Annotated in this window: 53 protein-coding genes (2 of these 53 cut by a window edge); 27 read left to right on the forward strand and 26 right to left on the reverse strand. The window is 44.2% G+C overall.

What is annotated here, in order from left to right:
* The 10 genes from GWO68_RS18035 to GWO68_RS12960 form a co-directional block, all read left to right on the forward strand.
* Positions 1-982, forward strand: the 3' portion of a protein-coding gene (locus tag GWO68_RS18035) for a tyrosine-type recombinase/integrase (protein ID WP_162346868.1). It extends 107 nt beyond the left edge of the window; only the last 982 of its 1,089 coding nucleotides appear in the window; the start codon falls outside the window, past its left edge; the stop codon is at positions 980-982.
* Between the two features lie 54 nt (positions 983-1,036).
* Positions 1,037-1,900, forward strand: a complete 864-nt coding sequence (locus tag GWO68_RS12920; RefSeq protein ID WP_162346869.1) for a hypothetical protein — start codon at positions 1,037-1,039, stop codon at positions 1,898-1,900.
* 133 nt (positions 1,901-2,033) lie between these two features.
* Positions 2,034-2,336, forward strand: coding sequence for a helix-turn-helix domain-containing protein (locus GWO68_RS12925; protein WP_162346870.1), 303 nt, complete (start codon positions 2,034-2,036; stop codon positions 2,334-2,336).
* A gap of 48 nt (positions 2,337-2,384) precedes the next feature.
* Complete coding sequence (locus tag GWO68_RS12930) at positions 2,385-3,311, forward strand: phage/plasmid replication domain-containing protein (protein ID WP_162346871.1); 927 nt, start codon at positions 2,385-2,387, stop codon at positions 3,309-3,311.
* A 60-nt stretch (positions 3,312-3,371) separates the two neighbouring features.
* The gene (locus tag GWO68_RS12935; protein ID WP_162346872.1) at positions 3,372-3,686 is read left to right on the forward strand and encodes a hypothetical protein; all 315 of its coding nucleotides are present in this window, start codon (positions 3,372-3,374) and stop codon (positions 3,684-3,686) included.
* Positions 3,683-3,949 (forward strand): hypothetical protein, encoded by a 267-nt coding sequence (locus tag GWO68_RS12940; protein WP_162346873.1) that lies wholly within the window; start codon positions 3,683-3,685, stop codon positions 3,947-3,949. Before GWO68_RS12935 ends, GWO68_RS12940 begins: the two co-directional genes overlap by 4 nt.
* 208 nt (positions 3,950-4,157) lie before the next feature.
* Entirely contained in the window at positions 4,158-5,735 is a 1,578-nt protein-coding gene (locus tag GWO68_RS12945; RefSeq protein ID WP_162346874.1) for a type I restriction-modification system subunit M, read from the forward strand.
* A gap of 2 nt (positions 5,736-5,737) precedes the next feature.
* On the forward strand, positions 5,738-6,994 hold the full coding sequence (locus GWO68_RS12950) for a restriction endonuclease subunit S (protein ID WP_162346875.1): 1,257 nt from the start codon (positions 5,738-5,740) through the stop codon (positions 6,992-6,994).
* Positions 6,995-6,996: 2 nt separating this feature from the next.
* Entirely contained in the window at positions 6,997-8,208 is a 1,212-nt protein-coding gene (locus tag GWO68_RS12955) for a PDDEXK-like family protein (protein WP_162346876.1), read from the forward strand.
* Positions 8,208-11,072, forward strand: coding sequence for a type I restriction endonuclease subunit R (locus GWO68_RS12960; RefSeq protein ID WP_162346877.1), 2,865 nt, complete (start codon positions 8,208-8,210; stop codon positions 11,070-11,072). Before GWO68_RS12955 ends, GWO68_RS12960 begins: the two co-directional genes overlap by 1 nt.
* Positions 11,073-11,165: 93 nt before the next feature.
* On the opposite strand, the gene GWO68_RS12965 is transcribed toward GWO68_RS12960, so the two are convergent.
* A complete protein-coding gene (locus tag GWO68_RS12965) occupies positions 11,166-12,956 on the reverse strand; it encodes a hypothetical protein (protein WP_162346878.1) in 1,791 nt (596 codons plus the stop codon).
* 219 nt (positions 12,957-13,175) lie between these two features.
* Between GWO68_RS12965 and GWO68_RS12970 the strand changes: the two genes are divergently transcribed.
* From GWO68_RS12970 to GWO68_RS12980, 3 genes are all read left to right on the forward strand, one after another.
* Positions 13,176-13,925, forward strand: a complete 750-nt coding sequence (locus GWO68_RS12970; protein ID WP_162346879.1) for a hypothetical protein — start codon at positions 13,176-13,178, stop codon at positions 13,923-13,925.
* 255 nt (positions 13,926-14,180) lie between these two features.
* Positions 14,181-14,582, forward strand: coding sequence for a hypothetical protein (locus GWO68_RS12975; protein ID WP_162346880.1), 402 nt, complete (start codon positions 14,181-14,183; stop codon positions 14,580-14,582).
* Positions 14,583-14,826: 244 nt separating this feature from the next.
* A complete protein-coding gene (locus tag GWO68_RS12980) occupies positions 14,827-15,483 on the forward strand; it encodes a hypothetical protein (RefSeq protein ID WP_162346881.1) in 657 nt (218 codons plus the stop codon).
* A gap of 16 nt (positions 15,484-15,499) precedes the next feature.
* On the opposite strand, the gene rodA is transcribed toward GWO68_RS12980, so the two are convergent.
* From rodA to GWO68_RS13025, 9 genes are all read right to left on the reverse strand, one after another.
* Positions 15,500-16,822 (reverse strand): rod shape-determining protein RodA, encoded by a 1,323-nt coding sequence (rodA, locus tag GWO68_RS12985; RefSeq protein ID WP_162346882.1) that lies wholly within the window; start codon positions 16,820-16,822, stop codon positions 15,500-15,502.
* Positions 16,823-16,825: 3 nt separating this feature from the next.
* Positions 16,826-18,658 (reverse strand): penicillin-binding protein 2, encoded by a 1,833-nt coding sequence (gene mrdA, locus GWO68_RS12990; RefSeq protein ID WP_162346883.1) that lies wholly within the window; start codon positions 18,656-18,658, stop codon positions 16,826-16,828.
* A 4-nt stretch (positions 18,659-18,662) separates the two neighbouring features.
* A complete protein-coding gene (locus tag GWO68_RS12995; protein ID WP_162346884.1) occupies positions 18,663-19,181 on the reverse strand; it encodes a hypothetical protein in 519 nt (172 codons plus the stop codon).
* Positions 19,174-20,058: a rod shape-determining protein MreC gene (gene mreC / locus GWO68_RS13000; RefSeq protein WP_162346885.1), complete on the reverse strand. Its 885-nt coding sequence runs from the start codon at positions 20,056-20,058 to the stop codon at positions 19,174-19,176. Before mreC ends, GWO68_RS12995 begins: the two co-directional genes overlap by 8 nt.
* Positions 20,059-20,067: 9 nt before the next feature.
* Positions 20,068-21,093: a rod shape-determining protein gene (locus GWO68_RS13005; protein ID WP_162346886.1), complete on the reverse strand. Its 1,026-nt coding sequence runs from the start codon at positions 21,091-21,093 to the stop codon at positions 20,068-20,070.
* 1,063 nt (positions 21,094-22,156) lie between these two features.
* Positions 22,157-23,680 (reverse strand): bifunctional phosphoribosylaminoimidazolecarboxamide formyltransferase/IMP cyclohydrolase, encoded by a 1,524-nt coding sequence (gene purH / locus GWO68_RS13010; protein ID WP_162346887.1) that lies wholly within the window; start codon positions 23,678-23,680, stop codon positions 22,157-22,159.
* A 30-nt stretch (positions 23,681-23,710) separates the two neighbouring features.
* Entirely contained in the window at positions 23,711-24,304 is a 594-nt protein-coding gene (gene purN / locus GWO68_RS13015) for a phosphoribosylglycinamide formyltransferase (protein WP_162346888.1), read from the reverse strand.
* An 85-nt stretch (positions 24,305-24,389) separates the two neighbouring features.
* Positions 24,390-25,154, reverse strand: a complete 765-nt coding sequence (locus GWO68_RS13020; RefSeq protein ID WP_162346889.1) for an SDR family oxidoreductase — start codon at positions 25,152-25,154, stop codon at positions 24,390-24,392.
* Positions 25,155-25,472: 318 nt separating this feature from the next.
* Positions 25,473-26,126, reverse strand: coding sequence for an NADPH-dependent F420 reductase (locus GWO68_RS13025; RefSeq protein ID WP_162346890.1), 654 nt, complete (start codon positions 26,124-26,126; stop codon positions 25,473-25,475).
* Positions 26,127-26,243: 117 nt separating this feature from the next.
* Here GWO68_RS13025 and GWO68_RS13030 point away from each other — a divergent pair, with 117 nt between their 5' ends.
* Positions 26,244-26,612, forward strand: coding sequence for a winged helix-turn-helix transcriptional regulator (locus tag GWO68_RS13030; protein WP_202923752.1), 369 nt, complete (start codon positions 26,244-26,246; stop codon positions 26,610-26,612).
* Between the two features lie 28 nt (positions 26,613-26,640).
* Here the strand turns inward: GWO68_RS13030 and GWO68_RS13035 are convergent, their stop codons facing one another.
* The 5 genes from GWO68_RS13035 to GWO68_RS13055 form a co-directional block, all read right to left on the reverse strand.
* A complete protein-coding gene (locus GWO68_RS13035) occupies positions 26,641-27,465 on the reverse strand; it encodes a Cof-type HAD-IIB family hydrolase (RefSeq protein WP_162346891.1) in 825 nt (274 codons plus the stop codon).
* Between the two features lie 179 nt (positions 27,466-27,644).
* Complete coding sequence (locus tag GWO68_RS13040; protein WP_162346892.1) at positions 27,645-28,247, reverse strand: hypothetical protein; 603 nt, start codon at positions 28,245-28,247, stop codon at positions 27,645-27,647.
* An 11-nt stretch (positions 28,248-28,258) separates the two neighbouring features.
* The gene (locus GWO68_RS13045) at positions 28,259-28,468 is read right to left on the reverse strand and encodes a hypothetical protein (protein ID WP_162346893.1); all 210 of its coding nucleotides are present in this window, start codon (positions 28,466-28,468) and stop codon (positions 28,259-28,261) included.
* A gap of 175 nt (positions 28,469-28,643) precedes the next feature.
* On the reverse strand, positions 28,644-29,366 hold the full coding sequence (locus GWO68_RS13050; RefSeq protein WP_162346894.1) for a hypothetical protein: 723 nt from the start codon (positions 29,364-29,366) through the stop codon (positions 28,644-28,646).
* Positions 29,367-29,533: 167 nt separating this feature from the next.
* Entirely contained in the window at positions 29,534-30,040 is a 507-nt protein-coding gene (locus GWO68_RS13055; protein WP_235942062.1) for a PaaI family thioesterase, read from the reverse strand.
* 308 nt (positions 30,041-30,348) lie between these two features.
* On the opposite strand from GWO68_RS13055, the gene GWO68_RS13060 reads away from it, so the two are divergent.
* On the forward strand, positions 30,349-31,116 hold the full coding sequence (locus GWO68_RS13060; protein WP_162346895.1) for a T9SS type A sorting domain-containing protein: 768 nt from the start codon (positions 30,349-30,351) through the stop codon (positions 31,114-31,116).
* Positions 31,117-31,177: 61 nt separating this feature from the next.
* Here GWO68_RS13060 and GWO68_RS13065 read toward each other — a convergent pair whose 3' ends face one another.
* The 6 genes from GWO68_RS13065 to GWO68_RS13090 form a co-directional block, all read right to left on the reverse strand.
* Complete coding sequence (locus GWO68_RS13065; RefSeq protein ID WP_162346896.1) at positions 31,178-32,023, reverse strand: geranylgeranylglycerol-phosphate geranylgeranyltransferase; 846 nt, start codon at positions 32,021-32,023, stop codon at positions 31,178-31,180.
* A 130-nt stretch (positions 32,024-32,153) separates the two neighbouring features.
* A complete protein-coding gene (locus GWO68_RS13070) occupies positions 32,154-32,348 on the reverse strand; it encodes a cold-shock protein (RefSeq protein ID WP_162346897.1) in 195 nt (64 codons plus the stop codon).
* A 119-nt stretch (positions 32,349-32,467) separates the two neighbouring features.
* Positions 32,468-32,965, reverse strand: a complete 498-nt coding sequence (locus tag GWO68_RS13075) for a KdsC family phosphatase (protein WP_162346898.1) — start codon at positions 32,963-32,965, stop codon at positions 32,468-32,470.
* 93 nt (positions 32,966-33,058) lie between these two features.
* Positions 33,059-33,295: a Fe-S cluster assembly protein IscX gene (iscX, locus tag GWO68_RS13080; RefSeq protein ID WP_162346899.1), complete on the reverse strand. Its 237-nt coding sequence runs from the start codon at positions 33,293-33,295 to the stop codon at positions 33,059-33,061.
* Positions 33,296-33,403: 108 nt separating this feature from the next.
* The gene (locus GWO68_RS13085; RefSeq protein ID WP_162346900.1) at positions 33,404-33,733 is read right to left on the reverse strand and encodes a 2Fe-2S iron-sulfur cluster-binding protein; all 330 of its coding nucleotides are present in this window, start codon (positions 33,731-33,733) and stop codon (positions 33,404-33,406) included.
* Positions 33,734-34,443: 710 nt separating this feature from the next.
* Positions 34,444-36,384 carry an LTA synthase family protein gene (locus GWO68_RS13090; protein WP_162346901.1) on the reverse strand — a complete coding sequence of 647 codons (1,941 nt, stop codon included), beginning with the start codon at positions 36,382-36,384 and terminating at the stop codon, positions 34,444-34,446.
* A gap of 265 nt (positions 36,385-36,649) precedes the next feature.
* On the opposite strand from GWO68_RS13090, the gene GWO68_RS13095 reads away from it, so the two are divergent.
* From GWO68_RS13095 to GWO68_RS13115, 5 genes are all read left to right on the forward strand, one after another.
* A complete protein-coding gene (locus tag GWO68_RS13095; RefSeq protein ID WP_162346902.1) occupies positions 36,650-36,922 on the forward strand; it encodes a DUF4834 family protein in 273 nt (90 codons plus the stop codon).
* Positions 36,923-37,017: 95 nt separating this feature from the next.
* The gene (locus tag GWO68_RS13100) at positions 37,018-37,941 is read left to right on the forward strand and encodes a hypothetical protein (RefSeq protein WP_162346903.1); all 924 of its coding nucleotides are present in this window, start codon (positions 37,018-37,020) and stop codon (positions 37,939-37,941) included.
* A 212-nt stretch (positions 37,942-38,153) separates the two neighbouring features.
* The gene (locus tag GWO68_RS13105) at positions 38,154-40,589 is read left to right on the forward strand and encodes a YfhO family protein (RefSeq protein ID WP_162346904.1); all 2,436 of its coding nucleotides are present in this window, start codon (positions 38,154-38,156) and stop codon (positions 40,587-40,589) included.
* Between the two features lie 142 nt (positions 40,590-40,731).
* Entirely contained in the window at positions 40,732-41,631 is a 900-nt protein-coding gene (locus GWO68_RS13110; protein WP_162346905.1) for a 1-aminocyclopropane-1-carboxylate deaminase/D-cysteine desulfhydrase, read from the forward strand.
* An 83-nt stretch (positions 41,632-41,714) separates the two neighbouring features.
* Positions 41,715-42,344 carry a DUF4230 domain-containing protein gene (locus tag GWO68_RS13115; RefSeq protein ID WP_162346906.1) on the forward strand — a complete coding sequence of 210 codons (630 nt, stop codon included), beginning with the start codon at positions 41,715-41,717 and terminating at the stop codon, positions 42,342-42,344.
* A gap of 55 nt (positions 42,345-42,399) precedes the next feature.
* Here GWO68_RS13115 and GWO68_RS18055 read toward each other — a convergent pair whose 3' ends face one another.
* The 3 genes from GWO68_RS18055 to GWO68_RS13130 form a co-directional block, all read right to left on the reverse strand.
* Positions 42,400-42,642 carry a PLD nuclease N-terminal domain-containing protein gene (locus GWO68_RS18055; RefSeq protein WP_162346907.1) on the reverse strand — a complete coding sequence of 81 codons (243 nt, stop codon included), beginning with the start codon at positions 42,640-42,642 and terminating at the stop codon, positions 42,400-42,402.
* A gap of 116 nt (positions 42,643-42,758) precedes the next feature.
* Complete coding sequence (locus GWO68_RS13125) at positions 42,759-43,124, reverse strand: hypothetical protein (protein WP_162346908.1); 366 nt, start codon at positions 43,122-43,124, stop codon at positions 42,759-42,761.
* 138 nt (positions 43,125-43,262) lie between these two features.
* A complete protein-coding gene (locus tag GWO68_RS13130) occupies positions 43,263-43,742 on the reverse strand; it encodes a regulatory protein RecX (protein ID WP_162346909.1) in 480 nt (159 codons plus the stop codon).
* 195 nt (positions 43,743-43,937) lie between these two features.
* Between GWO68_RS13130 and GWO68_RS13135 the strand changes: the two genes are divergently transcribed.
* From GWO68_RS13135 to GWO68_RS13145, 3 genes are all read left to right on the forward strand, one after another.
* The gene (locus tag GWO68_RS13135) at positions 43,938-44,807 is read left to right on the forward strand and encodes a DMT family transporter (protein WP_162346910.1); all 870 of its coding nucleotides are present in this window, start codon (positions 43,938-43,940) and stop codon (positions 44,805-44,807) included.
* Positions 44,808-44,903: 96 nt separating this feature from the next.
* Positions 44,904-47,495 carry a DUF5686 and carboxypeptidase regulatory-like domain-containing protein gene (locus GWO68_RS13140; RefSeq protein ID WP_162346911.1) on the forward strand — a complete coding sequence of 864 codons (2,592 nt, stop codon included), beginning with the start codon at positions 44,904-44,906 and terminating at the stop codon, positions 47,493-47,495.
* A 66-nt stretch (positions 47,496-47,561) separates the two neighbouring features.
* The gene (locus GWO68_RS13145) at positions 47,562-47,870 is read left to right on the forward strand and encodes a hypothetical protein (RefSeq protein WP_162346912.1); all 309 of its coding nucleotides are present in this window, start codon (positions 47,562-47,564) and stop codon (positions 47,868-47,870) included.
* A gap of 262 nt (positions 47,871-48,132) precedes the next feature.
* On the opposite strand, the gene GWO68_RS17965 is transcribed toward GWO68_RS13145, so the two are convergent.
* The gene (locus tag GWO68_RS17965; protein WP_262887496.1) at positions 48,133-48,258 is read right to left on the reverse strand and encodes a hypothetical protein; all 126 of its coding nucleotides are present in this window, start codon (positions 48,256-48,258) and stop codon (positions 48,133-48,135) included.
* 324 nt (positions 48,259-48,582) lie between these two features.
* A complete protein-coding gene (locus GWO68_RS13150; RefSeq protein WP_162346913.1) occupies positions 48,583-49,533 on the reverse strand; it encodes an EamA family transporter in 951 nt (316 codons plus the stop codon).
* Between the two features lie 218 nt (positions 49,534-49,751).
* Here GWO68_RS13150 and GWO68_RS13155 point away from each other — a divergent pair, with 218 nt between their 5' ends.
* The 4 genes from GWO68_RS13155 to GWO68_RS13170 form a co-directional block, all read left to right on the forward strand.
* On the forward strand, positions 49,752-52,220 hold the full coding sequence (locus GWO68_RS13155; RefSeq protein WP_162346914.1) for a bifunctional UDP-N-acetylmuramoyl-tripeptide:D-alanyl-D-alanine ligase/alanine racemase: 2,469 nt from the start codon (positions 49,752-49,754) through the stop codon (positions 52,218-52,220).
* 474 nt (positions 52,221-52,694) lie between these two features.
* The gene (locus GWO68_RS13160) at positions 52,695-52,943 is read left to right on the forward strand and encodes a FeoA family protein (RefSeq protein ID WP_162346915.1); all 249 of its coding nucleotides are present in this window, start codon (positions 52,695-52,697) and stop codon (positions 52,941-52,943) included.
* Positions 52,944-52,954: 11 nt separating this feature from the next.
* A complete protein-coding gene (gene feoB / locus GWO68_RS13165; protein ID WP_162346916.1) occupies positions 52,955-55,108 on the forward strand; it encodes a ferrous iron transport protein B in 2,154 nt (717 codons plus the stop codon).
* 780 nt (positions 55,109-55,888) lie between these two features.
* Positions 55,889-57,671, forward strand: the 5' portion of a protein-coding gene (locus GWO68_RS13170; RefSeq protein ID WP_162346917.1) for a SusC/RagA family TonB-linked outer membrane protein. Its footprint extends 1,493 nt past the window's final position; the window shows 1,783 of its 3,276 coding nt (coding positions 1-1,783); its start codon is at positions 55,889-55,891; its stop codon lies beyond the right edge, outside the window.

A 57,671-nucleotide genomic window follows, 5' to 3' on the forward strand; every position in this document is an offset into this window, starting at 1 on the left:
TGAGTTCCTGAAGCTTTATTTGATCGCCAAACCTAAGAATACCTTAGACAGGCAATCCAATCAGACAACGTTGGAGCTTGCCAACCGGATAAAGGCCAAGCGTACGGAAGAGGTTTACCTGGGCACATTCGACCTGAAAGGCAAGAATCAGGGGGCTGCTGACTTTGTGCAGTATTATCAGGCGTATGTGAAGGCTTACGCCAAGTCAGACTACAATACGATGGCTGCCTGTTTTAAGCGGTTTAAAGACTTTCTGAAGGACACTTATGCAAAAGAGCGCCTGCTCTGCAAAGAGCTAACCCCGAATCTCATACTTGGCTTCAAGGATTATCTGGAATCCAAGCAGACGGGGGAAGGACCACAGACCTATTTCAGCCGCTTTAAGAAAGTGGTCAAGCATGGCATACGGGAAAATTTGTTCCCACATTACCCGCTCCCCGAGAACGTAAAATTCAAAGGCAGTGGCATGAACAAAGGCATCCTGAGTTTAGACGAGATAAGCACCTTGGCCAAAACCCAATGTGGGAACGACACTATCAAACGCGCTTTTCTTTTCGCCTGCAACACAGGCTTACGGTTCGGGGATATAAAAGCCCTGCAATGGCAGGATATTAATGGTACTGAGCTTGCTATCAAACAAAATAAAACCCAGCAGATCCACCGCCTAAGATTAAACCAAAATGCTTTAAAGTTGATAGGAGAGCGGAATAGTGCTAAGGAACTGGTGTTTGTTTTGCCCTCATTTGAAGGTTCAGTGAAAACAATTAACAATTGGGCAAAAAGGGCAGGCATTGATAAGCGAATTACCTGGCACAGCGCCCGACATTCCTTTGCTACCAACATACTTTTATTGGGGTATGATATTAAGACCCTATCTCAGTTGTTGGGGCACACTTCTATCCAGCATACACAGAAGTACCTTACCATTGCAGATGAGCGGAAAGTCCAGGCTGTTAATGCATTGCCTGACCTAGATTTTTAAGGATTATTCATTCGAAATGAGCAAGTATTAGGACACCTGATTTAAACATTAGTTATGATCAAATATACTTACCAAGCTTGGCGAGAAGGAAAATCCTTGCCACCAGATTTAACGCGTTTGGTTTTCTTTAGTGAACTAACTGAAGAAGATTATATTAGAATTAGTGGAGAGCAGCATAAAGCTTTTAAGTATGTTGTCGAGAGCGAGCTAAAGCAGAGGATAGAACGTTTTCTGTATAAGTTTGATGAGACAGCATTAAAAAGCCACCAAATAGAACTTGAGATTTTAGGACAGGAAGAAGGATTAGCTAAGAAAAAAGAGCAATTTCCTGATGCTTATGATATAGCTGCTTCAAACCATTTAAAGGTGGGTGAGGGGCTAACTTATAAGGAAATACAAAAGATTTACAGTAAGGATAATAAGGAAAGTGAGTTTGTTCTGGCTATCAATTGTATTGACTCCCCTCTCAGGTTAATCGTAGATTTGGAATTTCTTCAGTGGTTAAAGTGGCTGCATAAGAAAGAGAAGAAAGCTGAAGATGTATTATTCAGTAAGTTTTATGAAAATGCTTGCGATTCCAATCATGGAGACATTTTAGAGAATAATAACTGGTCTAGTTTATTTAAAGATCCGACCGAAGCTGATAAAATACTCGATCTTATAGCAGAGCACCTCTCCAGTTCAGGTCAATGGCTAACAGAGCCTAAGGGAAGGTACATGGTTGCCTTATGCACAGAGCTGGAGTATAAGGGCTATTTTAAGAATACAAGTAATACTGTAAAAGCCAGCAGCTTCAATGCTCAGTTCGGCTTATCTCTAAATCAGAAGAACTTCCAGCCTAACCGGAGAGGAGATGCTGATTTTTATAGAGAAAATTTTAGTTGCATACCTCCTTACAAGCCGAAGAAGCGTGTTTGAGTTGTTCCATTTGTTCCTTTTTTGTTCCATTGGAACAAATGGAACAACTTCTTTTCCCGCCTTTACAATCTTTGCTCTTGTTAACAATTAAAGGATTGGCCAATCCATTTCTTCAACCTACAAAACAAAAGAAATGGAATTACAAGAGCTGGAGCAAAGGCTACTAAACATTGAGTCCCTGCTTCTTTCCCAAAAAACGGTATTAAACTTCGATGAGGCAGCCGCCTATACCGGCTTATCAAAGAGTTACTTGTACAAGCTGACTTCTTCAGCGCGAATACCACATTTCAAACCTCAGGGTAAGCATATTTACTTTAATAAGCTGGAGGTGGATATGTGGCTACAGCGGAACCCAACGAAGCCAATAGACGGTGCTGATATAGAAGAACAGGCAGAGACCTATATCACCCTGAAACGAATGGGAGGCTTGCGATGATGAAGCTATATAGTAAGAAGTCTCTAATGACAGTTTTTGTCAAGAGCTATGTACGATACATTGCATCTTAGGCTACGGAAAGAGGTGGTTGGAGATGATATGTTTTATTGCCTTCCGATCCTGAGTAATATAGCAGAAACAACATGGAAAGATGGCCGAATTTACATTACAGGAAATATCGGTAATTGCCTTGTGAGTATTTCTGAAAATGGGATGAGCATCAAAGGCAGCCTGTCAAAATTCTATCTAGGATCCAATCTCTATACTTTAACCAGAAAGGATACTAAACTAGCTTTTGAACTGATGGCGGATACCCTGCATCTTCCGATTCACCGTGCAGTTGTCTCCAGATTGGATATCGGTCTGAACCTAGAGACTCAGTATACGCCAGAACTTTATTACCGCTACCTGGGGCCTTCCAACTATTACAAACGGTTGACTCAGCCTCAAAGCATTACCTATCAGAATAAGCGCCGCAGTAAGAAGTTTTATAATAAGGCAGCAGAATGTAGAAGTACAGGGGTTGTACTTCCACTTTTATACCAAGACAAGAATCTGCTAAGGTATGAAGTGAGCTACCTGCAGCGACTGCGGAGCCAGTTTAAAATAGGCGTTATAACACCGGACACCCTTACAAATGAGCCTTTTTACTTTAAACTTATCGACTGTTGGGTTAATGAATATGAATCCATTAACAAAGTAAAATCAATAAGCATGAACACGAATCATATCAGAACTCCTAAAGATTATTTAAGGCAAGTTGCAGCTATGGCCATCTTAGAGCAAGGAATCGACTCACATTTGGATTATGTAGACTTGCTTAAGAATCAAAACAAGTTCAAGAAAGTCGAATATTACTCCAGGCTGAGGCGTGATATTAGAAAACTTGCAGCAACCAAGATCTCGTGCGATATGCCCGAGTTGATACAGGAATTAAATCAGAAAGTAGATCAGGCAAGATTACACTTCAACTAAACGCTTTGCTGTATTAGAACTGCTTTTAAAAAGAACAAAAATTTACAAAATGTCAAAATCATGGGACTAAAGAAAGGCATGACCAACAACCCCGGCGGCCGACCGCTAGGGACAGTCAACAAAGTAACTAGAAGTTTAAGGGAGCGCATCAATGCTTTCTTGGAAGATAACTTCATCTTAATCGAAGAAGATTTTAAGCTCCTTGACTCGAAGGAGAGAACCATTTTCTACACGAAGCTGCTAGCTTTTGGGCTTCCCACTTTAAAAGCCATCGACTATACCAATAGTATCAATAGCAAGCTAGAGGGTTTATCAGATGAGCAACTAAACATGATGATCGAAGCAGTATTAAATGATACAAGTGATGAGTTATGAAAGTATTAGACGTAAATAGCCCTGAACACAGGGCCTTTGTGATTGAGGCAATTAAAAGTAAAGAAGCTTATCTGCTAAGGCAGCTAAAGTTTGCCTCAAAGTCTGGGCTATCACAATTGCTTCTTTTAGAATCCACTCTTGATGCCCTGATGTTCTCAAGCTGGGAAGAGGAAAACCCTGACCAATATGTGATTTTTACAGATAAACCGTTTTATGAGTTTTTGGTCCGTGTGACGACTGAAGCCTATGGCTCTCCAGAATAGTTGTAATTGGATTTATTTTTTATGTATTAAAATAAGAGAGGTTACCCCGTGGCCTCTCTTATTTTATAGGTGCTGTATATCAGTAGGTTGATGTCGATCTGTAGTTATAGTTAAATTTAAACTTGTTGTAAGTATATGAGTTTTACTATCTTGTTACATCTTGTAAGATTTACCATACAAGTATCTGGATTTACCTTCTATATTACCCATGTCTGAAAACCACAAACGCCAATTAGAACAACAACTCTGGAACATCGCCAACACCCTGCGCGGCAAAATGGACGCTGACGAGTTCCGGGATTATATACTGGGCTTTATCTTCTACAAATACCTGTCTGAGAAGATGGAGCTGTATGCTAACAAGATACTAGCCGAGGACGGCATTAAGTATGCCGACATAAACGAAAACACCGAAGAAGGGCAGGAATACCTGGAGGCCATTAAAGAAGAAGCGCTTACCAGCCTGGGTTATTTCCTGAAGCCGGCGGAGCTGTTTAAGGAACTGGCCCGCAAAGGCAACTCCAACAGCAAAGAAGAAGGCGTGAGCAACTTTATACTGGATGAGCTGACGCAGGTGCTCAAGCACATTGAGCAGAGCACGATGGGCACCGAGAGCGAAGACGACTTTAACAAGCTATTCGAGGACCTGGATTTGACATCCACCAAGCTGGGCCGTACCGAAGCTGCCAAGAACGATTTGATTGCCAAAGTGCTGGGCCACCTGGATAAGATAGACTTTAAGCTGGAAGATACAGAAGCCGACGTGCTGGGCGATGCCTACGAGTACCTGATCGGGCAGTTTGCGAGCGGCGCGGGCAAGAAAGCGGGTGAATTTTATACCCCACAGGAAGTGTCGAAGGTGCTGGCCAAGCTGGTGACTACCGGAAAAACCAAGCTAAAATCGGTGTATGACCCTACCTGCGGCTCGGGCTCTTTGCTGTTGCGCGTGGCCAAGGAAGTAGACGAAGTTTCTAACTTTTACGGACAGGAGCTGAACCGCACCACTTACAACCTGGCGCGCATGAACATGATCCTGCACGACGTGCACTTCCAGAAGTTCGACATACGGCAGGAAGACACGCTGGAGCACCCACAGCACCTGGAGCAGCGCTTCGAGGCGATAGTTGCCAATCCGCCGTTCTCGGCAAACTGGAGTGCCAGCCCGCTGCATTTGTCCGACGACCGCTTTAGCCAGTACGGCAAGCTGGCCCCGAGCTCTAAAGCCGACTTTGCCTTTGTGCAGCATATGGTACACCACCTGGCTGATAACGGAGCTATGGCAGTGGTGCTGCCGCATGGTGTGCTGTTCAGGGGCGGAGCCGAAGGGCATATACGCCAGTACCTGATCGAGGACCGCAACTACCTGGACGCCGTGATCGGACTTCCAGCCAACATTTTCTACGGTACTAGCATTCCTACCTGCATCCTAGTGTTTAAGAAATGCCGCGAGCAGAACGACAATATCCTGTTTATAGATGCCAGTCAGTATTACGAGAAGGCCAAAACGCAGTGCTACCTGCGCGACATCGATATTGAAAAGATCATTACGACGTACCGCGAGCGCAAACCCGAGTTCAAGTATAGCCATGTGGCCAGCCTGCAGGAGATTCGCGACAACGACTATAATCTGAACATTCCGCGCTACGTGGACACCTTTGAAGAGGAAGAATCTATAGACCTGAACGAAGTAGCTACCGCACTTGCCCAACTGGAAGACGAGATGCAAAGTACTGACCAAACTATAGCCGCGTTTTGCGCCGAGTTAGGTATAGCTAAACCTTTTTAACTATGGAAGCAACAGCAGAAATAACAGCAGCCGTGAAGAACGTACCCGCTCTTCGCTTTCCTGAGTTCGAGGGGAAGTGGAAAGAAGGGAAGTTAAAAGGTCTGATTAAATCTATAGATTCAGGATGGAGTCCACAATGTGAAGCCGTTCCTGCTGAAACAGATGAGTGGGGTGTTCTTAAAACAACTTCTGTAGTTTGGGATGGATTTAATGAAAACGAAAATAAGAGACTACCTGATCATTTAGAGCCTAGAGAGGAAATACAAGTAAGGGTAAACGATATTTTGATAACACGTGCTGGTCCTACAAATAGAGTAGGGGTAACAGTTCACGTAGATAAAATTCGCCCAAAACTTATGCTTTCTGATAAGATCGTTAGACTCAGAACTAATGATGAAAATAACTCAAAGTTTATTGCGATCTCTTTAGCTAGTGATCGTGCACAAAAGCAGTTGATGAGTAAGTCAAGCGGGCTAGCTACTTCACAGACAAATATCTCGCAAAGTATAATACTCAATACTAAGCTAATTTATCCTGCTAAAGAAGAGCAGCAAAAAATAGCTTCATTCTTAACTGTTGTTGATGGTAAGATTCAGCAGTTAAGCAAGAAGAAGGAGCTGTTGGAGAAGTATAAAAAAGGGGTGATGCAGCAGATCTTCTCTCAGCAGATCCGCTTCAAGGATGACAACGGTAATGACTTTCCTGAGTGGGAGGAGAAAAGGCTAGAGAAATATATAACACATAAGTCCGAGCGAAATAGAGATGGTAAAGTTGAACTAGTACTTAGTGTTAGTAATAAAAAGGGTTTCATCACACAAGACGAACAGTTTGACGGTTATGCAGTTGCAAGTAAAGATTTGTCTAACTATAAAGTTGTTGAAAGAAACGATATAGCTTATAACCCTTCTAGAATAAACGTAGGTTCTATTGCCCGACTAACCAATTTTGACAAAGGTATTGTGAGCCCTATGTATGTTGTGTTCTCACTTAAAGAAGGTTTGAGTATACCTTATTTTGAGTTTTTATACGACACATTTTTATTTAAACATCTAATAAAAGTTAGTTGCTCAGGTAGTGTTCGTGATACCTTGAATTTTGAGGACTTATGTAGTTTTAAGCTAAGATTTCCTTCAACGGACGAGCAAAATAAAATAGCCAAATTCTTAACTTCAATAGACAACAAAATAAACTATACTTCTAAACAACTGGAACAGGCGCAGCAATTCAAGAAAGGCTTGCTGCAGCAAATGTTTGTGTAAAAATGGTAAGCGCGGAGAAACTAAGCAATCTACTAGATGGCACCAAAAGGATAATAGCCCACCAAAAGGAGCTAGCAGAACTGCGTGGCGAAACATTTAATGTTTTCTCTATACTTAAGATGGAGCGCCTGGAGAACAGTACCCATTCCGCTTTTTTAACAGAGCTTTTAAATCCAGATGGCACGCACCTAAAGGGCAACATATTTTTGAAGCTTTTCCTGGATACACTTGAGGATGTACCCCTAACACTCAACCTGAATACCACGAATGTAAAGCCAGAGCATCATATAGGTGCCCGCAACGTGGATACTAAATACGGAGGCAGGATTGATATTTATATCTGTGATAGTTTAAACAACAGTATCTCTATAGAGAACAAGATAGATGCTGGCGACCAGGAGGCTCAAATAGAGCGCTACTATAATCACAACAAAGGCAAAAACACAGTGCTATACCTAACTTTACATGGCTCCGATCCATCAAACGGAAGCAAAGGAGCGTTGGAGTCTGGCACAGATTTTCATAACATATCATACCGCAAACACATCCTTGAGTGGCTGGATAAGTGTTTAAAAGAAGCAGCTGATTCCCCAATCCTTCGCGAAACTATAAAGCAATACAAGATCCTTATCCAAAAGCTTACTGCAACTATGGCTGAGAAACAAACACAGCAACTAACCAACCTGATGCTCTCACATTATAAAGAGGCAGAGTATATTGCTTCAAACTTTAACAGGGTTACTATAGAAATAAGAGAAGAGATCAGGCAAAGTGTTATTAAAAAACTACAGGAACACGTTGGAGCTAGCTATACTATTACTGCCCAGAATGCTTATAACAAGCCTTATACGCTTATTTGGATTAAGCTAAAAGGGATGGAGGATAAACCAATATTCTTTATTGTAGAGACTTTTAGTGGATTACCACAAGGGCATTTTGGTGGCGCATTGTTCATAGGTACAGTTGATGTTGGTAAGGATGAAAGTGAGTTTATGAGAAATAACGATCATTATATTCACAGATGGTATAACGCATATAAGTTAAATGATTTTGAGCAGGATGAGCTGAAGCTTAGCAATTCAGATTTACTTCAGAAAATCAATTCTGATAGTATTTTCAAGAGTAATCTTGTGGAGCATATAGTAAACGAAATAGAAACTTATCTAGCCCGAGAAACTGATAAGGTGCGGTTTTACCTAAACAAGTTAAGTTAATGGGAACACAACCGGAGCAGGTACTTGAAGACAACCTGGTAAAACAGCTGCAGGGGCTGGGCTATAGTTACGTTGCGATAAAAGACGAGCAGGCCCTGCTAGCCAACCTGAAAACGCAGCTGGAAAAGCACAACCAGGTATCGCTGACGGAAAAGGAATTTGAGCGCGTGCTTAACCACTTGAACAAAGGCAACGTGTTCGACCGCGCCAAAGTGCTCCGCGATAAAATGCAGCTCACCAAGGACGATGGCACGAGCGTGTACCTGGAGTTTCTGCAGCAGGAGCATTGGTGCCAGAATTTGTTTCAGGTAACCCAGCAGGTAACTATAGATGGCACCTACAAAAACCGCTACGACGTAACGCTGCTGGTAAACGGCCTGCCGCTGGTGCAGATCGAGTTGAAGCGCCGCGGTCTGGAACTGAAAGAAGCTTTTAACCAGGTAAACCGCTACCACCGCCATTCCTTCGGGGCATCGCATGGCCTGTTCCAGTATGTGCAGCTATTTGTGATCAGCAACGGCGTAAACACCAAGTACTACGCCAACAACCGCCGCCAGTCGTTTAAGCAAACCTTCTATTGGGCTGATACCAACAATAAGCTCATCACCCAGCTCGAAGCCTTTACCAAAGCGTTCCTGGAACCCTGCCACCTGGCCAAAATGGTGACCAAGTACATTGTGCTCAACGAGACGCACAAGATCCTGATGGTGCTGCGCCCGTACCAGTACTACGCCACCGAAGCCATCATCGATAAGGTAAAGAACTCGGATAAGAACGGCTATATCTGGCACACCACCGGCTCGGGCAAAACGCTCACGTCCTTTAAAGCCAGCCAACTGCTCATGCAGCTGCCCAAGGTACACAAAGTAGTGTTTGTAGTAGACCGCAAGGACCTGGATTACCAGACCACCAAAGAGTTCAACAGCTTTTCGGCAGGAAGTATCGACGGCACCGACGATACTCGCGCCCTGGTCGGCCAGCTTTCCGGCAACACCAAACTCATCGTTACCACTATACAGAAGTTAAACAATGCCATCGGCAGCGCCCGTTTTTCCGGCAAACTGGAAAAGCTACGGGAAGAGCGCGTGGTGTTTATTTTTGACGAGTGCCACCGCAGCCAGTTCGGCGAAACGCACAACCGCATCAAAAGCTTCTTTACCAAAGCCCAGCTGTTCGGCTTTACGGGCACCCCGATCTTTGCTGAGAACGTGATCAAAAACGACCTGGGCAAGCGCACCACCCGCGATTTGTTCGACGAGTGCCTGCACAAATACCTGATAACCGATGCCATCAAAGACGAAAACGTGCTTAAGTTCTCGGTAGAGTATGTGGGCAGGTACAGGGAGAAAGCAGGCAGCAATACCGAGATTGATATAGAAGTAGAAGACATTGACACCAAAGAGCTGTTGGAAGCCCCGCAGCGCCTGGAAAAGATCGTAGACTACATCATCGAGCACCACCCGCGCAAAACCCACGGCAAAGAGTTTACCGGCATGTTCTGCGTGAGCAGCGTGGATGTACTTATCCGCTATTACGAGCTGTTCCAGAAGCGCAAAACCGAAGGCAAACACAACCTAAAAATAGCCACTATCTTCAGCTACGCGTCCAACGAAGAAGACAAAGGCGCCACCGGCGATTACATGCTCGAAGACGAAGAGATTTCCGTAGCCGCCGAGCCAACTATAGCCTATACCGCCAACAGCCACACCCGCGAGAAACTGGATGCGTTTATCGTGGACTATAACACCCTATTCAACACCAAGTTCTCTACCAAAGACAGCCAGTCGTTCTACAACTACTACAACGACATCTCGAAGCGGGTAAAGAACAAGGAAATAGACCTGCTGCTGGTCGTAAACATGTACCTGACCGGCTTTGACTCTCCGCCGCTGAGCACATTGTATGTAGACAAGAACCTGAAATACCACGGCCTGATCCAAGCCTACAGCCGCACCAACAGGCTTTATACCGAGCAGAAGTCACAGGGTAACATCGTGGTGTTCCGTAACCTGAAACAAGCCACGGATGATGCCATTGCGCTGTTCTCTAACAAGGATGCCAAAGACATTATCCTGGTAGAGCCTTACGAGGACTATGTAACTAAATTCAACATTGCTTTTGCCGAGCTGCTAAAAATAGCGCCTACGGTAGGTAGTGTGGACAGCCTGCCAAGCGAAGAAGAAGAGCTGGAGTTTGTAAAAGCCTTCCGCGAATTGATGCGCCTGAAAAACGTGCTTACCACTTTCGCTGACTTCAGTTTTGATCACCTGGCCATGTCCGCGCAGAGCTTTGAAGACTATAAAAGCAAGTACCTGGACCTGTATGATAAGGTTAAAACAGGCACCGCCAAAGAGAAAGAATCGATACTGGATGATGTGGACTTTGAGCTGGAACTGATCCACCGCGACGAGATCAACGTGGCCTACATCCTGAAGCTACTAGCCAAGCTCAACACTGCCAGCGAAGAAGATAAAGAGCGCCAGAAAAAAGCCATCCTGGATACGCTTACAGGCGAAGCCACCCTGCGCAGTAAACGCGAGCTTATCCGCAAGTTCATCGAAGAGAACCTGCCGCGCATCGAAGATATAGACGACATACCGGAACAGTTCGAAAACTTCTGGGCCCGGGAGCAAATGGCCGCCTTCGAGAAGATGAGCAAAGAAGAACAGCTCGATCCTGTAAAGCTACAAGCCGTGCTGGGTAATTACCTTTTCACCGAACGCACACCCTTAAGAGATGAAGTACTGGGCATGCTGCCTGCCAAGCCGAAACTGCTGGAACGCAAGCCGATTGCCGAACGCATTACAGCTAAGATGTTAAGCTTTGTCGAGACGTTTATCAGTGGGATGGGGGCGAGGTTATAGAAATGTTTTAAAATAAATAATGCTTCCTCAATCATCCTAATTAAAAAATTAATGGATGATTGAGGAAGCATTATTTTTCTACCTACAGTAGTACTAGTGTAGGATTTGTGTAGGATTATTGATTTTTAAGAATTCTTCAAGTTTACTGTTTTTCAAAGATCCTAAAATTATCTCCTGGGCTATAAAATAATCCTCAATTGTTACTTTGCCATCATTATCTAAATCAACATTATTTTCTGCCATAAAATCTAAGATAGAATTCAAGATGAATGTTAAATAGTATTTTATGTGTGAGATATGAACGTATATACCATTCTTTATTGCAGCATTATGTACAATCTCATTTCTGATTCTATATAGACGTGTAATGTTTGATGTTATATTATGTTGATGCTTTATAAGAACCTCATTGATTTTATTAGGCTCCTCATACCATTTCTGAAAGAAATTTGTCCTAAACTTTAATAATTCACTTTCACTATTTACAATTACATCTCTATATGATTTATGTAATAACAAATAGTTTAAATTGTCATCGTAGTTACTTATGTGCCCGTTGATTTCTTGTCTACTTAGAGCCTTATGGTAATCAAAGAGATTTCTTTTAACATATATCAGGCTATGACATTTAGGAAAGTATTTTCTTATTCTATCTATAGTCTTTTCAGCGCTATTGGTTGTTGTAAATATATATTCTAGCCCAATCCAATAGTTCAACAATTTTGTTTCCAATTCAGGAGATTCGCTTCCAGTCCTATAATACCTTATTGCACTTAATATCTTATTATAACTTTCTGAACCAATATTATTCTGCTCAATCTTTTTAATTTTTATTAAAAGATTTTCGAATATACTTGCATCACTTCTAAAATAACCATCTATCTGGAAGTTGCTTGGGAAAGTAGATGCTTTTTGGGGCTCATTCTCACCTATTACAGCGCAACGTTCATCAATCCTAAATATATGTTTGCTGAAGCCTAGATGATAGATATCAAGATCCTTTGAAACCCTATTAAGAGCTATTTCAATTGCTTTAAAATAGTCTTTGGTATGAATCTTAATATAGATCAAGTTCTCACCTTTATGTTTTTCTAAGTATTCATTTACTTGATTGGAGGTTTTCTTTTCGATTGCTTTTCGAAATTTCTTAGTTATTAATCCATAAGAATTATCAATTTTATAGAATTCCTGAAATTGAAAAGTTGAGCCTTTTATATTAAAGACAACAGTAAATTCTTCATCTGCTTTTTGTGCTAACTCTTTATAAATGTTAAATCTCTCTTCGAAGGACTTACTATGGCCTTTTTTCCTTACAAATACGATTTGAAATAAATTATATAAGTACTGTTTAGTATAGCCCTTATTAATAAGTTCAACAAATAAATGATTGGTAAAAACTACAATCTTCTTCCGTAATGAGAAAAAGTCACTCTCCTTAATCGTCAATGCTCCTTCAGAGTCAATTAATGAATCATAAGAATTCATTAAATTATTTACTTCGTCAAATAAATGAGCATCATAGCCTAAATTATCCTTTAAAATAAGCTTACTTGATTGAATTAAAAGCTTGTAGTTGTTTCTATCTGCTTTATTTAATATTTCTAGATAATGTTTTTTGTTAATTTGTTTATATAACAATCCATCGTTGTTATCTTCTAAAGCTTGTTTTAATTCCTTACTTGTAGATTCGACATAGTCATTATTAGTTAAGATACCTGATATTGACGAATAAGTAACCTGAATTAATTCTTCAATAAGGGTCTTAGGATTATGTAATCTTAACCTAAAGCTGTCTATAGTATTTCTATATAAAAGTTCTATTCCTTTCTCTATAAATAATTTTTGAAAAGGGTTTACAGAATAGTCTAGATTAATCTTTTGCATTTGTATTACGTATACCTTACCTTTGTGTAAAGGTAGTATAAAAATAGCCTAAAGATACAGAATGGGGCTCGGGAATTGACCTCTACTGTTTTTGCAGTAAGTTTTTTCTCGTTCCCCTAAGTAATTTGAGACCGAATTTAATTATTCGGTCTTTTTTTATGGCTTAAATTTAAATTTTTACCCTCTTATTGTGTATTATTCAAGCCCTAAATATCTAAAATGAAGCATACCGCAACTACATTAAAAGCTCAAGAAAAGCTAATGAACCTATCTGGATATCCAGTCGAGATAGTAACTATGAAAGAGTTTGCTATTTCGAGCGGATTGTTAAATGTAGAAAGTTATTTAGGGGTTCATTACTTCGATGGAGAGCAACATATTATAGGTGTTAATTCAGAAAAGCCTGAAACAAATGAAAGTACATTTGTTCATGAATGTATTCATGCAATTCTTGATATAGAAGGTTTTCCTAAAGTAAAAATTGACTATAAAGGTTCCGAGGATATAACCATAAATAAGAACTGTGACTTGCTAGCAGCTTTCTTGTCTTCTGCAATTCAACATCCTGAAGTCTATAGGAGAATGGACAAGGAGTTTAATATTGATATGCGGAATTATTTTCAAGGTCTTTTAATTCAGAAAAAAAGTAGATTAACTAAAAAGGATTCTGTTTCCCAAGGGGGCTTAGATGCAGTGCTTAGTAATCAACAGGATATTATTGATGGGTTTGAATATTTCTTTTACTCAGAAAACGAACAGAAGGAAATTTTAGATCTTTTTAAGAAGGTATCTCCGAGTGCATTTGATTTTTTACAAGGAATTAGAAAGAAGTCAAAGCTAGACTTCTATTCTCCAAGTAAAGCAAGAGTATCAGCTTTGGATTTTTTTGAAAGAATAAAAAAATATGGCGAGAAAAAAGCAGGTCAATCCCTTAATACAATGTTTTGGGATAAAATTTCAATAGAGTAACCCGCTTTAGGCCTTTTAATAATCAGTCTATCTACATTTATTTGTTACTATTTTGTTACTATTTAAAAAATCGTTGCTGCATGTTGTTGATATTCAATGATATAAGGTAATGGTTTAATACACGCTCCTGGTACACTTAAAAGCCCCTGTAACTATTAAGTTGCAGGGGCTTTTTTGTTTTTGGAGTAACGTACATTATAGTTTTAGGTAATTGTTCGTACAGCTATCAAGTAAATAGGTTTTAACACGAGGAAAATGATCTTATACAGTGGGTTGATTACGTTAGAATATAATCCTGCAACGGACATATTAGAAACTACAATGCCTGATGCTTCGCAGTTTACGTTACCTGAGGTGCGTTTATGTTTGGATCTTATCATCTCCCACATCCGCAATTACCACATCAGTAAAGCTCTTTTTGATTCTCGCCATACACAACTGGATATGGGAGAGAAGGAAGACGAATACAAAGCGATGGCAGCGCAGTTTGGGAAAGAATTAATGGATACCCACATCCGTAAAATTGCCCGCTTAGCCTTAACAGATAGGAACCGAGAAGAACAGGGTAAAAAGCTACAACAGGTAACAAAACAAACTATCGATATCGGAACCTTCAACAACTATAAAGAGGCATTAAAGTGGTTGGAAATGGAATAGCTATCAGCCAGTTTGTTTAATTAAGTGGCCTCATTCGCAGACTTAAAACATATTTGCTTACAATGGCTTTTAATTACTTGTTAAGTGTGATTAATAAGGTGCATCTTAGCCATCAAAACAGCTTCTTTCCAGAGCGGTTTAAATTTCATATTCTTCTTGCCCTTTAAACTATTCTCTCCGTACACGTACAGAGTATAGCATTTATAGTATAGATAGGCCCTTCCCTTTTGTAGTTGGTAATTTTATGATCAGGCTAGTTTTTATTCTGGCACTTTGTGCGGTCAGTGTTGGTGCGGTGGCGCAGAGGAGTTTTCCTGTACAGCACCACGTGTATGTTGGTGGTGGTATTGCTGTAGCGCCTGAAAGTTTGGCTGGTATCGAAAGTGCCGATAACAAGGGATATGTAGAGAATGGACCGGTCGTAGCGCTTAACTATCTGGCAAAGTTGCATCGTTACGTCGGTATTGGTGCCACGTTGGGTCATAGCCGCAATAACCTGAACGCTGTAGCGGTAGCAAGCTCATTTTCTTCAGCTACAACCGTAAAAACTGAACCTTATGCGCTTACTTACCTGATGGCTGATGTATATGGCATGTTGCCTGTAAAGCAATGGCAGTTTTATGTAAGAGGCAGCGCAGGAAGTATATTGCCAACTGGCTGGGAAATGTACATTACAAATGATGTAGGTAGCGGCACCGTAAAAAGCGGACAACACTTTGTGCCTGCTTACGCCACCGCTGCTGGGGTAACCTATAGTTTAGGGAGAATAGACCTTGGTGTAGAGTCAAACCTGCTGGCCTCAGAGCCTGAATTTGAAGTGCAGATCAGCAAGTCTGTCAGTTACCGGAAGCAATGGCTTTCAGCTTTTAACCATACCATTAAAACAGGTTACCGCTTCTAAGGTATAACTATAGATTTTACCTGGACAGATCCTGGGCGCGGTTGGCATCTATGGCCAGCAAAATATAGAGCAAAATTGTAAACGACCATAACGACGAGCCTCCATAGCTAAAGAATGGTAATGGAATACCCACCACTGGGGCTAACCCTATAGTCATGCCGATGTTTACCAGGAAGTGAAAGAAGATGATAGAAGCCACGCAATAGCCGTAAGTTCTGGCAAAAACCGATTTCTGACGCTCGGCTATACTTACGATACGGGTCATCAGTAGCAGGAACAAAACTATAAGCACGGTACTACCTATCCAGCCATGCTCTTCCCCAATTGTACAGAAAATAAAGTCGGTACTTTGCTCCGGCACAAAATCGAATTTGGTCTGTGTGCCGTCCAGAAATCCTTTTCCAAACAAACCTCCTGAGCCAATCGCAATCTTTGACTGCGTTACGTTCCAGCCGTAGCCCAGTGGGTCAGCTTCGGGGCTTATAAGGGCTTTAATACGGTTTTGCTGGTGTGGCTGCAGTACATCATTTATAAAATAATCCACACTAAAGATCATGCCCACAATCAGCAGCAACAGCGCAACCATAGACTTGATACGGCGCATCAACCTATAGTCCAGCCAAATGGCTGCACCCATCAGCACAATAATGCCCGAAATCAGGTATAGTTTGGGTACTAATAAGGTAAGTATAAAAATAGCTGCTGCAGATCCGCCAATTATCAAAATCAATGGCGACATGCCTTCGCGGAAGTAAGCAAGTATAAATGCCCCGAAAACCAGTGCCGAACCAGTTTCATTTTGCAGGATGATGATAGCAGGAGGTAACAACGTAATTACAGCCAGGATCATCTGATCCTTCATATTCTGATGGCGAAGGTTTGCACCATTTAAGAACTTGGATGCAGCCAACGCCGTAGCAAATTTTGCAAGCTCGGCAGGCTGTAAGCGCACGCCACCGCCCAGGTCGAGCCAGGACCGTGAACCCGCAATAGGACTAGCTACAGCCAGGGTAAAGAGCAGCAAGAGTATAATAAACCCGTAAATAGGGTAAGCCAAGTGCTCAAATATCTTGTAATCTACAGCTAGCAGCATCGTTATCAGTATAACGGATGTGCCTATCCAAAGCAGCTGCTTACCAGAGTTTATGTCAAAACTAAAAATGTTGACCACGTTATCCGGGCTGTACACAACCGCATAAATATTCATCCAGCCGAGCGCCACCAACAGGAAGTACAACAATACCGTAACCCAATCCAGGTTATTAAAGATATTGCGCGAGGTACGCTTGCTACTACGCGTAGCAATTTTATACTTCGGTATGGTCTGTTCTACTGGCATTTGTTAGTCAATATTCAGGTATTGGCGGCTAAGCACCCATTTCTCTTTCCACTTAACTTTTGTCGAAACAGAATCGGTCAGGTATTTTTCCATCATCAGGCCGGCAATTGGCGCCGCCGACTGTGCCCCAAAACCTGCGTTCTCCACATAAACCGCAATCGCGATCTTTGGGTTCTCTTTTGGTGCAAATGCTACAAACACGGCATGGTCTTTACCCTGTGGGTTTTCGGCTGTACCTGTTTTGCCGCAAACTTCAATGCCCAGGTGCGCCAATGATGCATTGCGGCCTGTACCTGAACTGACTACAGCTGCCATACCATCTACTACAGGAGCATAATGTTTTGACTCAACAGAGGCATAGTTTCGCTTCTGGTATTCTCTTAACGGCTTGCCTTTTTCGCCCACGGCACGCACAATATGCGGTTTAATATAATAGCCCCTGTTGGCAATAATAGCCATAAAATTAGCCATTTGCAGCGGTGTTACGCCTAACTCACCCTGGCCTATACTTAGCGAATAGATCGTTGAGAATTTCCAGCGGTTCTCGCCATATATTTTGTTATACATGGCAGGTGATGCTACAATGCCTTGTTTCTCGTTCGGAAGGTCTATGCCCAACGTTGTGCCAAAGCCGAAAGTCGTTATCTGCTTACGCCATTCTGCCAAACCTATAGCGGTATCTTTAAACGGGTTTGAGGATTTTCCCTGGTTTATAGATGCCCTGAAAAGCTGGTAAAAGTATGGGTTACAGGATGTTTTAATAGCTATTGTCATATCGGTAGGGGCGGGGTGTGCGTGCGAACACGTTACCAAGGCCTGGTTACACGGATAGCCTGTATTCGGGGTAACTACGCCTTCCTGCAACGCAATAAGCGCATGTGCCAGTTTAAAGATAGAGCCCGGCGGGTTGCTGCTTGCCATGATCGGGCGGTTAAACATGGTCTTGTTCGGGTCGGTAAGCAGCTGCATGTAATTCTTGCCATAGTCCTTGCCGGTGAACAGGTTCGGATCGTAAAACGGGGCTGAGATATAAGCCAGCACTTCGCCGGTAGAGGGTTCTATAGCAACCACACTGCCCTTAGCGCCATTCATCAGGTACTCGCCATACTTCTGCAGTTCCAGGTCTATAGTGCTATACAGGTTTTTGCCGGCCACCGAAAGTGTATCGTAAGCGCCATCTTTAAATGGCCCTTTCTCAATGCCGCGCACGTTTACCATAATATGCTTCACACCACGCTGGCCCATCAGGTATTTTTCGTATTCCAGCTCAATACCGCTTTTGCCAATGTAGTCGCCAGGGCGGTAACCGGCATAAGCTGTATCTTCCAGTTGTTTCGGGCTGATCTCGGCAATATACCCTAAGGCATGCGACAAACTGCTGTGCGAATAACCACGTGCTGTACGCGCATTAATGTAAAATCCCGGGAAGTCGATCAGGTTATCCTGGATGTGGGCAATATCCTGAGTGGTTAGTTTTTGATAAAAAATGGATGGCTTAACAGGAGAATACGACCTTGCTTTTTTCAGCCGCTCACGCACATCTTCAAAAGGCAAGCCTAAAAGCTTAGCTAACCGAAGCGTATCGGGCTCGCGGGCTTCTTTTGGCACTACCATCAGGTCATAAACGGGCGTATTCTCAACCAACAGTTTTCCGTTGCGGTCATAAATTAGCCCCCGGAAAGGATACTGGATAACGGTTTTGATAGCATTTGTTTCGGCGGCTTGTTTATAGCTGCTGTCTACTACCTGTATGTAAAAAAGGCGCAGGGCAAACACAATACCGACCACTACAAAGATGGCCTGAATAACGTACTTTCTGTTTTCTAAGTAATTCATTTAATTATCTCTTCGCTCTCTTTGCAGAGAAGAACAGTAATTGAAGTATCACGACTACAACCCCTGTAAATAAAGTGCTTAGCAATATTTTAACCAGCGTATACCACTCAAAGCTGATGATCTCTAAAAAGAACACGGCCGCATGGTGCACCACTATAAGTATAAATGCATAGGTCAGGAACCAGTTCCATCCCATTATATGCAGGTTGGCAGCGTCGCTCGCTTCGTAACCATCGCGGGGGGTGAGAAGGTTCAATATATGAGGGCGTAAAAATGCCAGCAGCACACTAGCCGCAGCGTGTATGCCCATGGTATCATAAAAAACATCTACCGTAAACCCAACTATAAACCCAAGCAGCAACAGTACCAGCCTGTTTATATTGATAGGCAGAAATAGCAGGAAAGCGATATAAATAAAACAGAAACCCGTACTGAACAGCACCAGGTTATCGAAAAGCAGAATTTGCAGCGCTACAAACAGTATGAACTGCACAATATGTCGGATGCCGAAAGTGCTATTCATTTGGAAGTATACCTGCGTTATGTTCTAAAGTATCCCGTTCTGCTTTCTGCATATTCTCTACCACGTACACAAAAGACAGCTGAGCAAAATCTACGGCCAGCTTCACTTTTATAGTGTAAAAACTTTTATCAGCTTCTTTTGCCACCGAGCTTATAGTTCCAACCATCACTCCTTCCGGGAAAACGGTGTTAAAGCCGCTGGTTACAACGGTATCGCCTTTGGCCAGCTTTACATGCAATGGTATGTAGTCAAGTATAGCGGTACGGTAATCGCCGCCAAGCCATTTAACCGTACCCATGGTGTTATTTTTCTTGATCTTGGCCGAGATCAGCATCTGTGAATGCAGAAGCGAAGTAACCGTAGAATAGTTATCTGAAACCGTTTTAACACGGCCAACCACGCCATTCGAAGCAATTACGCCCATGCCCGGCTCTACACCATCTTTTGTGCCGATTGAAAGCGTCAGGTAATTGTTAGTGCGGCGAACGGAGTTGTTTATTACACGGCCCGCATGAAGTGTAAAGGATTGAGGTCCTGTTCTAAGTGAATCAACTATAGTTGTATCAGGCAGCACCACCAACGTTGTATCCATCTTTCGGGTGCTGTCAGCCATACTGGTCTGCCTGTACTTCATCACTTCCTGGCGGAGCAAAGCATTTTCGCTGGCGAGCGTGCTATTTACCGTTGCCAGGTTAAAATAGTCTGTAACGCCGCTCTGGAACTCCAGCACGCGGCCTACATACCTGTTTGCAGAATTAAAAAAGGCTGCGCCCTGATACGTGTTGTACTGTACGATCAGGTAAATACAGAATGCTTCCAGCAGCACGAACACCAGGAACGCACGGAACCGGTAAATAAACGCAAAAAGATTCCGCATGCAGCTCTGTTACGTCAGCAGGACGTTCTTAAAGCCTTCGATATTTTTAATGGCAGCTCCTGTACCGCGCACAACCGCTCTTAACGGATCCTCAGCAATGTGAATAGGAAGCTTGGTTTTAGCAGCCAGACGCTTATCAAAACCGCGTAGCAACGCACCACCACCAGTCAGGTGTATACCATTGTCGTAGATGTCGGCAGATAATTCCGGCGGAGCAATTTCCAGTGCCTTCAGTACCGCTTCTTCTATTTTAGAAACTGATTTATCCAGTGCGATGGCGATTTCCTGGTAAGTTACTTTAATAACTTTTGGGATACCGGTCATCAGGTCACGGCCACGAATCTCGTAATCAGCTGGTGGGTTCTCGATCTCGGTAAGAGCGGCGCCCACTTCAATTTTAATTTTCTCAGCAGAACGCTCACCGATCAGCAGGTTGTGCTGGCGGCGCATGTAATCCAGGATATCTTTTGTGAAAACATCACCGGCTACACGGATAGACTGGTCGCAAACAATACCAGAAAGGGCAACTACGGCGATCTCTGTGGTACCACCCCCGATGTCCACGATCATAGAACCGATAGGTTGCTCCACGTCGATACCGATACCGATAGCAGCTGCCATTGGCTCCTGTATCATCCAAACTTCTTTGGCACCGGCATGCTGCGCGGAGTCACGAACGGCACGTTTCTCCACCTCCGTAATACCCGACGGAATACAAATTACCATGCGGTGCGAAGGCTGGAACAAGCGACGGCCAGTATCAATCATCTTGATCATACCACGGATCATCTCTTCGGCTGCGTGGAAGTCGGCAATTACACCATCTTTCAGCGGACGAATAGTTTTGATGTTTTCGTGGGTTTTTTCGTGCATCTGCATCGCCTGGCGCCCAATGGCAAGTACTTTGCCCGTTGTTCTGTCCACGGCAATAATAGATGGCTCGTCGACCACGATCTTATCGTTATGGATGATCAGGGTATTTGCGGTACCAAGGTCAATGGCTATATCGCTGGAGAAAAAATTAAAAAGTCCCATTTTGTATATGTGCGGGCGTGCGGTAGCCCTTTTTATATTTCAAATATACTATAATTATTGAGTATAAACCCGCCGCAAAATTAGTGATTTTAAACAGAATTTATAATGTACTTCAGGTATAGGGGTGTGTTTTTATAATTTTAGTTATAAAAAGCCTGTCTGTAGCTGTTTTTCAGGGGTATAACGGTGGTTTATAGTATAAATTGAGTTGGGTGTGAAGTATAGTTAGGGTCATGTCATTTCGAACAACGTGAGAAACTTTAGTTCTATAGTTGAAGTCTATACTTGCTTGAACTAAGTTATCCTTTCATAGTTTACTGTTTTCCTAGGAGCTCTATTAACCTATCGTTTCAATCCAGCTTTGGTGCCCTCATGGCCGGGAGGCCTCGTCTTGGGGGAAGGGGCCCTCGATAAGGGCATCGCGCTGCTGGGGGTAGGGGCCCTCTTCTAGCTTCCTCTGCTCGTTCCTCGCAATGCCTTACAGCACCGGAACCTCTCGAGGCGCTCAACCCAAAGACTGCGATCTTTCTACTATTGACCGCTTAGCTATAGTTTGAAACGGTAAGCTTCGACGTTGATCATGGTTATAGTTCTGTAGGGACAGGTCGCGACCTGTCCGCCCATGGACTGTAACTATAAAACCATAAATCTAACTTTAGCAGCAGTAGAACTGTCCCCTTGAGGGGACTACATGGGTGTTGAAACAGCAACTATACAACTATACTTTTAACTATAGCAGCGATTGAAAAACTCCCTCTCCTGTTTTTAGGAGAGGGTTGGGGTGAGGTGAAATACTAACTATAAAACTATTGCTCCAACTATAGCAGCAGCAGAAAAAGCTCCCCGCCTTAGACTACCGAGAAGCGATTTCGAAGGTAGCGAGCGTAGCTCTGAGGGGATAAAGGGGTGGCTGAACTACGGTAACTATGAAACTATAACATTGACTATAGCAACAACCCAATCCTACTAATTCTTATAAATCCAGAAAATCCTGATTCAGATAAACAAAAAAAGCTCCGGCTAACTATAGCCGGAGCTTTTTTATACTTAAAGTATAATTCTATTAATGCTTAAAGTGACGAACACCAGTCATGACCATGGCCATATTATGTGCATCGCAATAGTCGATTGAGTCCTGGTCTTTGATGGAACCGCCTGGCTGGACTACAGCTTTAATGCCCGCCTGATCCGCGATTTCTACGCAATCCGGGAAGGGGAAGAAGGCGTCGGAAGCCATTACTGTTTTGCTTACATCAAATCCGAAGCTTTTTGCTTTCTCGATAGCCTGGCGCAGGGCATCTACTCTGGAAGTTTGCCCAACTCCGCTCGAGAACATCATTTTATCTGTAGCAAAAACGATGGTGTTAGACTTGGTGTGCTTGCAAACTTTGGCTGCAAAAACCAGCGCTTTCTTTTCTTCGGCAGTTGGTTCGCGTTTGGTAACGGTTTTAAAGTCGGCTTCCGTTTCGGTTTTAAGGTCTTTATCCTGCTCGATAACACCATTCAGCAATGTTTTAAATTGTTTCTTCGGTAGCTCTACATCATTTTGCTTCAGAAGTATGCGGTTTTTCTTAGTTTTAAGCAGTTCCAAGACATCGTTATCGAAAGCAGGAGCGATTAGTACCTCAAAGAAAAGCTTGTTCAATTCCTCAGCCGCAGCTAAATCTATAGTTCTGTTCGCAATGATCACACCACCGAAAGCAGATACCGGGTCAGATGACAGGGCATTAAGATAAGCCTCTTTTATAGTTTCGCCGGTGGCGCAACCGCAGGCATTGGTGTGTTTAAGTATGGCAACAACCGGTTCTTCAAACTCAGTGGCTAAAGCTACGGCAGCATCCACATCTACCAAGTTGTTATAAGAAAGCTGCTTGCCATTCAGTTGCTCAAAAAGCTCGTCCAGTTTGCCGTAGAAAGTACCTTTCTGGTGTGGGTTTTCGCCGTAGCGTAAGGGAGTGGCTTCGCGTATACTTTGTTTAAATGGTTGCTCTTCTGAACCACCGTTCATAAAGTTGAAAATATGCGTATCGTAGTGCGACGAGACATCGAATGCTTTGGCAGCAAAACGCTTACGATCTTCTAAATCGGTTGATCCGTTTTTCTCTTGCAGCAACGTTACCACCTCATCATACTGCTCACGCGACGACACAATCAGCACATCTTTAAAATTTTTAGCAGCAGCACGGATAAGCGAGATGCCACCAATGTCGATCTTTTCGATAATGTCAGCTTCTGATGCGCCCGATGCTACAGTTTCTTCAAATGGGTAAAGGTCAACTATAACCAGGTCAATTGGCGGGATCTCAAATTTTTCGCGCTCCGAAATATCGCTGTCGTTGTCGCGACGATGAAGTATACCTCCGAAAACTTTCGGGTGAAGCGTTTTAACACGGCCACCGAAAATAGATGGGTAAGCGGTCAGGTCTTCTACGGCTACAACTTCAGCACCCTGCTCTTCCAGGAAAGCCTGTGTGCCACCTGTTGAGTAAATCGTTACATTATGTTGTTTCAGAAGCTCTACGAGTGGCTCCAGGCGGTCTTTGTAGTAAACCGAAATAAGCGCTGATTTAATTTGAACTGGTTGCATGGGTATGGGGTATGGGTTGATTTTTGATTTCTATAGTTCTTCTTTCTTCTGTAGCAGTTTTTCTACTACCTCTGGCAGGTACTTATGCTCTAATTGCAGCACGCGCGCGGCCAGTTCTTCCGGGGTATCATCGGGGTGCACAGGGCAATATTCCTGAAGTATAAACTCGCCCTTGTCGTACTCTTCGTTTACGCGGTGGATGGTTATGCCTGACTGTTCGTCGCCTGCCTGTACTACAGCGGTGTGTACGTTTATGCCGTGCATGCCTTTACCGCCATATTTTGGTAACAGGGCAGGATGTATGTTAATGATGCTATCCGGGAAAGCCTGCAAAAATTTCTGAGGTACCAGCCATAAAAAGCCAGCCAGCACTATAAGATCCGGGTTGAAGGATTTTACCTGCTCCAGCACCTTATCGGTACCATAAAACTCATCCCTGGAAAACAAAAGAGCCGGGACGTGGTAGGTCTCGGCTCTTTTTAGGGCATAGGCTTTCGGGTTGTTAGAGAACAGGGCGGCCACGCGTATCTGTGGGTGGTGCTCAAAGTGCTCGAGCAGGCGCTGCGCATTGCTCCCCGATCCGGAAGCGAAAATGACTATATTCTTCTTATCTGGTCGTTCCAAAAGTATAAACTGCTATTGAAGCTGCAAATATAGCCAGTTTGCTTATAGTTGCCAGTAAGTAAAAGTATAAATCTGGAATTACGTGTTACAGGAACATGCCACCTGAGGCTTCTATACGTTGCGCATTAATCCAGCGGGCATCTTCAGAGCATAGGAAAGCGATAATGCCGCCAATATCTTCTGCTTCGCCAACCCTGCCCAAAGCCGTTTGCGATGCCAGGAAGCCCTTTACCTGCGGGTTGTTGCGGATGGCAGCATTGTTAAAGTCGGTTTCGATAGCGCCCGGAGCCAGCACATTTACCGTTATACCTCTAGGGCCAACCTCTTTTGCCAGGTATTTAGTAAAGGTTTCGATGGCTCCTTTCATAGACGCATACATGGAGTAACCAGGCACGCAGAAGCGGGTGGTACCAGTTGATAGGTTAATAATGCGGCCACCATCGTTTAGCAGGGGCAGGGATTTTTGTGTAAGAAAGTATACGCCTTTAAAGTGCACGTTCATCAGGTTGTCAAAAGCTTCTTCGGTAGCATCTGCAATAGGTATGGTAGCACCTATACCTGCATTGTTTACCAGGAAATCAAACTTACCCGTTCCCCAATTAGCCTGAAGCGCCTGCGTAACCTGAACTATAAAGCTGTCAAAAGACTTTACATTGGCCACATCCAGTTGCAGCGCTATGGCCTTTTGACCCATTGCTTCTATTTCTGCTACTACTTTGTTGGCTTCGTCTTGTTGGGTATGGTAGGTAAGTATAATGCCAGTGCCTTTTTCTGCTAACCTTAGCGCTGCATTTTTACCTAATCCGCGGCTGCCGCCTGTTATCAATGCTATTTTCTGAGTTTGTTCCATTTCTGATTTGTTGAAAGTTTACGTTACAAATTTCGGTGGCTTTTGCCTGGGGATTATTCTGCCAGGTTGTTAATTTTTAAAGGTGTGCTCGGCTTTTCCGGCTTCCAGTTCTAATAGATGTTTTTACAGCTCAGCATAAAATGCAGCGGTAATTTCTTCGGGCCGTGTTTCAGTTTTCCTTTTATCGTCTTTCATAAACGGGCTATAGTTTGATCTATAGTTTATACTTTCCGAGAGCAATAAACTATAGTTTACATGTAAACGTCAAAACCTGCGGAAAGTAATCTCCGCAGGTTTTTCAGGGTTTTCTGGTAAGAACTAGCGCACGATTTTGAAAGCGAAATATCCGTTTCCGGTTGCCATCCAGGTTCTTAGCCAGATCGGCAACAGCATTTCTGTTCCGCGTGCTGTGGTAATGTCGCCCAGGTCAATGATGTCGTTCCAGCCGAACTGTTCTAGAATTGCTTTTGCCTCTTCTTTAGCCTCGGCGCTGTTGCCGCTCATAAACATGGTCGGGTCGCCGCCGCTTTTCTTTGCATCCACCATCACCTCGCAGTTTACGATGTTAAGCGTCTTTACCACATTGGCTTCCGGCAGCAGTTTCTGAATTTCTTCGCCAAGTGAGTTGGTGTTTGAAAGCTCAGGAATAAGTGATGGCGGCATACCTTTCGAGAAATCAAGCGGGTTGCTGATATCGATGATGGTTTTGCCGTTAAAGTTCTCTGTGCCGGCCATTTTAAAAACATCCAGCGCGATCTCGCCTTTGGTACAGTTAAAGATGATCTCGCCGAACTTAGCTGCGTCTTCGAAAGTGCCTGCCGATGCATTTGCGCCATTGGCTTCTGCCCAGGCCAGCGCTTTTTGGTTGGTTGCGCTTCTGCTGCCCATCATTACGTTGTAGCCTAACTGTGTAAGTTTGGTACCGATGGTATTGCCTACCATTCCTGTTCCTAATACTGCTATATTCTTCATAACTCGTTGTTTTATAGTTACTATATAAATTACAGTAGCAAACTTAAGTATAGTTGTTTATCTTTGCAATAACTGTCAAACCTGACAGTATCAACTTTCTTTTAAGTTTTTAGCAAGATGATCATACAGGATAAGGAATATGTGTTTGAGATAGGCGATAAAACCTACCATTGCGCCATGGACGTGACGATGAATTACATTGGCGGGAAGTGGAAAACGGTGGTGCTGTGGTATCTTAGAAATAAGACTATGCGCTTCGGAGAACTGAAAAAGCAGATACCGGACATTACCGAGAAAATGCTGAGCCTGCAGTTAAAAGCCCTGGAAGAAGATGGATTGGTAAAAAGAGAGGTGTACCCGGAAGTGCCGCTTCGTGTAGAATATTCGCTGACAGAGTTTGGTAAATCGTTGGTGCCCGTGCTGGATGCAATTGCCAAGTGGGGTAGAAGCCTGGGCGAAACGCAAGGTAAGCTGAAGCAGGTTTAAAGCGTGCCTCCTTTAGCAAAACTATAGTTTACCTCCAGTATTTTTCAATAGCCACGGCAACACCATCTTCTATACTTGGCAGGGTAATCTCGTTGGCTATAGCTTTTACCTCATCGCGGGCGTTGCACACGGCTATACCCATGCCCACAGCCTGTAGCATATCTATGTCGTTATAGTTGTCGCCGAAAGCCATTACTTCCTGCATACCAATATCAAAACGTTCGTTCAGCAAAAGCTCCAGGGCAGTGGCTTTAGAGATGGCACGTGGGGCAATCTCCAGGTAAGTATCTTTAGAGCGGTAAGCATGTACCTGGTCAGCAAAGTTTTTGGTCAGTTCCTGTTGCAAGGCATCAATCTCATTGGCAGGGCCCATACACATTACCTTATGCGCTCCGGCTCCGGACTGGTGCCAGTCCTGAAGTATTGGTTGAAGGGCAGTTATTTTAGGGGATACTTTTGTGTTACGCGCTTCGCGGTCAGCCCAGTAATCGTTGGCAGGCGCATACCAGTTGTCCTGTTCGTAGAGGCTTACATGTATAGCAGTATTTTCCGTAAAATCGTGTATTATCTGGCAAACAGGTGCCGGAATCTGAACCGAGTCCAGTTGCAGGGTCTGTGCACTATCACCTTCAAAATAAATAACATACCCACCGTTAAAGCAGATAAGCGGATGATGCATAATATTCAGTTCCTGCTGCAGGTGGCGCATGGCGCTCGGCATGCGCGACGAGGCCAATATGACCGGTACCGTTTTATCTAAACTTTTGATCGTGTCTATAGTTCGTTGCGAGAGCTGGCGGTCTTTGTTCAGTAAGGTGCCGTCTATGTCGGTGCAGATTGCGCGGAATTTCATATCGAGGTAAATGTTACTTCTAAAGAAGTGCAAGTTACAAGCAAAGGTTCCGAATTGCTAACTATGGCCTGCTCCTGTGCAGTTTTAATTTAGATTTACTATAGTTTGGGCAGGTAAATAAAATAAGCCTGCAACCAGTGTTATAGTTGCAGGCTTAATGTATAGTTTTTATTGTTGGGTTACTCTACCGTAACTATAGTTTTGGCAGCATTTACTTTTTCTTCCAGCACTTGCACTGCTTTTTCAGCACGCTCTATACGGGCTTTTTTCTCGTTATATCCGGCGTCCGTCAGCTTTTTGTCTTTTTTATCTTTTTCCAGAGCCTCCTTCGCGCGCGCAATCTTTTCTTTTGATTCTTTTACCTTTTTATCGCCATCTTCAACGGCTTTGCCCAGGTTCTCTTTGCGTTCTTCGGCGGTTAACTGTGCCTGTGCGGCCCTGGCCTGGCCAAACTCACGGCCACTCAGTTCGCCTTTGTTTTTGCCGTAAGCATTGCCATTATTTTCTTTTTCGGGTTTGCGGTGTTCTGTAGCAGCGTTTTTGTGGTCTTTTTGCGCTCCTTTAGCTTTTGCTTCTTCTCTTTTGCTCTCCACAACATCTTTTATGCTGCTAGGCTTATGGCGACGCTCGCGCGCTTCTTCCGATTTTCCTTTCTGCTGCTCGGTTGTTTCCTGCTCTTCTTTTTTAGCATGGCCTTTGCCTTGTGCATAAACTACGGATGTAGCTAAAACAGACAAACCAAGTACAAATGCTACTCCTATCGTTCTGGTTACCTTTCTCATGTCGGTATAAATTAGATCTCGTTTAACAATGAATCCACTTCCGCTGATGCTTTCTCGATCTCCACAGTCGTATTGTCTACCTCAGTAGCCGATACAGAATCTGTTGGGGTGGTGGTTTCTTCGGTAACTATAGTTTCAGTTTCTGTGTGCGTTTCAGCTGTTTCGCCGCAGGCAGTGGCCATTAAAGCCAGCGTAGCCATTACAAAAAAGTGTTTTCTCATGTGATAGGTGTTTAGGGAATTTATAATCTGATTCAGGATAATCAGGAGCAGGTAAAGATATACTATTTGCTGTATATAAGGTGCATAAAAAAACAAGTGCAGCCAGCTAAAGCCAACTGCACTTGTTTCAAGTATTAGGTGTAAAGTAGCCTGCTTTTAAGCAGCTAACTATAGTTTACAGGCTGGAGGCGTACTGGAACACCTTTTTAATTTCTTCTTCGTTGTTCAGCGTCAGCTTATTTTCTTTCATGTACTCTTTCAGAGTTTCAGAGTGCGCTGGGAACAGCTTTAGCACATTGTTCTTGGTAACTGGCATATACTCGCTCTGGGTACCCAGGTAATAGTACGTTTTGGCCGAGTAAACCAGGCTTTCGTTTGGTTTTAACTTGTTCTGGGTATTTCTGAAATCTGTATTGGTAGTGCTTGTCGGCGATACCGTGTTAGATTCCATGCCCATAGCGCCTACATTTTTTACGTTCGAAAGCGTGTATTTTTCCTTAACAAGCAGTTTTTTGCCTTTCACTTCATCCACCAGTTTCAGTAAATAATTGCTGTCGGTGTCGTAGTAAAAAGTGTCTTTTGCTATAGTTATCATGTTCACGGTGTACATGTTATCCAGTGCCAGCGTGTCTTTGTCCGGGTTTATAAACTCTACCTCGCCGGTTAGCATGTTATAGTTTAACGTACCTGTGCTGGTTACCCCCGAAATAAACGTAACCTTACCTTTCTGGAACTCCGGGTAATAATATGCCTGGCTTCTTACAGAAGAGCTTACTTTTCCGTCGGTAGGTTTCATCTGTATCTTTTCTTTTTTCTGGGCAAAAGTGGTGTTGCCGCACAACAGGAGCAGGCAAAGGGCCGCGCAGCTGGTTTTAAGGAGTGTTTTATAAGTAAGCATAGCAGGAGTAATTGTGTTTTATACTTGTGGAACGATTAGTGGACAATATTTTTATCTAATATACAAAAATTTATAAAGAAAAGGATATCTGGCAGGTTTTATTTTTAAATATTGCCCCAACAGGATATTTAACCTGAGATCCGCGCTTTGCTCCACGGCACTTTTTACTAACTGAGCAGCTTGCTTTTCGCTTTTAACGACCACGTAAACCGGAACTCTGCCACCTGCGCGCCACTTTCATCCAGGCCAATGCTTGTAGCCGTTATAGTTACTCCTTCGCCGGTAAGTTTAGTATGTTCGGCAGCTTCCAGTATGCGACGGCCGTCTTCGCACATAAAGGTTATTTTGCCTGTAGCTTTTTTCGTAAAATCAGCGTCCATGTGCACCACCAGCATCGACACGGCGGGGTCGGCTTTATACGTATGCATCATGCACAACACCCCCGTCGAGAGTTCGGCAGCCATGCTCAGACAGGCAAAGTAGATTGAGTTAAACGGGTTTTTGTTCAGGTATTTGTAAGGTATAGTTACCGTGGCGCGCTCGTTGGTTAAATTGGTAACCCGCAGGTCGGCCATGTAGGCCATGGGCAGTTTGGCCAGCATAAACAGCCGGAACTTAGCCGGCGACGCCACCAACTGCCTGAACTCTTCTGCACCAGAATTTTTGTTGATCATGTACCTGTCGTTTTGTTGCTGTTTATACTCTTATATTCTTATTAAGGTATAACATGCTGGTTTGTATGGCTATAGTTGGCCGTTTTATAGCTCCGGTTATTACACCTATACCTGATAATTTACCTGGATTTTAAATTTATGGTACTACCGAAAAAGCGTATTTCTATGGTTATGATATAGTTATAGCGCTATATCGAAATTTTTTGCGATTTTTTTCAGCTTTAAATTAAAAGTTACGTAAAAACGGGCAAATGCACTTGTGTTCTGCAGGTGTGGCTTTTTATTGATCAAGTTTTTGGGAATACCATATGAAATCAACTTTACGTATTGCTTTGGCGCTAAGCGCTACCATGTTGTTTTTTGGCACCGCCAATGCGCAAAAGGCAGCTGCCCCTCTTTCTGCTACATCTGCCAACGCGGCAGTGCTGTTTAACGAACCAACTATAGACGGCACCCTGGATGTAATACCAGACTTATCTGTTAACAATCAGGCAAGCTGGGATATATTTATTACTGCCGGCGACAGAGCCGGAGAAAAAGTAAATGTAAAAATTACGCTGGCTGACCCTGCGCAGCGGCAGAATTTTACCATGGAGCACGCCCTGGATGCTTCGGGCACAACCTGGGAGCCGGTAACGTTTAATGCCGAAGGTGTTGCTATAGTTGGCCCACAGGGCGGCAAAGCGCTTGCCAATAGTCAGGAGTATTTTAGAGTAACCTTTACGCAGGCAGGTATTTACAAATACAGGCTCGATCTGCTGCGCGACGATGATAACGTAATTGCTACAAAAACAGAAGCTACGCGTGTATCTACAGTGGCCGGCACCGACGACATGATTGCTGATACCCGCATTATGGCTTACCCTACCATCTCGTCCGGAACTATAAACGTGGACCTTGGCCAGCTACGCAACGCCGAAATGCATGTAGTAGATATGCTGGGCCGCAGCGTATACAGCGCCAGTAAAATCAGCGGAACCACAACTATAGATACCCGCCGGTTTGGCAAAGGCTTATATTTTGTAAAAGTGATAAAAGATGGCGATGCCGCCGCCTTACGATTTATAGTGCAGTAATAAGTTTGCTTTAGTTGTTTTGATATAAAATTGCCCGGCCAGTTAAGGTTGGGCAATTTTTTTATCCAACCAGCAGCATCGAAAGTATACCCGTAAGCATAATCAGTTTATTCAGGTTGCTCAGGTACGTGAAGTCGCGTTTGCGGTCGGCGCGGGCAAGTTTTATAGTTAGCCATATAGAGGGCAGCATTACCAGCAACAGCATATACACATCAAAAATAAGTGTGGTGCGGCTATGCAGTGTAACAATAATGACAAAGGCAAAGAAAATGGCGATGATGGGGTAAAGAACCAGTTTTGTGTTCCGGATGCCCAGTACAATAGGCAGCGTGTGGCAATCAAACGAAGCGTCGCCTTTCATGTCTTCCATATCTTTGATGATCTCGCGGATAAGCGAAATAAGAAAGGCAAAAAATGCATAGCCCAGTGTAATGCGGTTCAGCCGGTCGTCGTGCACGGCTACTACCAGCAACATAGAGGCTGACAGCAACGCAATAACTACATTGCCTACCAGCGGTAGTTTTTTTAGCCTTGCAGAGTATCCCCACAGAAGCAATACAGCGCCTGTATTTATCAAACCAATAGGTAAGTATAGCCAGAACCCGATAGCAATGCCCAGTAACGATAACACCAGGTGCGCAAACATGGCCGGCCGCCTGCGTATAACAGTGCCCACCACCAAACGCCCCGGTTTGTTAATGGCATCTATTTTTACATCGTAATAATCGTTGATGATATAGCCGGCCGCAGCAATTAAAACCGTAGAAAGTGTAAGCAACCCAAAAGCAGGCTCCAGCACTTTTGACCACATAATGCCCGGCGAAAGTAAACATGCCTGTGCCAATGCCTGGCTTAGCACAATAAGTACCAGGTTAGGGAAGCGGACAAGGTTTAAAAAGGCTTTCACGGTGCAGGTAAACTATAGCTATAAACTGTAAAGGTAGGGCACGGGCAGCGGTTACGCAAAACTATAGTTGGGCCACAAAAAAAGCCCCTGTAAGGAGGGGCTTCTTCTGTAACTGTAAAGTATATCTAAATCAGATTCTTTGTACGTTTACAGCATTGATTCCTTTTTTGCCTTCCTGCGTATCGAACGTTACGCGGTCGTTCTGCTGTATCTGCAGACCGTTCAGGCCAGTGATGTGCACAAAGAAATCTTCATTTGTTTCGTCTTCAGTAATGAAACCAAAACCTTTAGACTCAATAAAAAACTTTACTTTTCCTGTTTTCATAAAGAATTAATTATTGTAATAAAATTAAATTGATGTAAAGATAAACTTAAATTATATATATGCAAGTTGAGATAATAAAAATTCTGCTTAAAAATCTCAGAAAAGTATAAGTATAGTTTTTACCAGGTATCCTGTGCTTTCATTATCTTCTCAATCAGCTCCCGAACAGCTCCGCGGCCGCCATCTTTTACTGCTATGTAAGTGCTTATTTCTTTAATATCGTCGGCAGCATCGGCGGGGCAGGCACGCAGGCCGCAACGTTGCATTACCTCCAGGTCGGGCATGTCGTCGCCCATATACGCTACTGTGGCCGGATGAATGCCCTGCATGTACAGGTAGTCTTCAAAGGTGTCTACTTTGTCTTCAATGCCCAGGAAAATGTCTTCAATGCCCAGGTCTTCGAGGCGGTTGCGCACACCGGGCTCATTTTTACCCGAGATAATGGCTACGCGGTAACCCTGCCGGATGGCGTGTTTAATGGCAAAACCGTCTTTGATATTGAAGGCGCGGACCTGCTCGCCGTCAGCAAATACGTACAGGAATCCGTCTGTCAGTACACCGTCCACGTCAAAAATAAAGGTATTTATGCGGGTAAGGTCTGGTTGAGTAATCGACATAGCTCTTGAAAACAAAAAAAGGCTCTCGTGAAAGAACCTTTAAATGTATAGAAAATATTTAATATTAAGATAGGACGTAGCCTGTTTTTGGCCTTAATCCTGGTTGTCGCGCCACTCATATACCCATGCTGCCTGTATCTGCTCCAGGTGCCCTTCGTTGGCTTGCTCGCGCGTACCTTCAAAGTTTGGTAGCGTCAGTATCCAGTCCAGCAATTCGGTAAAGCGTACACGGTAAATTTTTGATTCGGTGAAGTCGTCGCCAAACTTTTCGTAAAGTGCCATGGCTATATCTTCGTGGTCGTTCCAGTGTATTGGTGGCTCGTAGCTCATAATCGTTCTTTCAATGGTTTATAGTTATATGGCTAGTTGGTTAATTTGCTGTGGGCTACTTTTTACGCAGCGCAGCAGTGTAACCATCCGGCCATTCAACAATTTATTTTAATGGCCCAGGAAATCCTGCTCCGGTATAGTAACTACAATGTCTTCGTTGCCCTGCACCACGCACTGGCAACCCAGTCGGGAGTTAATGCGCGGGTCCACGGCACGGTCAATGTAGTCTTCTTCTTTGTCTGATATTTCAGGCAGGTCGTTCATGCCGGCCTCTACATACACATGGCAGGTGCTGCAACCACAAACGCCGCCACAGTTGTGCTGTAGTTTTATATCGTTGTTCAGGGCCACATCCAGCACCGACTCGCCTTCTACGGCAGGGTGTGTTTGGTCCGGGGCGCCATCAGCGAACTTAAATGTTATATTTACAACTTTCATTTTTCTAATCTGTAATGCGGGTGCAAAGTTATGAAACAAGCCACCCTAATCAAAGTTATAACCGGTTTGTGTTTTGTAATGGTAAAGTTTGAAAGAGGGGAGTAGGTATAATGTAATTTCGAGCATTATTGAGACTAGCGTCGAAAAGAGCCAGCGTAGCTGTGAGGGATCTTATGGGTCTTATAGTTTTTCTTTTGTCATTTTGACGTTAGGAGAAATCTGTACCAGCTTTTAGTTAACTATAGTTGCATCTTGAGCCAAGCCTTCCTTTCAAACTTCCTTTATTCCTGGGAGCTTTAGTCACCCATCGTTTCAAGTGAGCTTTGGCTCCCTCACGGCCGGGAGGCCCCGTCTTCGGGCATCGCGCTGCTGCCTTCTTGCTATCCTCGTGCCTCGGATTGCCTATCGGCACCGCAACAAGTCAAAGGCGCTCAACCCAAAGACTGATATCTTTCTACTATTCACTACTAACTATAGTTTGAACTTGCTCGCTTCGAAATTGATCTTAACTATAATTCCGTAGATGGACTGCAACTATAAAACTATGCTTTCAACTATAGCAAAGGCATCAACTCCCTCTCCTTTTAGGAGAGGGCCGGGGTGAGGTAAAATGCCAACTATAAAGACACTCGCAGGAGTTCCGAACGCTAAGAAGTTCAAACCAATATCCTGCCTATCCTTTTAAATCAACTAAATCCTGATCCAGACAATTACTCCACTTGCAGCTTATTCCCGATCATGCGGTTGTTGTATTGCTGGATGAAGGCTTTTACCCGATTCTCAAGTTGCTGGCGCTTTTCAGGGAGAGTATCTTTCAAATCCTGTTTCAGCATGATGTCCTGTTGGTAATTGTAGAGCGCTATCGTTCTGTTACCGTCGAACTGTAGGAGCAGGTCATCCTCTATCCATTGGTACACACCTGCGTTGTAGCTTACCGCAAAATCCTGAGCCATATTATTCAGCATGTTCTTACCGAACGAAAAGTAAGGTTTGCTATAGTTCAGGTAGCCAAGTATAGTGGGCATAATGTCGAGTTGCTGTACTACGCGGGGCTCAGTTCCTTTAAAATCAGCATCGCCGGGTGCGTAAAACAGAATAGGTGCAGCAAAAGCACCCCAGTCGGTGTTGTACTCCGGGTAATGGCGCGGACTGCCGGCATGGTCAGCTGTAATCACGAAAAGCGTATTGTTATACCAGGGCATTTTGCTGGCTTTCTCAAAGAATTTGCGAAGCGCCATATCGGTATAGTTGATGCCCTGAAATAAAGGTAGCGGACCTTGCTTAAACTTGCCTGCATAGCGCTCGGGTACTTTGTAAGGGTGGTGCGATGATAACGTGAAAACCGTGCCCATAAATGGCTCTGGAAATGTACTCAGTTTATTGGCAGTGAATTGCAGAAACTCCTCGTCCCAGATTCCCCATATCCCATCAAAGTCAGCATCGTTGTTATACTCATCCTTGCCATAGTATTCCTGCACACCTATCAAATTCATGAACGCTTTGAAGCCCATAGAACCGTTTGGTGCCCCATGAAAGAAAGCTGTATGATAGCCTTCCGCATTCAGGGTGCGTGGTAAACTTGGCAGGTTGTTGCTGGCATAGGGCGTAAGTACAAAGGGCTCCTGTATACTTGGGATGCTGGTAAGTATGGCCGGCAGCGCATCAATAGACTTTTTACCATTCGCAAACGAGTGCCAGTATATTTTGCTTTGCTGCATAAGCTGGTCCAGGAACGGGGTAAAACTCTGGTAGCCGTCTTTACCTAAGCGGGTAGGGTTATAGCCGCCCATGGCTTCCTTCCCAAAACTCTCCAGCACGATGATCACCACATTTTTCTTTCGAAAAGCAGCTGTATCGGCAGGAATATGAATAGGCGAATAAATAGAGTCTAGTTGCTGCTCATCAAAATAACTGACCTTGCTATAGTTGGTTTTACCGATGGTGCGCAGCATCGAAAAAGGCGTGTTGAGCACCAGGTACATTTCGTTGGGCCGCTTTACATACTCGCCGGCATTGCTCAGGGTAATAGGGCGTGTGCTGTGTGCAAAACCGCCGCGCATACCGGCAATTGCCAGAAAAACGGCCAGGCCCATAACGGCTGTGTGTGCCGGGTAATAGACCCACGACGATATCCGTGGTGGCGACTGTAGCTTAATCCGGTTATAGAGCCACACCATTAGCCCTACCAGCAGCAGCCAGATAAGCGGGATATACCAGAAATCAACTATAAAACTGCCGGCCAGTGCACCGCCATTTTCGTTGGCAAATTCTTGTAGTACGCTCCAGGTGGTGCGGCGCAAAGTATAGCGGTAATAAACGATATCGATAAGGTTGGCGGAGAGGGCAATGCTGTTGGTAACTATAAAAATATACTGCAGCAGTTTTTGGTAGCCTGTGTTATACCGGAACCTGAACGGAAGCAGCATCAGCGCCATAAACAGCAAATTGGTATATAGCACCGCCGACAGATCGAAGCGCAGGCCGGGAAGTAACAGGGAAGCAAAGTCGGCTATAGTTGTAGCCTCAAACATTTCTCTGTTTAAAACAAAGAAAAGTACGCGGGTAATGGTATAAAGCAGCATGGCCAACCCCAGGTATAAGCCCAGGGCTACGTGCACATTCCGCCAGGTATATTTTTTGTCTGAAAGCATTTGTGTTGCCGGTAACTATAAAAGCGCTATCAACTTGAACTATAAACTGAAAGCAGGCTGCAAAATTACGCTATTTAGGATGATGTTTGGAGTTGGAAAAGATAAAATATAACCTGATAGCCATTGCTTCGGCCTTTAAAAACAAATGTTATACCTTTGCTTAAAATGGCTGGCAAACTGTCAGGTACTAAACTTTTGGCAAGGGAGTTGTGTAGTATAAGTAACTATAAACTATACCCGAGCCAGGTAATTAACTCAGAAATAAATGATCAAGTTCATCATAATCAGTATTCTCGTTATCATGTTTTTCAGGTTGGTAGCGCCAACCTTATTCCGTTTTTTGCTGGGGATGTTCATAAAACGAAGCATGCGTAACGGTACCTTCTTTACCAACATGCAACAGCCGCCACGTCCGCAGCCAAACAGCCACAGCAACGGAAGAGCAAAAGCTGATATCAAAATAGATTACATCCCGAACCAGCCTGACCGCAAAGATTTTACGGGTGGCGAATATGTGGATTACGAAGAAGTAAAATAAGCCCGATTTCGTACAATTTGTTTTCGCAGGCACGATACTTGTGTGCTGCTTTTTTCCTTAATTTTAGTTTATACTTCAATCAAAAAAAGCAGTTTATGCGGAAGCAATTCTACCTCTATTTTTTCGCGTTAGTAATGGCTGGTTCAGTGGCCAGCTGTACGGCGCCGCGTTCGGTTATACACTCAGGTAAAGTAACACCAAAAGGCCAGTTTAAAGCTGGTTTTAACATGGGGGGTAACATTGCCAGCGAACCAATTGCCCAGCTCGATGATATTACTGAAGCCGCCGTTGATGCCATCGCCAACAAAGAAGAAGTAGAATACAGCGAGCAGATTGATGTGGCCTCGAAAGCGTTGGTGGCCTATGCCCTGGACCCGGTAGGTACTACCTTTGATTTTTACCTGCGCTACGGGGTGGCCGAGCGTGTGGATGTGGGCTACAAATACGCGACCGGCGTGCACGTTTTTGATGCCATGTACCAGTTTATGGGCCCGACCGGAACACCAGAGAACCCCGGCGTTGGCGATTGGTATGGGAGCATAGGCTTGCAGTATTCCGGGCAGAGTTCCGGCATTTTTGATAAACTATACTTAGACAAACTGATACCGGTACTGGAGTTTTCGGCAACACGTCGCGATATAGTTATTCCGTTGGTGTTCAGTAAATCGTTTGGCCCTGAAGAAGAGATCGGTAATATTTCGTTTGGCCCGGTTTACAACCACACCTTTATAAAGTATGGTTTCGACCCGAGTCGTATTGTAAAAGATGTTGGTGGCGACAGAGTGCCGGTAGAAGGGGTTTATGCCAAAAAGAATTTCCCGTCGTTTGGTCTGTTCGTGAATGGTAAGATCGGGTTTAAGTTTTTGTATGTGCTGCCCTCGCTTACCATGTATTACCAGGACTATGGCACGTATGATTTCCTGGAAGGCAAGCAGTTTGATTTTTCGGGCGTAACAGTTATCCCATCTATTGGCCTGCAGGCAAACTTTGGTGGCGGTCGTGGTGCCAGAACCAGGTAAATTATAGTTTATAAACTATAAGAAGCGGCAGGAACAGGTAAAATCGTTTCTGCCGTTTTTGTTTTGTGATCGCCCTCGCTCGCGTCCCGCGAGCGAGGGATTTAACAGGCTATAGTTTATAGTTTAAAAATGGCTACTGCAGGCGCTCATAATGCAGAAATAAAATAAAAGTCATATCTTTCAAGCTCTATATTGACGCATCTAAAACAGATATGACAGCTTCTATTAACTTTAAACGCGACATACTTCCTCACCTGATCGCGGTTCTTGTTTTCTTGGTACTTACGGCAGTGTATTTTGCCCCGGTCGTGTTCGAAGACAAAGGCATGGCGCAGCACGACATTCTGCAGTTTAGGGGTGGTGCCCAGGAAATAATGGCCCACCGCGAAAAGACCGGCGAAGAAGCCCTCTGGACCAACTCCATGTTTGGCGGTATGCCGTCTTACCTCATCAACACGCGCTATCCCGGCGATCTTTCAGGGGTAATTCATACAGTGCTTTCGCTTAACCTGCCGGCTATGGCGGGTAACATATTTGTAACGCTGCTGTGCGCCTACATTTTGCTGGTAACACTGGGCATGCGCTCGTGGCTGGCTATAGTTGGTGCTATCGCGTTTGGTTTTACGTCTTATAACATCATCATCCTGGAGGCAGGGCACAATACCAAATCTTTAACTATAGCTTATATACCAATGGTGCTGGCCGGCCTGCTGTATGCGCTGCGCAAAAACCTTTGGATAGGAGCTGCCCTGTTTGCGCTTGGCCTTACACTAAACCTGCACTTTAACCACCTGCAGATGACCTATTATATGCTGTTGCTGGTTATAGTTTGGGGTATAATTGAGCTGGTGTATGCAGCAAAAAACGGAACTATAGTAGAGTTGGTAAAGCGTGGCTTTGTGCTGTTGCTGGCGGCTGTGCTGGCAGTAGGCGTAAACTTTGGAAGGCTGGCTACAACAGCTGAGTATAGCAAATACAGCATCCGTGGTAAATCTGAGTTAACAGCGCCAAACAGCGGCGACAAAACAAGCTCTGGCCTGGATCGCGAATATGCCTTTAACTGGAGCTACGGCATCTCCGAAACAATGACCCTGCTTATACCTGATTTTTACGGCGGAAGCAGCAACACGCCTCTAGACAAAGATTCTGAAACCTATAAAGCCTTTGTGGGCATGGGCGCGCCGCCGGTGCAGGCCGAGCAGATCGTAAGCCAGGGCATACCAACGTACTGGGGAGCACAACCCATGACAAGTGGTCCGGTTTACGTAGGCGCTATCATTTGTTTCCTGTTTGTGCTGGGCCTGTTTATAGTTGACCGTCGCTGGACAAGCTGGCTGGTTGCCGGAACTATACTTTCGCTGGTGCTGGCCTGGGGGCATAACTTCTCAGCCTTCAACTATTTTATGTTCGATTACTTCCCGGGGTATAACAAGTTCAGGGCGGTAGCATCGGCACTGGTAATTGCCCAGATAACGATACCATTGCTGGCGATGCTGGCACTCTGGAGGGTTTTCCGGGACCGAGATACTATAAAAGAACTGGACAGAAAACTACTGATTGCTGGTGGTATTACGGCCGGTATCTGCTTGTTGGTTTGGCTGTTTGGCGGCATGGCCAGCTTCTCATCGGTGGTAGATGCACAATTGCAGCAGGCACAGTTCCCGCTTGATGCCATCCGTGCTGACCGAGAAAGCATGATGAAATCTGACGCCTTCCGCTCGTTTGCTTTTATAGTTCTGGCGCTGGGAGTGCTGTACTTCTATGTTAAAAACAAGCTGTCGGCAACTATAGCTATAGCTGGTGTGGGGGTGCTGGTATTAGTTGACCTCTGGACAGTAGACAAGCGTTACCTGGAAAGCGATGACTTTAAAAATCAGGTACTTACCAATTATTTCCAGCCATCGCCAGCTGACCAGATCATTCTGCAGGACAAAGACAAGAGCTACCGTGTTATTGATATGACCAATCCGTTTAACAGCGCGCGTAGTTCATACTTCCATAAAAATGTGGGTGGTTACCATGGTGCCAAGCTGCGCCGTTACCAGGATTTGATCGATCGTCATATCTCGCAGAACAACCTGGAAGTGCTGCGAATGCTAAATACGCGCTATGCCATTACCGGCGACCCGAAAGAGCCGGTGCAGCGTGTGCCGGGTGCCTTAGGAAATGCCTGGTTTGTAGATAATATCATGAAAGTAACCACACCAGATGCCGAACTGGAAGCTTTAGGTGATATTGATGCCGGCAAAACAGCAATAGTTGATGTTGCTAAATTCCCGGTTCAGGAGCAAAACTATACATCGGCCAACGCAACTATAAAACTTGCCACATACGAGCCAGACTATCTGAAATACGAGTACCAGGCAGAGAAACCAGGTTTTGTCGTGTTCTCGGAGATCTATTACGAAGCAGGCTGGCAGGCATATTTAGACGGTAAGCCGGTAGATCACCTGCGCGCTGACTATATTCTGCGCGCCATGCAGGTACCAGCTGGTAAACACACCATCGAGTTCCGTTTCGAGCCGAAGACCTATGCTATAGGTAATACTATTTCGCTGGTATCTTCTATACTACTTTTATTGGTGTTAGCTGGTGCGGTGGCTTACAGCTTTAAAAAGAAGGAAAGAGAAGAAACGATAGCTGTTTAACTATAGATTTTCTTGTCATCACGAACATAGTGAGAGATCTGTCTCAAATTCTAAATAGATTTCTCCTTTCGTCGCAATACAATGGTTTAAATTATAAAAGCCCCGACTATAAAAAGCCGGGGCTTTTGCGTACCTATACCTTATGCAGGCACCCTTACAGCAACTACAGCATCCGCTTTTGCAGCAGCATAACCTTACGCTTTGGGTAAAGCGCGAAGACCTGCTACACCCGCATATATCTGGCAATAAATGGCGAAAACTGAAGTATAACCTGCAGGAAGCGAAAGCGCTGGGCAAAGAAACTATAATTACATTTGGCGGTGCTTACTCCAACCACATTGCTGCCACCGCAGCCGCCGGAGCAGAATTTGGCTTTAAAACTATAGGAATCATTCGCGGAGAAGAACATTTGCCGCTTAACCCTACGTTGCAATTTGCCACAGCGCAAGGCATGGAACTACACTACGTTACCCGTGAAGCATATCGGCAGAAATCTGAATCAGCTTTTTTAGCTGAACTAGCCGAGAAGTATAATCAACCTTACCTGGTGCCCGAAGGCGGTACCAACCAACTGGCCGTAAAAGGCTGCACTGAAATTTTAGAAGACGTAACTATAGATTTTGACGTGATCTGTTGCGCAAGTGGCACAGGCGGAACTATAGCCGGTGTTATTGCAGGTTTAAAAGGAGAGAAACAGGTGCTCGGTTTTCCAGCACTAAAAGGCGGCGATTTTCTGAAAGAAGAGATTGAACAACTGGTCTATAACTATAGCGGTGCATACTATAGCAATTGGCAACTCATCACGGATTACCATTTTGGGGGCTATGCCAAAGTAAAACCTGAATTGTTGCACTTTATACAAGAGTTTCAAAAGCAGCACCACATCCCGCTGGAGCCGGTTTATACTGGTAAACTGTTTTATGGCTTATTCGACCTGATCTCGAAAGGCTACTTCCCGGAAGGTACACGGATTGTTGCTATCCATACGGGTGGTTTGCAGGGCAACGCCGGTTTTAAAGAGCGTTTGGGGATTAAGGTTTAGTTGGCAACAGGAACAGTTTTTGTAACCATAAGTATAAAACCCCTGTTTCATTTCTGAAACCCTATACTTAACTCTAAATCTGCATGCCCTTACTCCGAGTTTTAATTCGCCTGCTACCCTGGATACTGGTAATAACAGCCGGTATTTACATCTGGCGCAGCTTTAAAGACTTTTTTGGCGATGATAAAAAAGAACCAGCTGTTTCGGTAAACTATAACACCATACTTACATCAGTAGAAGAGCTGGGTAAAATGGAACTGGTGCGCTACAATTTTAAAGATGTAGTGGAGTATAAAAAGGAAGTGTCGCGGTACATACCGGATTCTAAAGTGGTGCTGATTGTGGCTGGCGAGGCAGTTGGTTGCGTAGATTTTACAAAAATTGAAGCGGGTGATATTGTGTTTGAAGGCGACTCTATAGTTCAGATAGCCTTACCCGAACCGGAAATCTGCTACTATAAAGTGGACCACAGCCAATCGAAGGTTTTCAGCAAAGAGAATACATATTTCCAGGATGCGGAGCTGGTAGAAGAAAGCTTTAAGTATGCCGAGCAGAATGTAAAAAGAGCTGCTCTGAACTCTGGTATACTTCGCCAGACGAAAGAGAATGCTGAAAAGATACTGAAACCGATGCTGGAAGAAATTACGGGCAAGCGTGTTGTACTTATTCCGCAACGCCGTATCCAAAACCCGGAGATGCCCCGCAAACTATAGTGATATAAAGTATAAGTGTACTATAGCGCATACTTATACTTTATACAATCTGTATCTAGTTTATCGTTCTAACTTTTTGCCTTCTCCCTATCAACAAGTAAAGTATAGCGCCCAAAAAAGGTATAAAAGCCACAACCACAAGCCAGATCAGTTTTGTTGTATTTTCTGAAAAGTTACCTAGGAGTAGGTCGATGATAGCCCAAAGCCACAAAGTAAATGGCACTACTGCAAAAAGTAGCAGCAGTACAACCTCAATAGGGCCTATTCCGCCAATAAAAAGTAAAGTTGTTTCAAGCATAGCAGTGGGGTTGAGTTAATAAGGTATGGGAATGTAAGAATACTTATTTACTTGTAGGTATGATCAAATGTGCTTATGATATAACCTATTTATAGTGTTTTTAATTTTTAATTTCTTCAAGAAGCTACATACAAAATTAAAAGCCAGCCCCCAACACACAAAGCAAGTAAGACGAAACACCAAATTAGCTTTACTGGAATTGTTAATTTGGCATATTGCTTTAAAAAAGGTTGCAAGTCTGTTCTTTTTAATAATATATAAGAATTAGTTTTATATAAGATAACTCCCATTACAAGAACGTAAATTGAAGAATAACTTGGTCCTAATTTAAAGCCCCAAATTGTTAATAATGCAGTTAGCCATAAAAATTGAATTAAAACAATTAGACTTATTGCTTTTTGAACTGCAAAACCATCATCATACATGTTTCTGGAAAAGCCATTTAATATAAAATAGGAAAAGATATATACTTTCTTAAGCATTCTCGTTATAAAGTTGAAGTGTTAAAGCGGTTAAATAATGTTCGTTTATAACCCACTCAAACTACGTTTCAATCAGTTTTAAAGAAGTGGACAATAAGCTAATATATAACTTATGCTTAAATAAATTCAGCGTCTTACTCAAGACTCCAAACCCTTCATTGCATCCTGCACCAGGTCATTCTCATAGCCTTTGCTCAGTAAATAGTAACTGAGTTTTTGCCGGCGGGTGAAGGGATTTTTCTCTTTCTCGGTTTGGTTCTTTTTTTCGAGTAGGTGCAGTAGGTTCTGTTCATATATTTCGGGGTCAATCTCTTTCATACCTTGTTTGATGCAGTAATCTGAGATGCCTTTCGCTTTTAAGCCCTGCATAATTTTACGGCGACCCCACTTTTTCAGGCTATACTTTCCACGCACATAAGCTCCGGCATAGCGCTCTTCGTCAATCAGTTTCTCCTGGCTCAGGCGTATAATCAGTTCTTCCACATCGTCGGGCTCCAGGCCGTAACTATAGAGTTTGGTGCGCACTTCCTGCTGGGTGCGTTCCTGGTAGGCGCAATAGGCAGCGGCTTTTATCAGCGCTTCTTTCGGGGTGTAGGTTTTCTGTTTTTTCTTCTCCAAACTATAGTTCGTTTACTAAGCTATAAACATAGTATAGAGTTAGAAAGTTAAAAAGTTTGGAAGTTAGAAAGGTGATTTTAGTTTGTGAGTTAGAGAGTTTAGGAGTTAAAATCTTGCAAATCTTTTCTAATCCTGTAAATCCTGATTCAGACAATCAACAATAAGTTACCTTTGCAGCCACAAGTATAAAAGTCTATGTTTTCGAAGGGAGTGCAGTACATGTTGCTATCGACGCTGTTTTTTGCGCTGATGAACGTGTGCGTGAAGCTGGTGCCGCATATTCCGGCCGTGGAGATCATCTTTTTCAGGTCAGTTATCTCTATGGCAATGAGCTATGCAGTGCTGCGCAGGCAGCAGGTGCCTATCTGGGGCACGCACAAAGGGCTGCTGATAACACGAGGCATAACCGGGGCGCTGGCACTTATTTTATACTTTACTACGCTACAAAATATTCCGCTGGCTACCGCGGTAACTATACAATACCTTTCGCCAATTTTTACCACCATACTGGGCATTTTTATAGTGAAAGAGAACGTGAAGCCCTGGCAGTGGGTGTTCTTCCTGGTGTCGTTTGCAGGTATATTGGTAATTGAAGGTGTGGATGTGCGCATTTCGCCGTTTTACTTAACTATAGGAGTAGCCGGCGCAGCCATTTCTGGAATATCGTATAACATAATTCGTAAACTCAATACACGAGAGCATCCGCTGGTTATCGTTTTTTATTTTCCGATGGTAGCGCTGCCTTTTTCTGGTATCTATAGTTTATTTGAGTGGGTACAACCCGTAGGCTGGGACTGGGCTATACTGCTGCTGGTAGGTGTTTTTACACAACTGGCGCAATATTACATGACCATGTCGTACCAATCCGAAGAGCTCTCTAAAGTAGCCAACCTGAATTATGTAGGTATTTTTTATGCGCTGGGCTTAGGGTTTATCCTGTTCGATGAAAGCTTTTCTGTAGGCTCTTATGTCGGTATGGCGCTGGTGTTGGTAGGTGTAATCCTGAACATCAGGTATAAAAGCAGACTCGCTCAAAAAGTCGAATTAGTAACACAGGAAAAATAAACTCAGTATAAAAATGAGATAAAGTATAAAATAAGCGTATAATATGTAACGTTTACTATATTTATTCCATATAAGGCCAAACGCTTATCTACCCTTATGCGCTTCAACCTTTTCGTTACACTTTTTATACTTCTGCCTGCCCTATGTTTTAGTGGTACGCTGCGCGGCCGCCTTACCGACGAGAATGGGCAAGGCCTGCCATTTGCCAGCATCTACATAAAAGAAACCACCAGCGGCACTGCCACCAACGAAAACGGCTATTATAGCCTGCAACTCGACTCCGGTATCTATACTTTGGAGTTTAAGTATGTTGGCTATAAAGCAAAAACCGAAATTGTAAAAATAAACGGCCACCCCGTAGAGCTGAACGTGCAGCTCCTGCCCGAAGTGCTTAACCTGAAAGAAGTAGTAGTGCGCGCCGCCGACGAAGACCCGGCTTACCCCATTATGCGCAATGCTATACGGCTGCGGAAATATCACCAGAACGAAGCTCTTGCCTGGAGCGCCCGCGTGTACATGAAAAGCGTAGCCCGCATGGATAAAGTACCGAGCAAAGTATTGGGCATTCGGGTAGTGGATGTGGACACAGGTATTGTATACTTATCAGAATCGGTGTCGCAGTTGCACGTGAAACGTCCGAACAAGATAAATGAGCGGGTGATCTCTTCGCGGGTGAGTGGCCAGAAAAAAGGCTTTAGCTTTAACCAGGCCTCTGAAATGAACGTGAGCTTTTACGATAACCTGCTGAAGATTCAAGGCCTGAGCGAACGCGGTTTTGTGTCGCCGCTGGCCAATAATGCCCTGTTCTTTTACAAATACCAGTACCTGGGCGCTTTTGAGGAGAACGGCCGAACTATAAACAAAATAAAAGTAATACCCCGTCGTCGTAACGATCCTGTTTTTGAAGGCATTATTTATATCTGCGATGGCGCTTGGCGCATACACAGCACCGACCTGAAACTGACCAAGCGGGCAGGTATAGAGTTCGTGGATTTTATACGCGTGCGGCAGGTATACGCCCCGGTGCTGGAACATGTCTGGATGCCGGTATCGCAGAAATTTACCTTCGAGGCTGCCGGGTTAGGCTTTAAGGGCCGTGGTTATGTAACAGGAGTTTACTCGAACTATAAAGTGCAGGCTGCTTACAAAAAGCCGCCGGTGCTGGAAGAAATAGAGCCAGAACCAGAAGTTATCGCTGCTGCTACCCAGGCTGCCAAACCAACGCCTAAACCAAAGTTCAAAATAATAGAGCCGGAAAAAGCTGACCCAGCAGAAAAACCGCTTCACCCGGATAAGCTGTTCAGCAAAGAGATACTGGTTATAGAAGAGAAATCGAACAAGCGCGACTCTTTGTATTGGGACAAGATCAGGCCGGTGCCGCTCACCAAAGAAGAATCGAAAGACTATGTAAAAAAAGATAAGCTGGAAGCTGTCAAAGAATCGAAAGTTTATCAGGACTCCCTGGACCGCATCCGTAACAAACCGACTTTCGGCAACCTGTTTTTGAGCGGCTATACTTACCGCAACAGCTACGAAGACAATTACCTGCGCTTCGACCCGCTGATAAGCCCGACCAGTAACAGCATATTGCAATACAATACCGTGGAAGGTGTGGTAACAGATGTGAAAGTAACCTATGGCCGCCGCTTTGATGACCGCCGCCGTTATGTAATAGAGCCGGCTGTGCGCTATGGTTTCTCTAACCAGAAACTGAATGGTAAGTTACGGGCTGCCTATGTGTATAACACCACTACTAACAGCATTGTGCAGGTAGAGGGCGGCCGCTATGTACAGCAGATAAATAACACCGACCCAATCTCGCCGTTTGTGAACGCTGCCTATACCTTGGTGGCGGAAAAGAACTACATGAAACTATACCAGCGCGATTTTATTCGGCTGTCGCATAGAGGTGAGCTGGCAAACGGGCTGCAGTTAACAGCCAATCTGGAGTACGCGCACCGCATGCCGATGCAGAACACCGCTTTCTATAGTTTTAAAAAGAATAACCCGGAAGGTGGCACCAACTTTACGCCCAACGTACCAGAAAATGCCGAGCTGGTAGATGCTACTTTTATGCCCCATGAAGTTTTAATGGCTTCGTTTTATGTAAGTATAAAGCCTGGGCAGCGCTACATTACCCGCCCAGACCAAAAGATAAACCTTGACTCGAAATACCCGACCTTTAGTTTAGCGTACCGAACCGGTATAAAAGCATTTGGCGGCGACATAAAGTATAGCACAGCAGCCATTGGCATTAACGACGAAGTTGGCTTTGGCTTATTTGGTACCAGTACTTACAATGCATCGGCCGGTGTGTTCTGGAACAAAGACGAAATGACGCTGCTGGATTACCGCCACTTTACAGGCAATCGTACTTTTTTTGCCGGCAACTATAACGGTTTCCAGTTACTCGATTATTACAAGTATAGCACCAACAACAATTACCTGGTAGCTAACTACGAGCATCATTTCAATGGTTTCCTGTTTAATAAAGTACCGCTTCTGCGCAAGCTAAAGATGCAGGAAGTTTTCAGCCTGAATTACCTGAACACGCAGCAATCCCGGAATTACGTGGAGTTAGGCGTAGGGGTAGAGCATATCCTCAAAGTGCTGCGGGTAGATTTTGTTACCTCGTTCCAGGAAGGGCAGAAAGCGCGCTCAGGTATAGTTATAGGGTTGGGTTTCTGACATAGGCTTCCATAACTTATTGATAGTACAGCCGTTAAAAAAGCCAGGAATAACAATCAGATGACTATGAAAACGAAGCTATCTATATTTAAAACAGGTGTGGCTGTGGCCTTTGCAGCTATGGTTGGGTTTGGCTGCGGCCAGCAGGACACGACCACCGAAGCCGAAACTGATACCGGAACCGCCGATGCTATAGTTGCCGGAGACTCTTCAGCAGCTAACCTGAACAACCCACGTCCAGCACCAATCGGCGACACCTCGGTAAATGCCAACCAGGCCGACCAGTTCGGCGAAATGAACCCAAACCAGGACTCAGCGGCACGTGCCCTGCATGAGTTGGATAAACAAAAGGAACAGCAGAAACCAAAACAGTAACTATAGTTTACAACAAAGCAACAGCCTTGATGCAGTAAGTGTCAAGGCTGTTTTTTTATGGTCTTTACTTCTTTTGTCATTTCGACGCAAGGAGAAATCTATTTCAGCTTATAGTTGCAAGACCTGGCAGCGTGCGCAGCTCCTGCTAGCGTCAATTGGTATAGTTGAATTCCGCTGCAACTCGAACCAAGCTATCCTTTCAAACTTCTTTCAATCCTGAGAGCTCTACTAACCTATAGTTTTATAGTTAGCTTTGGTGCCCTCACGGCCGGGAGGCCTCGTCTTCTAGCATCGCGCTGCTTTCGCTTCCTTTGCCCGTTACCTCGCAATGCCTGGCGGCACCGGAACCTCTCGAGGCGCTCAACCCAAAGACTGTGAAGTTTCTCATAGCTATAGTTCTTCTATAGTTTGAACTTGCTTGCTTCGAACTTTTTCTCGTGGCTATAATTCCGTAGGGACAGGTCGTGACCTGTCCGATCCGTGAACTGTAACTATAGAACTATAAACCCAACTATAGCAACGGCAGAATAGTCCCCCTTTGAAGGGGGTAGGGGGATGATTAACGGCAACCGCAAAACGACATCTGTAACTATGGCTAAGGCAAAAAAGCTCCCCGCCTTAGATAAGGAGGGGTTAGGGGTGGTTGGACTCTCACAACTATAAAACTTTAGTAATCCAAAAGCTCCCTCTCCTGTTTTTGGGAGAGGTAAACCTACTTAAGTATAGTTGCTGCCGAAGTGGGTGGTACAGGCATTCCGTCTCCAGTTTTTCTTCGTTTTTTCAGGTTCAGGTTATAGATAATGACCGAAATAAAGATTAACACATAAGCCATTACTTTTACCGGCGTGGTCTCTTCGTTAAAGTATACAAAGGCTATCACAAAGTTCATGATCGGGTTAATGTACATCAGGATGCCAATGGTGCCGGAGGTAAGCTCTTTCAACGCATAAAGGTTCAGGAACAGCGGCAGCACGGTAAACAACGCGCTCAGGATGCTCACGTTCAGGAAAAAGTGGCCATCTAAAACTATAGTTGAGTCGCCTTTAAAGAAACTATAGAAAGGACCAATGAATACAAAAGCCAGCAACAGCTGCAATGTAAGCAACACGATCTTATCATAAGCACGCAAAATGCGCTGGGTTATCAGGTAAAAGGCATAGCTCATCGCAATCAGCAAACTAAACAATAAACTGGTAAGCTCACCTGTCCCGATCAGTATACAACTAATGATGCTAAGCCCGATGGCCAGCCATTGGTTTGTTCGCAGTTCTTCGTTCAATAATAAAAAGCCCAGCACAGCCGTGAGTATAGGGCAGAGCAAATACGAGAAAGAACCTGTCTGGATGTTGATGTGGTTGATGACGTAAATGAACGTAAGCCAGTTTAGGGTTAGCAGTATACCGCCCAGCAAAGTGTAAACTATAAACTGGCGCTTTGCGTTAGCAGCCCCTTCGGTTACCTGGCTGTATGTCTGGCGTATAGTGTCTCTTCTGAAAAAAAGCGATATAATAAGCAGCAAGCTAACTGATAAGGCAACCCGGAAGTATAAGATCTGCCCGCTGGGGTATGCGGCCAGCGCTTTAAGCGGAAAAGGTATAAATCCCCAGATAACAAAAGCCGCAATGCCAGCCCCGTAAAAGGGATTTGCTTTAAGTAATTTCATGGTAAGTATAAAAAAGGCTACAAAGGTAGTTAATTGCTTTTTGTTAAATAGCTGCTTTAACCGCAGATTGATGAGGATTAAATTGATTAGATCTGATCATTCATCCTGAAGCTCATTTACCGTTTTAATATTAAATCATACTAATCTCAGCTATCATCTTTAATCCGTGGTTCAGACAATTTCTTTAACTTTCCGATCTTAAACTTTTACTCGCGCTTATGCTTACTTTTCAGAAACTTGCTTCTGTTACCCACGGAGATGTGCTGCAGTTTGTGCAGCAGCATCCTGTTATACATCTGCTAACTGATAGTCGCAAACTGTCGCAGCCGGCGGGTACGGTGTTTTTTGCTGTAACGGGTAAGTATAACGATGGGCATAACTACCTGGCAGCGCTTTACAAGCAGGGCGTAAGGCAGTTTATAGTTGAGAAAGCACAGGACAGGCGAGGCTTTGACTATAGTAAACTATACCCCGAGGCAAACCTGTTACTGGTTAAAGATAGCCTGCTGGCCCTGCAGCAACTGGCCGCCTGGCACCGGGCACAATTTAAAATTCCGGTAATTGGCATAACTGGCAGTAACGGCAAAACTATAGTTAAAGAGTGGCTGGCCCAATTACTTAGCCCCGATGAGTTGGTCGTAAAAAGTCCGCGCAGTTATAACTCGCAGTTGGGTGTTCCGCTCTCGGTGTGGCAGCTAAACAGTAACCATACGCTGGGTATTTTCGAGGCCGGTATTTCTTTGCCCGGCGAAATGGAAAAACTACAGCCCATCATTCAGCCAACTATAGGCATTTTTACCAACATCGGTACCGCTCACGACGAAGGCTTTACCTCGCGACAGCAAAAAGTGCAGGAAAAGCTGAAACTGTTTAAAGATGCAGATGTACTTATTTACTGCACCGATTACGAGCTGCTGCACGAGCAGGTCCGGAAGCAAAAGATAAAATCCTTTACCTGGAGCCGCCACCAGGAGGCCGATATAACGATAACAGCCACTACCACAGCCGGCCATAAAACGATAGTGGTGTATACGTACCGCGGCGAAAAGCAACGCCTGGCCTTACCTTTTACCGACGAAGCATCCGTAGAAAACGCCCTGCACTGCCTGGCTGTGTTGCTATACCGCGAAGTTCCTTTCGCCGAGATACAAGACCGCTTAGACAAACTGCACCCGGTTGCCATGCGATTGGAGATGAAAGAAGCTATAAATGGTTGCTACCTGATAGACGATACCTATAACAATGACCTGGCGGGTCTGGCAATTGCCCTTGACTTACTGGCCAACCAACCGCAGCGCGGCAAACGCACCATTATCCTTTCTGATCTCCTGGAATCCGGTTTGTCTGAAGATGCGCTCTATAGCCAGGTGGCTTTGCTGATCAGTAACCGCGATGTAGATAAGGTAATAGGTATTGGGCCAACTATAAGCCAGCATCAGTTAGAGTTTTCGGGAATAGCCGAGTTTTATCATAACACTGCCGATTTTCTGGAACAGTTTAACCCCGATGATTTCCGGAACGAGCTAATATTGGTAAAAGGTGCCCGCGTGTTCGAGTTTGAGCGTATTGTGCATGCGTTTCAGCAGAAAGTACACGGCACAGTGCTGGAAGTAAACCTGGATGCGCTGGTGCATAACCTGAATTTTTACCGCTCTAAGCTGGCTCCGGATACCAAACTGATGGTAATGGTAAAAGCTTTTGCGTATGGCAGCGGCAGTTTCGAGGTAGCCAATTTGCTGCAGTTCCATAGGGTTGATTACCTGGCCGTAGCCTATGCCGATGAAGGTGTAATGCTGCGCGAAAACGGAATTACGTTGCCAGTCATGGTCATGAACCCATCGCCGGACAGCTTTGCCAAACTACGCCAGCATAACCTGGAGCCTGAAATTTACTCGCTGGAGTTATTGCAGCAGTATATAAAAGATTTGCCGGATACTACCACACGCCACCGCATCCACCTGAAACTGGATACCGGCATGCACCGCCTCGGATTTACCCCCGAAGATTTTGACGCACTTTTTCCGTTGCTGCAGCAGCATCCTCAAATTCAGGTTGTAAGCACTTTTACCCACCTGGCCGGTGCCGACGAAGCCCTGCATAACGACTTTTCCCAGCTACAGATCAGTAATTTCAGAACGATGGCTGAAGAGGTGGAAACGAGGTTAAACTATAAAGTTATCAAGCATGTGCTTAATTCAGCTGGTATTGTTCGGTTCCCCGAACATCAACTGGATATGGTTAGGCTGGGCATTGGTTTGTATGGCGTAGAGGCAACGGGCTCGGAGCAGGAAGCGCTTAAACCGGCAAGTACACTTAAAACTACCGTGTCGCAGGTTAAAACTATAGTTAAAGGAGAGACCGTAGGCTATAGTCGTAAAGGCATTGCCGACGAAGATAAAACCATCGCAACTATAGCCATTGGCTACGCCGACGGCTACGACCGACGTTTCAGCAATGGGGCAGGGCAGGTCATCATTAACGGAAAGCGCTGCCCGATTATCGGTAACGTATGCATGGATATGTGTATGGTTGATGTTACCGGGCTGCAGGTAAAAGCCGGCGATGAAGCTATTGTTTTCGGCCCGAAACTCACCCTCACCGATATGGCTACCCGTATCGGCACCATTCCTTACGAATTGCTCACCAATGTAAGTTCGCGCGTAAAACGCATCTTCTTTTCGGAGTAGGTTTAATTGTTGAAGGCTGAAGGTTAAATCTTCTTCCCGATAGGGGACCGCATTAATCTATAGTTTTTTGAGAATCTATAGTTTTTTGAGCCTGTTTAGAGTTTTCTGTAGTAGGATGCAGGGTGCCCTTGCTGCGTGTTTTCACCAGCAAGAACATGCCTGTGAAAATATAGCTGTTGGTGAAAATACCAACAACGGCCGGTTTTGACACTATCTTCCAAATGACTAAACAGCTTCTTTATGTAAAATCTATAGTTTTATAATACCGCTGGTATTTAAATCCCTAAATCCTGAAAATCCTGATTCAGACAATTAACAATTAACCATCAATAATTAGCAATTAGCAACCAGCAATCTATCAATTCAACCATTTAGCTAGCAACCCTCAACCATTTAGGTAAAACTTTTGCTTTAAAGATGAACACCTTGTAACTTGCGGTTGTTTATAAACAGTCTAAATAAAAACAGCTTACGGTGCAGAAAAGGGTAGAAGAGCATAACGACAAAAAAAGTGTACGCGACCTAAAGATAGGGGAGTACGGAACAATTTGCTGCCTGAAAGATCCGGAAATGGGTTTAAAGCTTCTGGAGATGGGTTGTTTGCCAGGCACACAGGTAAAACTGAACAGCCGCGCCCCGCTCGGAGACCCGATTACCATTATCGTGAACGACTATACCCTTTCACTGCGCCTCGACGAAGCTGAAACTATAATGCTGAAATAGCAACCTTTTACATGACTGTAGTAACCCAACCTGAGATAGTGGAGAACCCACCCGTTGCAGCTGGCAACCCTGTGGCCCGGGTGGCCCTTGTTGGTAACCCAAACTCAGGTAAAACATCCTTATTTAACCAGCTTACCGGCCTCAACCAAAAAGTAGGCAATTTCCCGGGTGTTACCGTTGATAAGAAAACCGGTGTCTGCCAGCTTAGTGCCACCCAAAAAGTGCAGATCATCGATTTGCCGGGTACCTATAGTTTGTACCCTAAGTCGCTGGATGAGCGCGTGATCATCGACCTGCTCTACGACCCGGCCTCGCAGCATTACCCCGACCTTGTTATAGTTACCGCAGACGCCTCGAACCTGAAGCGTAACCTGCTGCTGTTTACCCAACTCGCCGACCTTAAAATACCAGCTATACTTGCCCTTAACATGGTAGATGTAGCCGAAAAAGAAGGCGTGAAGATTGACGTACCGGCGCTGCACAAAGGTCTGGGCGTGCCGGTTATTCCCATGAATGCCCGCAAAGGGATAGGTATAGCTGCCCTAAAGATTTTGATGTCGCAGCAGCTGGAGGCAACCCCGGTGCAGTTTTATACCTTGCCACAGGAGCTGAGACCGCTTACCGATACTATAAAAGCGCGCTTCGGCCTTAACACCGATTACCTGGCCCTGCATTACGCGCACCAGTACAGAAGCCTTAAGTTTTTAACTGCCGAAGAAGCCGATTGGATCGAAGCGCTTGTACAAACCCATGAGTTTAAATCTAATGTAGCCCAGGCCGATGAAACGATAGCCCGCTACACGTATATAAATGAGTTGCTACTGGATGTGGTGCGCGTAGAGCGCGTGGAGAAAGACGAGAAGTTCAGCAACCGCCTCGACCAGATCCTGACGCACAAAGTTTTTGGCTACCTTATTTTCCTGGCTATACTTTTCCTGGTGTTTCAGGCAATCTTCACCTGGGCCAGCTATCCCATGGATTTAATAGACCAGGGGTTTGCCAGCCTTAACGGTTTGATACAGGATAACTTTAACGGGCCTCTGGTAAACCTGCTTACCGAAGGTATTATTGCCGGGTTAGGTGGTGTGCTGGTGTTTGTGCCGCAAATTGCGATACTTTTTGCCTTTATAGCTATACTTGAAGAAACCGGCTACATGGCTCGCGTTACGTTTATGATGGATAAGATCATGCGTAAGTTCGGGCTAAATGGCAAAAGTGTGGTTCCGCTTATTTCCGGGGTGGCCTGTGCTGTTCCGGCGGTTATGTCGGCCCGCACTATAGAGAACTGGAAAGACAGGATGATTACCATCTTTGTGACACCGCTTATGAGTTGCTCGGCCCGTATCCCGGTTTACACGGTGCTTATTGCGCTGGTAGTGCCCGAGAAATATTACTTTGGCTTCCTTAACCTGCAAGGTATCGTTCTGATGGGCTTATACCTGATCGGTTTCCTGGCTGCCATTTTCTCTGCCCTATTATTAAAGGTGTTGCTGAAAGCCCGCGAGCGCAGCTACTTTATAATGGAGTTTCCGGTGTATAAAATGCCCCGCTGGAAAAACGTAGGTATAACTATAGTTGAGAAATCGAAAGCATTTGTGTTTGAAGCCGGTAAAGTAATTGTAGCCATTTCGGTTATACTCTGGGTGCTGGCATCTTATGGCCCTGGCAACAGTTTTGAGAAAGCCGAACAAAAAGCTATAGTTGAAGCAAAGCAGCAAAACCTTTCCCAAACCGAGTTAGACAATTTGATCAGCTCGCATCAGTTGGAGTCTTCTTATGCCGGTGTTATTGGCCGAACGATAGAGCCTGTAATTGCCCCGCTGGGTTACAACTGGAAAATAGGCATTGCCCTGCTTACATCGTTTGCTGCCCGCGAGGTGTTTGTGGGTACTATGTCTACCATCTATAGTATAGGCGAAGAAGAAAACGTAAGTACTATAAAGAATAAGCTGATGATGGAGAAGGACAAAGATGGAAACCCGTACTTTACGCCGGCCCGCTCCTTCTCGCTCATGATCTTTTACCTGTTTGCAATGCAGTGTGTAAGTACGCTGGCTGTAGTTCGCCGCGAAACCAAAAGCTGGATGTGGCCATTGGCACAGCTTATTTATATGAGTGGCCTGGCATACGTTATGGCTTTTATAACCTACCAGCTACTGAGCTAAACACTTAAATCCTCCCCTCTTATTCAATCCTGAGCTTTTCATCATAACAATTTCTGGAAGGCTCAGGATTTTTAGTTTTCCTGACCAAGCTGACCGCAACACCACGTAAACGATTGATTGTTATTCGTATACCAACCTGTCAGCCGTTTAGCTTACATAAATTTTACTCCATTTCTAGAAGATATCAACTATAGAAATGCCCTTCAGCGTTTAAATTTCGGCTTATATAGTAAACATTATGTAATATTATACGTTAAATTCGATTGTTTCTTCAAAATATTATATTTGTAATGTGTGTATTTCAGGGCCTTATTGCGCTGCTTAAGGATAGGGAAATGCATAAAAAGCAAATAAATGTGTATTAAATATTTGTTATAAAAGGTATTAATGCTTATTATTGAAGTATCTCTCACCTTAAAACTTAGTTAATCTATGGAGCACCCTTTACTCACTATTACACTTACAACTACTGCATCACCATTCTCATAAAGAATAGCTTGCTTAAAATAAAAGTGCGTAACACGCTAACTATAAGCAAACTATGCAATGGTGGTTACTTCGTTTCGGCCATGTTCCGAAAGGCGCTACTACAATCAGTCAGAGTTTAAGTTTAGTTGCAACTCCTGAGCAATGCTGTTATTACCAGCTGTTTTCTTCGGGTTTACCGGGGGCGTAACAGGAGGTTTGTTTGCCTTAACCGGCAGTCGTGTTTGGATATTTTTATTTGAAATATTGCCTTATTACCAACTTTAACTTTTTTCTTATCTAAAACTAAAGCAAATGAAAAAACTTCTATTGTTGAGCTTTTTGCTGGTCTCTGTCTTAGTGCAGCAGGCTATGGCTCAAGGTAGGGCTGTTTCCGGAAAGGTGACAGATGCCACTACTAACCAGCCCTTACCAGGCGTATCCGTTCTGGTAAAAGGAACTACTGTAGGAACTGCCACTGGCGTGGATGGTTCTTTTACGCTTAACGTGCCTGAGGGCGGCAATACACTGGTATTCCGTTATATCAGCTACAAAACTGAAGAACGCGCTATCGGTAACAACACTACATTTAATGTAGCCCTGTCTACTGATGCAAAGCAATTAAGTGAGGTTGTTGTAACTGCACTTGGTGTTGAAAGAGAAGTAAGAACAGTAACTTACGCAGCACAGGAAGTTCAGGCCGAAGACCTTAACATTACCCAGGGTACTAACATTAAAGATGCGCTTGCTGGTAAAGTAGCAGGTGTGCAGTTAAATAGCCAGGCAGGTTCTAAGTTAGGTCAGTTCGGTAAGATCCGTATCCGTGGTGCCATCTCTTTAACAAGTGATGCTGATCCACTTTACATCATCGACGGTGTACCAACTACAAACCCTAACGACGTTGACATGAACAACGTGGAGTCTGTAAACGTTCTAAAAGGACCAAACGCAACTTCACTTTACGGTCAGCGTGCTGAAGCCGGTGTGGTAGTTATCACAACTAAAAAAGGCGCTAGCGGCCTTTCTGTAGAGCTTGATAACTCAACTACATGGGATAAAGTAGCTTACCTGCCTAAATACCAGAACCTTTATGGCAGAGGTTATGCTGACGGTGTAGGCTTCGGCGAATTCGCTTTCGATCCGGAAGCTCATCCAGCTGAGTGGGAAGTTTTCAACGGCAAGCGTTACATCCAGTGGGATGACAACTATGCTGATGAAAGCTGGGGTGAGAAATTTGACGGCCAGGATTATGTTCCGTGGTATGCTTGGTGGCCTGGTACTGCCGAGAAACCTAACCCTTATTTCGGTAAAACACAGAAGTATGTGGCTCAGCCAGATAACATCAAAAACTTCTACGAAACTGGTTTAACCCAGAAAAACTCAGTTGCTATCAGCGGTGGTAGCGATAAATTCAATGCACGTTTATCTTACACTAACCTGAAGCAGAACGGTATTACGCCGTACAGCGAGTTAAACAAGCATTTTGTAAACACGAACTTCAACTTCAATGCAACTGATAAGCTTTCAGTTACTTCTAACGTTCGTTTCACTACATCTGAAGTTCAGGGTGACCAGGACGATGCTTACGGTAACCAGACATCAGGTTCATTCAACTCTTGGTTCGGTCGTGAAGTAGAAACAGATAAACTGAAAGAACTGAAAGACCTTGTTAACTTCGACGGTAACTCAGTTTCTTGGAACTGGTGGGGTCCTGACTACTACACATTCGGTGGTGGTTACAAAAAGCCAGCTTTCTGGTTCAACCCTTATACTTTCCTTGAGCGTTACGACCAGATCAGAACTAACAACAACGTAACTGGTAGCTTAACTGCTGCTTACAAGTTCTCTGATAACTGGGATCTATCTGTAACAGGTTCTAGAAACGCTACAAACTATAAGTTCGAAGAGTATTTCCCATTCTTCCTTGCTAACTCTGCTGCTCCTGAGCTTTACAACGCCTGGATCAACGGTTTCGGCCGTACTGAGATCACTGACAGCGAAAACAACTTTAGCTCAATGTTAAAGTACAACAACAAGTTTGGTGAGTTCGACGTGACTGCTTTCGTAGGTGGTAACATCAGAAAAAACGATTACCAGG

This window comes from Pontibacter fetidus (assembly GCF_010119545.1).
Classification (GTDB): Bacteria; Bacteroidota; Bacteroidia; order Cytophagales; family Hymenobacteraceae; genus Pontibacter; species Pontibacter fetidus.

What these genes read in the sequence shown, in the direction of transcription:
- GWO68_RS13100 (WP_162346903.1), top strand. Translation starts at nt 37,018, where the DNA reads ATGCGGAAGCAATTCTACCTCTATTTTTTCGCGTTAGTAATGGCTGGT.
- GWO68_RS18055 (WP_162346907.1), bottom strand. Translation starts at nt 42,642, where the DNA reads ATGCTTGAAACAACTTTACTTTTTATTGGCGGAATAGGCCCTATTGAG.
- GWO68_RS12965 (WP_162346878.1), bottom strand. Translation starts at nt 12,956, where the DNA reads ATGCAAAAGATTAATCTAGACTATTCTGTAAACCCTTTTCAAAAATTA.
- GWO68_RS13025 (WP_162346890.1), bottom strand. Translation starts at nt 26,126, where the DNA reads ATGAAGAATATAGCAGTATTAGGAACAGGAATGGTAGGCAATACCATC.
- GWO68_RS12920 (WP_162346869.1), top strand. Translation starts at nt 1,037, where the DNA reads ATGATCAAATATACTTACCAAGCTTGGCGAGAAGGAAAATCCTTGCCA.
- GWO68_RS13020 (WP_162346889.1), bottom strand. Translation starts at nt 25,154, where the DNA reads ATGGAACAAACTCAGAAAATAGCATTGATAACAGGCGGCAGCCGCGGA.
- mrdA (WP_162346883.1), bottom strand. Translation starts at nt 18,658, where the DNA reads ATGAATTACTTAGAAAACAGAAAGTACGTTATTCAGGCCATCTTTGTA.
- GWO68_RS12995 (WP_162346884.1), bottom strand. Translation starts at nt 19,181, where the DNA reads ATGAATAGCACTTTCGGCATCCGACATATTGTGCAGTTCATACTGTTT.
- rodA (WP_162346882.1), bottom strand. Translation starts at nt 16,822, where the DNA reads ATGCCAGTAGAACAGACCATACCGAAGTATAAAATTGCTACGCGTAGT.
- GWO68_RS13030 (WP_202923752.1), top strand. Translation starts at nt 26,244, where the DNA reads ATGATCATACAGGATAAGGAATATGTGTTTGAGATAGGCGATAAAACC.
- GWO68_RS13115 (WP_162346906.1), top strand. Translation starts at nt 41,715, where the DNA reads ATGCCCTTACTCCGAGTTTTAATTCGCCTGCTACCCTGGATACTGGTA.
- GWO68_RS12980 (WP_162346881.1), top strand. Translation starts at nt 14,827, where the DNA reads ATGATCAGGCTAGTTTTTATTCTGGCACTTTGTGCGGTCAGTGTTGGT.
- GWO68_RS12955 (WP_162346876.1), top strand. Translation starts at nt 6,997, where the DNA reads ATGGTAAGCGCGGAGAAACTAAGCAATCTACTAGATGGCACCAAAAGG.
- GWO68_RS12945 (WP_162346874.1), top strand. Translation starts at nt 4,158, where the DNA reads ATGTCTGAAAACCACAAACGCCAATTAGAACAACAACTCTGGAACATC.
- GWO68_RS17965 (WP_262887496.1), bottom strand. Translation starts at nt 48,258, where the DNA reads ATGAGAAACTTCACAGTCTTTGGGTTGAGCGCCTCGAGAGGTTCCGGT.
- purH (WP_162346887.1), bottom strand. Translation starts at nt 23,680, where the DNA reads ATGCAACCAGTTCAAATTAAATCAGCGCTTATTTCGGTTTACTACAAA.
- GWO68_RS12940 (WP_162346873.1), top strand. Translation starts at nt 3,683, where the DNA reads ATGAAAGTATTAGACGTAAATAGCCCTGAACACAGGGCCTTTGTGATT.
- GWO68_RS13110 (WP_162346905.1), top strand. Translation starts at nt 40,732, where the DNA reads ATGCAGGCACCCTTACAGCAACTACAGCATCCGCTTTTGCAGCAGCAT.
- GWO68_RS12950 (WP_162346875.1), top strand. Translation starts at nt 5,738, where the DNA reads ATGGAAGCAACAGCAGAAATAACAGCAGCCGTGAAGAACGTACCCGCT.
- GWO68_RS13085 (WP_162346900.1), bottom strand. Translation starts at nt 33,733, where the DNA reads ATGAAAGTTGTAAATATAACATTTAAGTTCGCTGATGGCGCCCCGGAC.
- GWO68_RS13145 (WP_162346912.1), top strand. Translation starts at nt 47,562, where the DNA reads ATGAAAACGAAGCTATCTATATTTAAAACAGGTGTGGCTGTGGCCTTT.
- GWO68_RS12930 (WP_162346871.1), top strand. Translation starts at nt 2,385, where the DNA reads ATGTACGATACATTGCATCTTAGGCTACGGAAAGAGGTGGTTGGAGAT.
- GWO68_RS13095 (WP_162346902.1), top strand. Translation starts at nt 36,650, where the DNA reads ATGATCAAGTTCATCATAATCAGTATTCTCGTTATCATGTTTTTCAGG.
- iscX (WP_162346899.1), bottom strand. Translation starts at nt 33,295, where the DNA reads ATGAGCTACGAGCCACCAATACACTGGAACGACCACGAAGATATAGCC.
- GWO68_RS12970 (WP_162346879.1), top strand. Translation starts at nt 13,176, where the DNA reads ATGAAGCATACCGCAACTACATTAAAAGCTCAAGAAAAGCTAATGAAC.
- GWO68_RS12925 (WP_162346870.1), top strand. Translation starts at nt 2,034, where the DNA reads ATGGAATTACAAGAGCTGGAGCAAAGGCTACTAAACATTGAGTCCCTG.
- GWO68_RS13055 (WP_235942062.1), bottom strand. Translation starts at nt 30,040, where the DNA reads ATGATCAACAAAAATTCTGGTGCAGAAGAGTTCAGGCAGTTGGTGGCG.
- GWO68_RS13060 (WP_162346895.1), top strand. Translation starts at nt 30,349, where the DNA reads ATGAAATCAACTTTACGTATTGCTTTGGCGCTAAGCGCTACCATGTTG.
- GWO68_RS13070 (WP_162346897.1), bottom strand. Translation starts at nt 32,348, where the DNA reads ATGAAAACAGGAAAAGTAAAGTTTTTTATTGAGTCTAAAGGTTTTGGT.
- GWO68_RS13090 (WP_162346901.1), bottom strand. Translation starts at nt 36,384, where the DNA reads ATGCTTTCAGACAAAAAATATACCTGGCGGAATGTGCACGTAGCCCTG.
- GWO68_RS13125 (WP_162346908.1), bottom strand. Translation starts at nt 43,124, where the DNA reads ATGCTTAAGAAAGTATATATCTTTTCCTATTTTATATTAAATGGCTTT.
- GWO68_RS13035 (WP_162346891.1), bottom strand. Translation starts at nt 27,465, where the DNA reads ATGAAATTCCGCGCAATCTGCACCGACATAGACGGCACCTTACTGAAC.
- GWO68_RS13075 (WP_162346898.1), bottom strand. Translation starts at nt 32,965, where the DNA reads ATGTCGATTACTCAACCAGACCTTACCCGCATAAATACCTTTATTTTT.
- GWO68_RS13005 (WP_162346886.1), bottom strand. Translation starts at nt 21,093, where the DNA reads ATGGGACTTTTTAATTTTTTCTCCAGCGATATAGCCATTGACCTTGGT.
- GWO68_RS13040 (WP_162346892.1), bottom strand. Translation starts at nt 28,247, where the DNA reads ATGAGAAAGGTAACCAGAACGATAGGAGTAGCATTTGTACTTGGTTTG.
- GWO68_RS12960 (WP_162346877.1), top strand. Translation starts at nt 8,208, where the DNA reads ATGGGAACACAACCGGAGCAGGTACTTGAAGACAACCTGGTAAAACAG.
- feoB (WP_162346916.1), top strand. Translation starts at nt 52,955, where the DNA reads ATGACTGTAGTAACCCAACCTGAGATAGTGGAGAACCCACCCGTTGCA.
- GWO68_RS12935 (WP_162346872.1), top strand. Translation starts at nt 3,372, where the DNA reads ATGGGACTAAAGAAAGGCATGACCAACAACCCCGGCGGCCGACCGCTA.
- GWO68_RS13050 (WP_162346894.1), bottom strand. Translation starts at nt 29,366, where the DNA reads ATGCTTACTTATAAAACACTCCTTAAAACCAGCTGCGCGGCCCTTTGC.
- GWO68_RS13150 (WP_162346913.1), bottom strand. Translation starts at nt 49,533, where the DNA reads ATGAAATTACTTAAAGCAAATCCCTTTTACGGGGCTGGCATTGCGGCT.
- mreC (WP_162346885.1), bottom strand. Translation starts at nt 20,058, where the DNA reads ATGCGGAATCTTTTTGCGTTTATTTACCGGTTCCGTGCGTTCCTGGTG.
- GWO68_RS13135 (WP_162346910.1), top strand. Translation starts at nt 43,938, where the DNA reads ATGTTTTCGAAGGGAGTGCAGTACATGTTGCTATCGACGCTGTTTTTT.
- GWO68_RS13155 (WP_162346914.1), top strand. Translation starts at nt 49,752, where the DNA reads ATGCTTACTTTTCAGAAACTTGCTTCTGTTACCCACGGAGATGTGCTG.
- GWO68_RS12975 (WP_162346880.1), top strand. Translation starts at nt 14,181, where the DNA reads ATGATCTTATACAGTGGGTTGATTACGTTAGAATATAATCCTGCAACG.
- GWO68_RS13105 (WP_162346904.1), top strand. Translation starts at nt 38,154, where the DNA reads ATGACAGCTTCTATTAACTTTAAACGCGACATACTTCCTCACCTGATC.
- GWO68_RS13140 (WP_162346911.1), top strand. Translation starts at nt 44,904, where the DNA reads ATGCGCTTCAACCTTTTCGTTACACTTTTTATACTTCTGCCTGCCCTA.
- GWO68_RS13045 (WP_162346893.1), bottom strand. Translation starts at nt 28,468, where the DNA reads ATGAGAAAACACTTTTTTGTAATGGCTACGCTGGCTTTAATGGCCACT.